We start from the raw sequence: 49,867 nt of genomic DNA on the forward strand, positions 1-49,867 counted from the left end.
GTCACGGCCCTCGCGGAGTCCGGCCCGACGGCCTGCTCGCCGCCGCGCAGGCCGCACTCGGCGGGCCCACGGACAACGACGCGAAGACCGGTACTACGACGACATCACATTGACCGGCCCCCTCCGCCATGGTGTACTCCGGGTCATGACCGACACCGATGTGCTCCTGTGGCGGAGGGTCCATATGGACCTCGTCCGCTACGCGGGCTGCGTGTGTCGCCCGTCCTGCTGAATTCGCCCCTTCCTCCGCGCGCACCCGTTCCCCGGGCTTCCGGCGCGCGTTCCGCGAACCTTCAGGACGGTATCCGTGTCACCCTCGCCTTCCGTTGCCCCCGCTTCCGCCTTTGCGGGTGCCCCTCCCACGCAGCGTGACCTCCTCGACTTCGTACGCCGCACGGCCGAGGACCGCGCACTCATCGACTCGCTCCCGCTCGACCCGGAGGGCCGCACGTGGGTGCGGCTCGAGGGGCCGGGCGGCAGCGAGGCCTGGCTGATCGGCTGGCCGCCCGGCACGGGCACCGGCTGGCACGACCACGCCGAATCCGTCGGCGCCTTCCACACGGCGTCGGGCACGCTGAAGGAGAACGCGCTGGCGGCCCGCCTCCCCGCCGACGGCTGGAAGACCCTGGAACTGGCCGAGGGCGTCGACCGCGAACGGACACTGACCGCCGGCCAGGACAGGTCCTTCGGCCGGCACCACGTGCACGAGGTCCTCAACGAGTCCACGACGGAACACGCGATCTCCGTCCACGCCTACTACCCGCCCCTCCCCCAGATCCGCCGCTACAGCCGCACGGGCGCGGTACTCAGGCTGGAAACGGTGGAGCGTCCGGAGGACTGGCAGTGAGCGGGGTCGTTCCGGGAGCTGAACTTCCCGTGGGTATCGACGAGTTGCTCCACCGAGTACGTCTCGGCCTCGACCGGATCGAGCCCAAGGAGGCGTACGCGGCCGCCTCCGCTGGCGACGCGCTGCTCGTCGACATCCGGTACGCGGCACTGCGCGACCAGGACGGACTGATCCCCGGCGCACTCGTGGTGGAGCGCAACGAACTGGAGTGGCGACTCGACCCCCAGGGCAGCCACCGCGCGCTCGAGGCCACGAGCCACGACCTGCGCGTGATCGTCATCTGCAACGAGGGCTACGCATCAAGCCTCGCGGCGGCGTCCCTACGGCAGCTGGGCCTGCACCGGGCAACGGACTTGGTGGGCGGCTTCCAGGCGTGGCGAGCGGCGGGGTTGCCGGTGACGGAGTGACGGGGCTCCGCCTCCAACTCGGCTTGGGCTAGGGAGAGTTCGGGCACCGGGTGCGGCCGGCGCCTGGGCCGTGTTCAAGTCCAGGCCCCCGAACCCTCCGAACCCGGCGCCACCGAACTCGTCCCGGGCGCCTTAACCCCGCACACCGCAGCTCAGGCCCACGAACTCCCCGAGACCCGGCCGCCGAAGTTCAGACCCCGGCCCCCGAATCCGACCCCCTCAGAAGTCCCCGTACCCCAGATCCTCCGTCTCCTCGCCCTCCTCCTCCAGTGCCTGGCGGACCACCCTGAGTACCATCCCCTCCGGGTATCCCTTGCGGGCGAGCATTCCCGCGAGACGGCGGAGCCGCTTGTCGCGGTCGAGGCCGCGTGTGGAGCGCAGCTTGCGGGCCACGAGTTCGCGGGCGGTCTCCTCCTCCTGCTCGGAGTCGAGCTGACCGACGGCCTCTTCGATCACCGTCGAGTCCACCCCCTTGGTCCGCAGCTCACGGGCGAGCGCGCGACGGGCAAGGCCGCGACCGTGGTGCCGTGACTCCACCCACGCGTCCGCGAAGGCGCCGTCGTTGATCAGGCCGACCTCCTCGAAGCGGGACAGCACTTCGTCCGCCACGTCATCGGGGATCTCCCGCTTCGCCAGCGCGTCGGCGAGCTGCTTGCGGGTGCGCGGCTGTCCGGTGAGCAGCCGCAGGCAGATACCTCGCGCCCGCTCGGCCGGATCCGCGGGCGGCTCCTCCTTCTCGGCCCTCGACGAAGAAGAGGAGCCCCCGTCCTGTCGCCCTCCGGCCGTCTCACCGAAGCCGCCGCGCCCCCGACGGCCACGGCCGCGCCCTCTGCCACGGTCACGGCCACCGTCACGTGGCCCGTCACCGTCACGCGGCTCCCCGTGCCCGCCCGGTTCACCAACGCCCCCGTCGCCCTGCTCCGCCGGGAAGACGGAGTAGGCGTGATCGGCCCAGTCGGTTCGTCGCGTCACGGACTAGCTCTTGGCCGCCGTGGTCTTGGACTTGGCGGCCTTGGCCGCGGGAGCGGGAACCGTCTTGGCGTCGTCGGCCGGGGCGGCACCCGCCGCGTCGGCACCGGGCTCGGCCGTCGGGGCCTCCGGCTTCACACCGACGCCCAGCTTCTCCTTGATCTTCTTCTCGATCTCGTTGGCCAGGTCGGGGTTGTCCTTCAGGAAGTTGCGCGCGTTCTCCTTGCCCTGGCCGAGCTGGTCGCCCTCGTACGTGTACCAGGCGCCGGCCTTGCGCACGAAGCCGTGCTCCACGCCCATGTCGATCAGGCCGCCCTCGCGGCTGATGCCCTGGCCGTAGAGGATGTCGAACTCGGCCTGCTTGAAGGGCGGCGCGACCTTGTTCTTGACGACCTTCACACGCGTGCGGTTACCGACGGCGTCCGTGCCGTCCTTCAGCGTCTCGATACGACGGATGTCGAGTCGCACCGACGCGTAGAACTTCAGGGCCCGGCCACCGGTCGTCGTCTCCGGGGAGCCGAACATCACGCCGATCTTCTCGCGCAGCTGGTTGATGAAGATCGCGGTGGTCTTCGACTGGTTGAGCGCGCTGGTGATCTTCCGGAGGGCCTGGCTCATCAGGCGGGCCTGCAGACCCACGTGCGAGTCACCCATCTCGCCCTCGATCTCCGCGCGCGGCACCAGGGCGGCGACGGAGTCGATGACGATCAGGTCGAGCGCGCCGGAGCGGACCAGCATGTCGACGATCTCGAGCGCCTGCTCACCGTTGTCCGGCTGGGACAGGATGAGGTTGTCGATGTCGACGCCGAGCTTCTTCGCGTACTCGGGGTCGAGGGCGTGCTCGGCGTCCACGAACGCCACGGCGCCGCCGGCGCGCTGCGCGTTGGCCACGGCGTGCAGCGTCAGGGTCGTCTTACCGGAGGACTCCGGGCCGTACACCTCCACCACACGGCCGCGCGGGAGTCCGCCGACACCGAGGGCCACGTCGAGCGCGGTCGACCCGGTGGGGATGACCTCGATGGGCTCGTTCGGCCGCTCGCCCATGCGCATCACTGCGCCCTTGCCGAATTGCCGTTCAATCTGTGCGAGCGCGGCGTCGAGCGCCTTCTCGCGGTCAGTTCCTGCCATGGGTTCCACCCGATTTGCTTGAGTCGATCGCTTCACGTCAAAGACGCTAACGCCTGCCACTGACAATCGGCCTCGGCGCCCGTCCTGCCTGTGGATAACTCGAGGCTCACAGCCCTGTCACTCTCGCCGAAACCCCCGGAATCACTGGGGAGAGAGCCTCCAGTCACTCCATAAGAATGGATGTTCGATTTTGGTGTCAAGCGCACCACGCGGCACCGGACGCTCCGCGTTCCCCCGGCCCCGGCCGACCCGTACTCCCCGCGTCGTACGACCGCCGCCTTCGCCCGGACGACGACGGAACGACCCGCGCTCGCGACGCTTGTCCCATGCAGAACCCGCAGAACCTTCAGCATCCGCAGAGCCCGCAGAGCCCTCAGCTCCCTGAGAATCCACGGAGCGCTGAGAAATCCCGCCCCGCCGAGCGCCTCTGCTACGCCACCGGCGCCGTTCTCACGTTCTCCGGGCTCGCCCACCTGCTGGTCTTCGCGGTGGACGGAGGCCCCTGGGACGGCCCCGTCTCGTGGCGCAAGCCGTTCACGTTCGGCGTCTCCTTCGGACTGACGCTGATCGCGCTCGCCTGGGTGACGTCGTACCTGCGGATCGGTGCTCGCACCCGGAACGTCCTGCTCGTCGTGTTCGCCGCCGACTGCGTCCTGGAGGTGGGCGGGATCACGCTCCAGGCGTGGCGGCGGGTGCCGTCGCATCTCAACATGGAGTCCGCCTTCGACACGGCGGTGTCCATGTCCCTGGCGGTCGGCGGCGGGGTCCTGGTGGTGGTGCTCTCGACGTTCGCGGTCGCCTCGTTCCGGCGACGGCCGTCCGGGCCCACGGGCATGGCGCTCGCGCTGCGGGCCGGCTTCGGGATTCTGCTCGTCGCGCTGGCGTCCGGCGCCGCGATGATCGCGCGCGGGGTGATCCTCACGAAGACCGGCCACCAGGAAGCTGCGTACCACTCGACGGCGCCGCTCAAGCCGCTGCACGGCGTCAGCCTGCACGCCGTGCTCGTCCTGCCGGCGCTGGCCTGGCTGATGTCCCGTACGGCGTGGAGCGAGCGGACGAGGATCACGGTGATGCGCGCGGCGGTCGCGGGCTACACGGCCGCTGTGATCGCCGCCGGGATCTGGGCGGCGATCACGTACTGATACCGGCGCGGGCCGCAGTGACTGCCGCAGTAACTACTGAACCCCGCCGCCCTCTTCGTCGCGCCCGCGCAGAGCGCTCCGCACGCGCGCGAGGGGAGAGCCGTTGGTTCTGCGCCGGTGGCCGTGCACGCGAGGGTCGTCCGTGACGGCGTACCGCTTCACGTACGCGCCGAGGAAGGCCTGCAGCGTCGCCACCGCCGGGATCGCGATGAGGGCGCCGACGGCGCCGAGGAGTGCCGTGCCCGCGATGACGGAGCCGAAGGCGACGGCGGGGTGGATGTCCACGGTCTTCGCCGTCAGCTTGGGCTGCAGCATGTAGTTCTCGAACTGCTGGTAGACGACTACGAAGATCAGCACCCAGAGCGCGTACCAGGGGGCGACCGTGAAGGCGATCAGCATCGGCAGGGCGCCCGCCAGATACGTGCCGATGGTCGGGATGAACTGGGACACGAGCCCGACCCAGACGGCGAGCACGGGCGCGTAGGGCACGCCCAAGGCCACAAGGAGGACGTAGTGCGCGATGCCGGAGATCAGTGCCATCAGGCCGCGCGAGTAGAGATAGCCGCCGGTCTTGTCGACCGCGATCTCCCAGGCGCGCAGGACCTCGGCCTGCTTGGCGGGCGGCAGCACCGAGCACAGCCCGCGCCGGAGCCGGGGCCCGTCGGCGGCGAAGTAGAACGAGAACAGCAGGATCGTCAGCAGCCGGAACAGGCCTCCGAGGACCTGCCCCGACACGTCCAGGACGCCGCTCGCACTGTTCTGCACGTACTTCTGGAGCCAGTCGGAGTGCAGCAGGCTGTCCTGGACGGCGACTCTGTTGAGGTCCGTGTGGAACGTGTGGTTGATCCAGCTGATCACCGAGTCGAGGTACGCGGGGAAGTCGTCGACCATGCTGACGATCTGGCCCGCGAGCATCGAGCCGAGCATGACCACGAAACCCAGCGACCCGATCAGGACCGCCAGGAAGACGACCCCGGTGGCCATGCCCCGGCGCATACCGCGCCCGGACATCCAGCTGACCGCCGGCTCCACGGCGAGCGCCAGGAAGAACGCGATCAGTACGTTGATCAGCAGCCCGGTGAGCTGGTGGAACGCCCAGCTGCCCAGCTGGAAGCAGGCGACGAGGGCGAGCGCGAGCACCATGGCACGCGGCAGCCAGCGCGGCATCCGCCCACGCGCGACAGAAACCCCTCCGTCCAAGGGCGGCCTGGGGCCGGGCGGGGAAGGGTCGGCTGTCGCCTGCGAGGTCTCGTCTGTCGGTGCCACGGAGTCAGTCTCGCCGACGCCACCGACAACGGGTCCCCGCCCCCGCTCGTCCTCGCCGGTCAACGGTTCTCTGCCGGGACGTCCATCGTGGCGCACACCGCCCGCCAGACGTCCTTCGCCTCCCAGCCCGCGTCCAGTGCCTCGTGCACCGTGCGCCCGCCGAGTTCCGTCATCACATGGTCACGCGCGAACGTGTCGGCGTAGCCAGGACCGAAATGATCCGCCATCCGCTGCCAGAAGACCGTCAACCGCATGAATTCCGCTCCGCACCTGCCATGACCTGCATGTTTCCTACCCTTCACTCCCCCCGCGTGGCCTTCAGGGGGTTTCCAGGGAGTTTGCCTCCCCACTGAACCAAGCATCCATGGCGGCGCGGCCTCGCGTGCCGGCGTCGGGCATGAAGTGCGTGTATGTACGCAGAGTAAAGCCCGGGTCGGCGTGACCGAGCCGGCGGGCGAGGTGTGCCGGCCGGGTCATGGCCTGCGACATTTTCGACGGCAGCGAGTTCGGCTCCGGGATGAGAGACGCGGCAGCGGCCCAGTCCCGAGGCCGGCGGTCGGGCCTCCTGCTGCGCCGTGGGATGGGCCACCGAGGACGTGGTGGGAGCCGCCGCAGAGGCTCGTAGCCCGGGCGTGTGGCACGACCCGGCCGAACAGCGCTGTGAGGCGTGCCGTTCTGTCCCGCCCGCACCGCAGGGTGCTTTGGTCGGAACACCGGACATGCCACGGCTCCCGCGTCCGACCAGTCCCCTTCCGCATCGGTTCTGGCCGAGCCGACCCGCTCCGGTGTGCGTGCCGTCCGACATACCGAAGGAGAGATCGCGATGGCAGGAAAAGCCGAGGCGAACGGCCGGTTGATGCCCGGGCAGCTCCTCAGAGGCCAGAAGGCGCTGGTGACCGGCGCCAACTCGGGTATCGGCCTCGCGACGGCCGTCGCCCTGGGCCGGGCCGGCGCGGACGTCGTGGTGAACTACGTCGCCGGCGAGGACGCGGCCGCCAAGGTCGTCGGGCAGATCAAGGACTTCGGGGTCCGCTCCTACTCCCACCAGGCCGACGTGTCCGACGAGGACCAGGTGGCCGCCATGGTCACGCGCATGGTCGAGGAGTTCGGGACCATCGACATCATGGTGGCCAACGCGGGCCTGCAGCGGGACGCGGCCGTGACCGAGATGACGCGCGCCCAGTGGCAGAAGGTCATCGACGTCAACCTGACCGGCCAGTTCCTGTGCGCCCGGGAGGCCGCCAAGGAGTTCCGGCGACGCGGCGTGGTGGAGGAGGTGTCGCGGTCGGCCGGAAAGATCATCTGCATGAGCTCGGTCCACCAGATCATCCCGTGGACGGGGCACGTGAACTACGCCTCCTCCAAGGGAGGTGTGTCCATGCTGATGGAGACCCTCGCCCAGGAGCTGGCCCCGCACAAGATCAGGGTGAACGCGGTCGCACCGGGCGCCATCCGCACGCCGATCAACCGCGACGCGTGGTCCACGCCCCAGGCCGAGGCCGACCTGCTGCGCCTCATCCCGTACAAGCGCGTGGGCGATCCGGACGACATCGCCAACGCCGTCGTCGCCATGGCGTCCGACCTGTTCGACTACGTCGTCGGCACCACGCTCTACGTGGACGGCGGAATGACGCTCTTCCCCGGCTTCGCCACCGGAGGCTGACCTCGATGCAGGATCACGTCACACCCCGCCGGGTGGTGATCCTCGGCGGGGGTTTCGCCGGGCTGTTCGCCGCGCGCGCCCTGCGGCACTCGCCGGTCGCGGTGACCGTGGTCGACCGTCAGGCCCACCATCTCTTCCAGCCGTTGTTGTACCAGTGCTCCTCCGGAATCCTGTCCGAGGGGCAGATCGCCCAGCCGCTGCGCAAGGTGCTGCGCCGCCACCACAATGTCGACTGCGTGCTCGCGGACGCGACCGACGTGGATGTGAAAGCACAGCTGGTCCACGCGCGGCGGCCCGACGGCGGGACCCTGGAACTGCCCTACGACGACCTGATCGTCGCCGTCGGGATGCGTCAGTCCTATTTTGGGCACGACGAGTTCGCCGCGTACGCCCCCGGCATGAAGACGCTGGACGACGCGCTGGACATCCGCCGGCGCATCTACCGGGCGTTCGAGATGGCGGAAACGGCCGAGGACGACGACGAGCGGCGGCGGTGGCTCACCTTCGCCCTCGTCGGCGGCGGGCCCACGGGGGTCGAACTCGCCGGTCAGATCCGGGAGATCGCCGGCCACACGCTCGACCGCGAGTTCCGGACGATCGACGCCGAAGCGGCCCGGGTGCTGCTCTTCGAGGGGTCGGACGAGGTGCTGGGCGCGTTCGGTCCTGCGCTGGCCCGTCGCGCTGCCCGGACTCTGCGCAGCCTCGGCGTGGAGCTCCACATGGGCACAATCGTGACCGACGTGGACGCGGACGGCGTGTCCGTACGGGACCGAAACGGCGCGGTGTCCCGGTTCGCGGCACGCACCGTGCTGTGGACGGCCGGGGTCGAGGCGCCGCCGATCGCGGGCGCGCTGGCGCGGGCGACCGGCGTCGAGCAGGACCGGGCCGGGCGCATCCCCGTAGAGCCGGACCTCACCCTCGCGGGGCATCCGGAGATCCGCGTCACGGGTGACGTGATGAGCCTGAACCGCCTGCCCGGCCTGGCCGAGGTCGCCATGCAGTCGGGTGCGTACGCAGGACGGGCACTGCGCCATGCGGTGGAGGGCAGGACGAAGCGGCCCAAGCCCTTCAAGTACCGGGACCTGGGCAGCGCCGCCTACATCTGCCGGGGCCGGGCCGTCGTCAAGGTGGGCCGGCTGCACCTGTCCGGCGTACTCGGCTGGTTCGTCTGGCTCTTCATCCATCTGGCGTTCCTCACCGGCTTCCGCAGCAGGCTGGGAGCGGTGCTCAGCTGGGCGGTCACCTTCGCCACCAGTTCGCGACGCGAGCGCGCCTTCCTCTCGTCCAAGGGCGGGCCGCCGCCTGGGGCCGGTGAGTCCCGGTAGCCCTTCGCGCTCTGTCCTGACCACTCCCGCGTCCCGCGGGGCAGACGAACGAGGCGTACATGCTCAGTACTTCGGCACTCCTGGCGAACACCCCTCCCCAACTGCTGCCGGCTCGCGAGCTGATGGCGTTCACCCTGGCCTCACACATCCTGCTGGTCCCGTTCGGTGTGGCACTGCCGTTCATCACCCTGCTGATGCACCATCGCGCGCTGCGCCGCAACGACCCGGTCGCCCTCACCCTCGCCCGGCGCTGGTCGACGGTGATGGCGGTCCAGTTCGCGATCGGTGTCGTCACCGGCACCGTGCTGTCCTTCGAGTTCGGCCTGCTGTGGCCCCGGATGATGGGCCGCTGGGGTGATGTGTTCGGCCTGGGGTTCGGGATCGAGGCATGGGCGTTCTTCCTGGAGGCCGTGCTGATCGCGATCTACCTCTACGGCTGGCGCCGGCTCAAGCCCTGGACACACTTCTGGCTGGGCGTACCGCTGCCCCTGACCGCCCTGCTGGGAGCGTTCGGCATCGTCGCCGCCAACTCCTGGATGAACACCCCGCAAGGATTCAAGCTCGACAGCAACGGCAACCCGGTCGACGTCAATGTGCGGCAGGCGATCTTCACACCGATCTTCGGTCCGGAGTACTGGCACTTCGCGGTGGCGATGTTCCTGACGGCCGGCTACGTGACCGCCGGGGTGTACGCGGTCGGCTGGCTGCGGGGACGCCGTGACCGGTACCACCGGCTGGGGTTCACGGTGCCGTTCACCGTGGCCGCGATCCTCACACCGGTCCAGTTCATGCTCGGCGACTCCGCCGCACGGGCCGTCTTCCACAAGCAGCCCGTCAAGTTCGCCGCCATGGAACTCGTCTGGGACACGGACACCCACGTACCGGAGTACCTGTTCGGAAGGCTGAACAGCGACGGGACGATCTCCGGCGGAATCAAGATTCCCCAACTGGACTCGATTCTCGCCGGCTTCAAGCCCAGCACCCAGGTGACCGGGCTGACGTCGGTTCCGGCCGACGACCGCCCCACCGCCGTCCAGGCCACCATCGTCCACTGGGCCTTCGACATCATGGCCACCATCGGCAGCCTGCTGATCCTGCTCGCCCTCTGGTACGGCTGGTGCTGGCTGCGGAAGCGGGACCTCCCCCGCAGCCGCTGGTTCTTCCGGTGCGCCGCGATCGCGGGAGTCGCCTGCCTGGTGACCGTGGAATGCGGCTGGATCGCCACGGAGGTCGGCCGCCAGCCCTGGATCGTCTACGACCACATGCGGGTCTCCGAGGCGGTGACCGGCACCCACGCCGCGGCGCTGTGGACGACGCTCGGCATCGTCATGGCCATGTACGTGGCCGTCTACGGCGCGTTCCTCGCGGTCATCCTGAAGATGCGGACCCGCTGGCGCATCGCCGACGAGGGGCGTGCCGCGCCTGTGCCTCCTGAAACGGACACGCCCTACGGGCCCAGAGACCCGGCCCCGACCGCGTCGCGCCAAGGGCCGGACAACCCCACGGACGGTGCGTCATGATGGCCGACCTCATCGCCTGGGTCCTGGTGCTCGCGATCGCCGGCTACGCCTGCGCCGGGGGCACCGACTACGGCGCCGGCTTCTGGGACCTGCTGGCCGGCGGAGCCGAACGCGGGAAACGGCCCCGGTGGCTCATCGACCACGCCATGGCGCCGGTCTGGGAGACCAACAACGTCTGGCTGATCTTCGTCCTCGTCGTCATGTGGACGGGCTTCCCGACACTGTTCCAGGCCGTTTTCGGCGCGCTGTGGCTGCCGCTCGTCCTCGCCGCCGTCGGCCTGGTGCTGCGCGGCGCCGGATTCGCCCTGCGCAAACCGACCCGCCGACTGGCCCGACGGCGCATCTACGGAGCGGTGTTCGCCGTGTCGTCACTGCTCACGCCGTTCTTCTTCGGGGCGGTGCTCGGCAGTGTCGCCTCCGGTCGGGTGGCGGTCGGCACGCCCGCGTCCGCGGACGCCTGGGCCAATTCGACCGGCGTCCTGACGGGTCTGCTGGCCATCGCCGCGACCGCGTTCCTGGGCGCGGTGTTCCTGTGCTCGGACGCCCGGCGGTTCGGCGCGGACGACCTCGTCGGCTACTTCCGGTTGCGCGCCCTGTTCGCCTTCGTCGCGGTCGCCGTCCTGGCGCTCATCGGCCTGCCCGTCACCCACAACGACGCCCACTACGTCTGGGAGGGACTCACCGGTGGCTGGGGTCTGCTGCTTGTGGTGCTGGCCGCCGTCTGCGGTCTGGCCACCGTCCTGATGTTGTGGCGCCGCTTCTACGGCCTGACCCGTTACACGTCGGTCGCGAGCATCGCCCTGATCGTCTTCGCCTGGGCCCTCGCGCAACGGCCCTACGTGTTGCCCACCACGCTGACGGTCGGACAAGCAGCCGGGGCCGCTCACACCCTGCGCTGGCTGGCGATCGTCACGCTCGTCGCCGTCGTGCTGGTGGGCCCGGCTCTGGTGCTGCTGTTCCGGCTCGACACCAAGGGCGAGCTGGAGCCGCTCACCGATGCCGACACGGGGGCCGCCACAGGGCCCGGGGGCAAGTGACGGACGCCCTCCGGTTTGCCCGACCGGGCCTGACGGCTGCCGTCAGGCCAGCCGTGACGCGATGTGGTCGCCGACCCGCAGGGCGTTCGCGATGGCGGTCAGTGACGGGTTCACCGCGCCGATGCTCGGGAAGAAGCTGGTGTCCACGACGTAGAGGTTGTCGAGGTCGTGGGCCTTGCAGTTGAGGTCGAGGGCGGAACTCTTCGGGTCCTCGCCGAACCGTACGGTGCCGGCCTGGTGCGCGGTGGCCCCGATCGGCATTCCCTTGTGCAGGTAGATGCTGTGCGAGAGCAGATGGTGCTCGTGCATACCCAGGTGCCCGAGCATCCCCTGCAGCTTGTGCCGCAGGCGCTTCAGTCCCTCGATGTTGTTCTTCTCGTCGAGGGCGAGGTGGATACCGTCGTCCTCGTCGAGGGTGACGCGGTTCTCGGGCAGCGGGAGATCCTCTCCGCACAGCCAGAAGTCGACCGCGTGGTGCGCCAGCGCCTCGAACGGCATGTCGGGCGAGACGGCGCCCGCCCAGCGTGGCGCCTCGCCGTGGATCTGGTCGGCGTCCGACTTGCCGAGCATCTGGATGCCGCCGAGCGGGAAGTCCCAGTCGTCCGCGCCCAGATACCAGTCGTGCAGGGCCAGGGTCTTCTGGAACTTGGTGGGGTTCGGCTCCTTGGACACCGCCATCAGGGCCAGGTTGTTGTGGCGCATGTAGTGCCGTCCCACCACGTCCGAGCTGTTGGCCAGGCCGCGGGGATGCCTGTCGTTGGCCGAACGCAGCAGCAGGACGGCGGAGTTGACGGCGCCGCAGGCGACCACCACGATGTCGGCGCTGTACCGCTCGCTCGTTCCGTCCTCGAATTCGGCGACGGCCCCCGTGACGGTCCGTCCGGTCGGGTCGGTCTCCAGGCGGCTCACACGGGCGCCCGTCGCCATGGTGACGTTGTCGTGCTTGAGCGCCGGGTCGACGCAGATGACCTGGGCGTCGGACTTGGCTCCCATCAGACAGGGGAAGCCGTCGACCCGGTCGCAGCGGATGCAGACGCTGGAATGGGTGGCGTCGCCGTTGCCGTCCTGGGTGAGGTTCACGCCGATGGGCAGGTGGAAGGGGTGCAGTCCCTCTTTCTCCAGGTCGTCGTTGAGCTGCTGGATGCGTGGCGCGTGTTCGACCGGGGGGTGCGGGTACTGGCCGCTGGCCGGCCCCTCGGTGGGGTCCTCGCCGTGCCGCCCGTGCACCAGGTAGAGCTGCTCGGCCTGCGTGTAGTACGGCTCCAGGTCCTCGTAGCTGATCGGCCAGGCAGGGGAGATGCCGTCGTGGTGGGTCAGTTCGCCGAAGTCCTCGGGCCTCAGGCGGAACAGCGCGGCGCCGTAGAACTTGGTGTTGCCGCCGACGTAGTAGTTGACCTCCGGCGGGAATTCGTTGCCGTGCTTGTCGCGCCAGAACTCCGGGGCGCGGTACTTGCCTTTGACGAAGACGGCTGTGGAGTCCCAGTTGTCCCGCTCGCGCGGCAGGTAGCCGCCGCGTTCCAGGATCAGGATCCGCTTGCCGGTGGCGGCCAGCCGGTGGGCGAGCGTTCCGCCGCCCGCTCCGGTTCCGATGACGAGGACGTCGTAGTGGTGATCGTCAGCCATGAGGAGATCCCGTTCACGTAGCGTCCAGCAGGGTGATTGGAATATTCATGCCTATTTCGACGCTATCGGCCGCCGTGGGTGTCGTCGACTCGAAGTAATCGATCACGCTCCCGGTCATCCGGCGGCCGGCACGGCTTTCACCACCTCCTCGACTATGGTCCGCGGGGCGGCGGCCGCGTCGACGGTCATCCCCGCCTCGTCCGGTTCCAGGGGTTCGAGGGCCGCGTACTGGGAGTCCTCGAGGCGGGGTGGCATGAAGTGACCCGTGCGTCGGGCGCCCCGTCGTGCGGCGGACGTCCGGTCGAGCGCCAGGTACACGAACCACACGTGTGCGCCTGCGTCGCGCAACAGGTCCCGGTACTCGCGCTTGAGGGCCGAGCACGCCAGCACACCGCCCCGGCCGGAGTCCGTCGCTTCCCGGATCCGGTCCGCCAGCGCCAGCAGCCAGGGCAGCCGGTCCGCGTCGTCGAGCGGACGGCCCGCGGCCATCTTGGCGCGGTTCGCCGCCGGGTGGAGTTCGTCCGCGTCCAGAAAGGGCAACGCGAGCCGCTGCGCGAGCAGTTGTCCCACGGTGGACTTACCGACCCCTGAGACGCCCATGACCACGATGATCGTGGGCGCCTCGCGGTCAGTGGGCATGACGTTTCACCCGGGCTCGGTGGAAGGCCTCAGAGGACGGCGATCGGGTTGACCGGTGAGCCGGTGGCGTGCGGCAGCCGCAGCGGAGCGACGACGCAGAGGAACGACCAGCGCCCCTCCTCTTCGCAGACCGGCACCAGGTCCTCGAACTGCAGGTAGTCGAGCAGGTGAAGGCCCATGGCGTGGATCCCGAGAACATGTACGGGGAAGTCGACACCGTCGGTGCTGCTCGGGGCGGTGTCATTGTTCCCGTCGCTACCGAGCGCGGCCACCCGGCGGTCCGCCAGGAACTCCATGGCTGACGGATGCAGGCCCGCACGCGCCTTCGCCGCTCGCCATGCGCCCAGTTCGTCCCGGCGCCTGCGGTGGCCGACGCGGACGAACAGGAGGTCGCCCTCGGTCACTTGGACATGCTGTGCGCTCTCGGCGGCGACGAGGTCGTCGGCGGTCACGTGATCACCCGGTTCGAGCCACGGCACGCCGTGCAGCCGCGGGATGTCCAGCAACACGCCGCGTCCCACGAGCCCGTCGTGGACCGACTCGACGGAGAGCGCCTCGGCGCCGGCCGCGGTGACGGTGTCCGCGCTCACGCCGCCGTGCAGCGTGCCGTCGTAGATCACATGGCACAGGGCGTCGATATGGCTGTCGGCGTCTCCGTGCACGTTCATGGCGAAGCGGTCCATGGCGAAGTGGAGTCCGCTCGCCATGGTGCCGGTCTCGTCGGGCCACGCGCTCATCCGGTGCCTCGCCGGCTCCGGATCGTCGGGACTCGGCGAGGTCTCGATCCGGGCGGCCATCGTGACCGGCCGGCCGGATCGCACCTCGCGCATGGCGTCCAGTACCCGGCCGGGAGTGAGCGCGGCCAGAGCGCCCCGGTCACCCTCGGCCCAGGCCGAGCGCGACGCCAGTCGCCGGTACAGAGCGTCGAACTCGGCTTTGGTCAGCCGTGGTTGTGCCGCCGGGCGGGCATGGGTGGCCATGGGTCAGCGCCCGTGCTCCGCGTCGAGGGCCTTGTCGAGGGTGATGGCGGCCTCGATCAGGGAGAGGTGGGTGAACGCCTGGGGGAAATTGCCCAGTTGTTCGCCGGATGGCCCTATCTCCTCGGCGAACAGGCCGACATGGTTGGCGTAGGTCTGCATCTTCTCGAAGGTGTAGCGGGCCTGGTACAGCCGCCCGGCCCGCGCCAGCGCGTCGACGTAGAGGAAGGTGCACAGACTGAAGGTGCCCTCGGAGCCGCGCAGGCCGTCCGGCGACGCCGCGGGGTCGTAGCGGTAGACGAGGCTGTCGGAGACGAGCTTGCGGTCCATCGCGTCGAGCGTGGAGAGCCAGGCCGCGTCCCGGGAGGCGACGAACCCGACGATGGGCATCAGCAGCAGCGAGGCGTCCAGGACGTCCTCGTCGTAGTGCTGGACGAAGGCGCGCTCCTTCTCGCTCCAACCGCGGTCCATGACCTGCTCGAACACGGCGTCCCTCGCCTTGCGCCACCGGTCGACGTCCGCGGGCCTGCGGAAGGAGTCGGCAAGGCGCAGCCCGTGGTCGAAGGCGACCCACGACATCAGCCGGCTGAACGTGAAGTCCTTGCGGCCGCCACGGGTCTCCCAGATGCCCTCGTCCGGGCGGTCCCAGGCGTCGGCGAGCCAGTCCAGCGTCTTGGCCATCGCACGCCATCCCTCGGCACTGGACTGCTGCGCGACCTCGACGCCCTGGGACACCGCGTAGAGCGCCTCGCCGTAGATGTCCAGCTGAAGCTGGTCGGCAGCGCCGTTGCCGATGCGGACGGGCGCCGAGCCGCGATAGCCCTCGAAGTGGTCGAGTGTCTGCTCCGGCAGGTCGGGATTGCCGTCGATCCGGTACATGGTCTGGAGCGGCTCCTCCTCCTTGCCCTCGCGCTCGCGCAGTCTGTCCACCAGCCAGTGGACGAAGCCGATCGCCTCGTCGACGAAGCCGAGATCCAGCATGGCCCGCACGGACAGCGCGCCGTCGCGCACCCAGGTGAACCGGTAGTCCCAGTTGCGCTCTCCGCCGACCTGTTCGGGCAGGCCCATGGTGGCCGCCGCGACCAGCGCGCCCGTGGGGGCGTAGGTGAGGAGCTTGAGGGTGATGGCCGAACGGTGCACCAGCTCGGGCCAGCGTCCCCGGTAGCGGGACTGGCGCAGCCAGTGCCGCCAGAACAGTGCGACGTCGGTGAACTCTCCGGTCAGCCCGTCGACCGTGAGGGGCTCGGGTGCCTCACCGCCGGTCGCGCAGACGGTGAACACGACGCCGCCGGACTCGCCGGCGCTGAGCCTCACCCGGCCGCGCACGTCCTGGCCGTCCCGCTCCAGCGGGAAGGTGGACCGCAGGTGTCCGTCCATCCCGGGAGCCCGGAACACGGCTCCGCCGTCGCCGAGTTCGAGCTCGTGCTCGGCTCTGCCGTAGTCGAAGCGTGGCCGGCATTCGAGGGTGAACTCGACGGTCCCCCGCACGACACGGACCACACGGACCAAGGTGTGCCGGTCGGTGGCGGTGCGGCTGTCCTTCACAGGCATGAAGTCGAGCACTTCACCCACGCCGTCCGGTGACATGAACCGGGTGACCAGGATGGCGGTGTCGGGGTAGTAGAGCTGTTTGCAGGTTCCCTCGGGATGCTCGGGGGCCAGCAGCAGATACCCGCCGCGGTCGTGGTCGAGGAGGGCGGCGAAGACGCTGGGGGAATCGAACCGGGGGGCCGCGAACCAGTCGACGACACCCTGTGACGAGACGAGCGCGGCGGTCTGCAGGTCACCCACCAGGCCGTGGTCAGCGATAGGAGGATAGCGGTCCATGGCTGCTCCGAAAGCTCGGAATAAGCCCCCTCCTTCCACTATCAGTCCCCCTTGTCACGGCTGTCACATCGAAGCGGGGGCACCGCCACGCGGGCCACTCCCGGTTTGCTGCGACTGCCCCGGCGGGCATTACTGACTGCTGTCGGCCGGGCCGGGAGGAGGCCGGCTCCGAGCACTCGCGTCACTGCGGCGTCTCGGCCGCGGCCGGTCACACCAGGGAGATCCTGCATGGAGATGATCCACCTCCGGCTGGTGAGCCCGCCTGATCTCGCGCCCCGGGCGGTCGGGCTGCTGACCGGCAACCGTTTCGTGTTCAACCTGGTCGTCCATCCCGCGTCGGCCCACCATCCCGACGGCGACGCGGTCCAGTGCGACGTCCTGGCGGGCGGGGCCAACGAGGTGCTGCGCGCGCTGCGCGAGCTCGGGATCGACCGCCGTGGATCCATCGTCATCGAGCCGGTGGACGCCGCCTTCTCCGGCGTCGCGGCCGAGGCGGAACAGCGGCAGCTCAGGGCGCTCGCGCACGCGCCCGTCTGGGACGAGGTCGAAGCACGCATCCGCGCGCAGGGCACGTACGGGCCGAGCTTCTACCTCTATCTGGTCATCGCGGGCGTCCTCGCGGCGGTGGGGATCCTCACCAACTCGCAGATCCTCATCGTCGCGGCCATGGTGGTCGGACCGGAGTACGGCGCCATCACCAGCGTCGCGCTGGCCATCGACCGGGGCAACCTCACCAGGATCGGCCAGGGGCTCTTCGCACTGACGGCGGGATTCCTGATGGCGATCGTGGTGACGTTTCTGTTCTCCTTGGCGGTCCGGGGCCTCGGCCGCGAGCCCAGGGCCTTCGAACTCGGCATCCGGCCGGTCTCCTCGCTCATCAACGCCCCCAATCTCTTCTCCGTCGTCGTCGCCGTCCTGGCCGGTGTCGTCGGCATCATGTCGCTCACCCAGGCCAGATCGAGCGCGTTGCTCGGCGTCTTCATCTCGGTCACCACCATCCCGGCCGCCGCCGACATCGGTGTGTCCTGCGCGTTCTCCAGCTGGGGCGAGGCACGCGGATCCCTGGGCCAACTGCTGCTCAACATCGCGCTGTTGATCGTGGTCGGCGTGCTGGCGCTCAGATTCCAGCGGGCGGTCTGGCGGCGCATCGGGCGTCGAGTCGCGCGCTCCGGTGCGGGCTGAACACCGCTTGAGCCGGGCGGGCCCTGTCTCGGCTCATCCGTGGCCGGGTCCGGCGGACTCCTGAGGAACGGCTGGGGAATCCGGTGCCGGTCCGAGCACGACAGCGACGTCATCGGGCTGCGGCGTGGCGGCCCCGACGCCGTTCGCCGGCGTCAGCCGACCGCCGGAACGCACCAGGAACAGCAGGTCGTCATCGTGCGGGACAGGGCCGTCGAAGCGCCGCGCCACGATACGGGCCCCCTGCGCGTAACGCTGGGAGACCGCGGGACGGGTCAGCTCCGGATGGAGCAGGGTGTCACCATCGCCCTGCGGCGCCACGACTTCGGACTCGCGGTTGCCGCCCGGTCCGAGGCGGTACACCGGAATGCTTCCGCTGCGGCGGAGCACCGTTGACGCCAAGGCGTTGAAGTCGTCCTCGTCCGTGAGAAGCAGTACGGAGTTGATGCCTTCCAGGCGGGCGTCGCGTCCGGTGGCCGCTGCCAGCAGTTCTCCTGGCGCCAGTTCCAGTCCTGCCTTCCGGATACGTTCCCGCTGTTCGTCGGAACTTGCCCACACCAGCACCTCGAGCCCGGCCGAGTGCAGTGCGCGCCCGAGATCGATCGCCCACGGTTCACCACCGACCAGCAGGGGCCTGGCGCTGGTGGGGCGGGTGACGCCCAGGCGACGGGCGACGGGTGTCGCCGACAGTCCGTACAGCGTGACGGTGGCGGCGATCACCAGAAACGTGACCGGGAGGATCTTCGAAGCCCCGCCGACGCCTGCCGCGACGAGACCGACGGTGAAGGTCGACGCGCTGGCCGCGGCCACGATGCCCCGGGGGGCCATCCACGCGAGGAAGCAGCGCTCGCCTCGTGACATGCCGGCCCCGAGGGTCGCCAGCCAGGCGGCCAGCGGACGCGCGACGAGCACGAGGACCGCGACAAGACCGAGGGTCGGCGGCAACACGTGCCACACGGAAGCCGGGGTGACGGTGGACGAGATGGAGACGAACAGCAATCCGATGATCAGCTTCAACAGCGTTTCCGAGAAGGGGCGCTCCGCGGGCAGGTCGAAACCCGGCAGATACCCCACCGCGAGGCCCATGACGATCGCCGCGATGAGCCCGGAGTCGTCACGGACCATGTCGCAGGCCGCGGCCACCGCGATCACCGTGGCCAGTTGTGCGGAGGTGGCCAGCACATCGCTGAGCCGGAGCCTGGCGAGCAGCAGCCACAGCAGCGCCGTCCCCACGACGGCACCGGCCAGACCGATACCGACACTGATCGCGAACTGCAGCACCCGCTTGCCGACGCCGCTATGAGTGTTGTTGAGGACTCCGGCGTAGACGAGGGCACCCAGAGTGCCCCCGACCGGGTCCACGAGGGAGCCCTCCCAGGAGAGGATCCGCTGGAGCCGGTCGACAGGCCGGACGAAGTCGAGCAGTGGCCCGACGACGGTGGGACCGGAGACCACGAGGATCGCACCGAGCATCAACGCCGCCTGCGTGGACATGCCCAGCACGGGCCCCGCGAACAGCGTGGTGCACACCCAGGAGAGCGACACTCCGGTCACGATCAGACTGACCACGGTGCGACGCGGGCGCCCCCGGAGCTTGCGCGGGTCGAGCCCGAGCCCGGACTCGTAAAGGATCAGCGCCACGGCGAGCGACACCAGAGGCTGGAACGCCGGCCCAAGCAGCTTGTCGGGGTGGATGTCGTCGGTCAGCGCCCCGGCCACGAACCCCGCCGGGAGCAGGATGATCAACGCCGGCACCCGCATCCGTGAGGCGACGATCTGGGAGCCGACCGCGAGCACGAAGGTCAGGCCGACACCGAAGAGAATCTCGTCGGTCGTCACCGCTCGCCCGTCCTCCGGCTTCTCCCCCTCGCTGCCGCCCGCTGGTCGCGTCCCATGCTCACGCGGCGCGGGGGCCGCCGCATCTGCGACGGGCTTTTCGGGGGAGGCATCGGGGGATCGTCGTCTGCGCTCGCGGCGCGGCCGAGCGGGTAGCCGAAATCGCGCTGAGTGGGCCGGGACGCGGAGGGCTTTCGATTCCGCACAACAGTGCAGGTCATAGCGCCAACTAGTGAACATCTCCGCAGGTCAGCGGGTCTTTCGCGGCCAGAAGACCGTCAACCGCATGACTTCGGTATCCAGCCCCTGAGGGTGAGCCCGGCACGGAAGGGCACTCGGTACCGCTTTCCGCCCTACGGTCGGTGCATGGCCGAAAACGGAGCATCCCCACTCCCCCAGCCCATCTCGGCGCCCTCCCCGCTCTCCCGTGCCGAGCACTTCGTCTGGCTCACCGCGCGCGTGCTGGAACAGCGCCGCTTCGCCTATCACTTCCTGGGCGCGGGCCGGTCCGGCGCGGACGCCGTCGAGACCGCGCTCGCCGCCTACCGCAACGAGGACGAGGGGTACGGGCACGCGCTGGAGCCCGATCTGCGCGGCCCGGTCAGCCAGCCCCTGCACACCGGGCACGCGCTGCGCGTCCTCGACTCGATCGGCCGCTGCGGCGGTCAGCGCGTGGAGCGCGTGTGCCGCTACCTGACCTCGGTGTCGACCCCGGAGGGCGCCCTCCCGGCGATCCATCCCAGCCAGCGCGGCTACCCGTCCGCGCCGTTCGTCCCGGTCGTGGACGACCCGCCGGGCGATCTGCTCGCCACGGGGCCGGTGGTCGGACTGCTGCACCGCAACGAGGTGTGGCACGCGTGGCTGTTCCGGGCGACGGACTTCTGCTGGGCCGCCGTCGAGTCGCTGGACAAGTCCCACCCGTACGAGATCGAAGCCGCGGTGGCCTTCCTGGACGGTGCGCCCGACCGTCCGCGCGCGGAGGCGGCGGCCGACCGGATCGGCCGGCTCCTGCGCGAGCAGCGGCTCGCCCTGCTCGATCCGGAGCGGCCGGAGGCGTACCCCGTCGCGCCCGGGTACGCGCCGGGCGAGCACCATCTCCCGCACGACTACGCGAAGACGCCGGAGTCACTGGCGCGCGCGTGGTTCACGGACGAGGAGATGGCGCGCTCGCTGGACTTCCTCGCGGACGAGCAGCAGGACGACGGCGGCTGGCCGGTCCGCTGGCGCCAGTGGGCCCCGGGCACGGCCCTGGAGGCGCGCCCGATCGTGACGGTGAAGGCACTGCGGACGCTGCGGGCCTACGGGCGGGCGATCAACTGACGGACGCGGCGGGTCCGTACGCGTCAGAGTTCGCAGTCGGTCAGAGTTCGCAGTCGGCGTCCCTGAGGAGCAGCGCGGCGATCGCGAGGGCCGTGCCGCGCGGTGCCGACAGGTCGATGCCCGTCTGCTCGCCGATGCGGGCGAGCCTGTTGTCGACGGTGTTGGGGTGCAGGCCGAGCGCGGCGGCCGTCGCCCTGCGGTCCTGCTGGTGCGCGAGATGGGTGCGCAGGGTCTCCAGGAGTTCGGGCCGGTCGGCGACCGGGTCCAGGAGAGCCGCTATCCGGTGGCTCGTCTCGCTGCGACGCGACAGGTGGTACTCCAGGAGTACGTCGTCCAGGCGGTGCAGCCCGGGCGGAATGCCGCACGCGCGCGTGATGCGCAGGATCTCGGTCGCGGTGCGGGCCGCCTCGGTCACTTCCTCAAGTCCCGTCGCCTGCACGGCGGCCACGCGCACCTGGCAGCCGCCGGCCCTGGCGAGGCGGCGCGGCAGGTCGTCCGGCGGCCGGCATTCCATGGGCACGATCACCCGCCCTCCCCGCGTCTCCAGCAGCGCGAGCACCTCCACCCCGAAGGTGTGGTCCAGCGCGGCCTGCACCCGGCGCAGCCTGCGCCGCACGCCGACGGGCGTCTCGTCGGAATCCGCGTCGATGCCGAGGGCCAGGACGAGCGCGGGCCCCTCCAGGCAGAGCTGGTCGAGGAGGACGTGCCCGGGCGGAACCATCCCGTCGAGCAGGCCGCGTACCAGGGAGCGGACGTGGGCCCGCCGCTCGGCCTCCAGGGCGGTCCGCTCGTCGAGATACGTCTCCGTGACGGCACCGACGACGCCCTGGTGCGACCGCAGGAGGAGGTCGACGAGCTCGATGAGCGCGCCTTCCTCGCCGGGGACCGCGATGTCGCGCAGGGCCTGCCACAGGACGTACACGCCGTGCGCGTGGGTGCGGAGAAGAAGCTGCAGCGGCATACCCTCCTCGGCGCCCTGGGCGGCCGTCTCGCGGAACAGCCGGTGCCCGCCGGCCCTTACGGCGTCCGACTCGCTGACGCTGCGCAGGAAGAGCCGCACGCCGTGCCGGGCGGTCGCGGCGATCTCCAGGTCCTTCACGTCGTCGGGGAGTTCCGCGTACCCGGGAAGTTCCTCGAACGACTCGCGGGCCATGCGGCGGGCGAGTTCGTTGACCCGCGGTTCGCAGCGCGCGGCCAGGGAGCGCGCCTTGGGGGACAGAGCCACGGTTCCGCCATCCCTCCTCGGACATGGGGCGCGTCTGTGACGCGTCACATTACCCACGGCCGGTGCGCGTGACGTGAGGCGGTGTGCGATCTCACATCGGGGACCGAAAGGCGTGGCCGGTGGCGGTCGACCACGTCCCGCGCTGGGAGCGGTGGACATGATCGACCACAACGGAGGGCGGGCTACGCCGAGTGTGCTGAGGGCTCGCCGAAGAGCGCCCTCAGCACATGAAGAAACGATCAGCCCATGACGGCGCGCAGTCCGGCCGTGACCACGACCGCCGCCGCGATGACGACAAGGAAAGGCGCGCGCAGCATCAGCGCGACCGCCGCGGCGGCGAGGCCGGCCGCCTTCGCGTCGAGTACGAGCGCACGCCCGTCGGCGAACGCCTGCTGAGCCGTGAGCGCGGCCAGCAGCGCCACGGGGAGCAGCGCGGCCAGTCGCCGGACGACAGGCCGTTCCAGGACTCCGGCGGGCACGAGCAGACCGATGAGCTTGACCGCGTAACAGCCGACTGCGGTCACTCCGACCGCGATCCAGATGTTCATCGGCCCTCTCCTTGTCGGCCGTCGGCCTTGTTCACGTTCACGTTCACGTTCGTGTTCTTGTTCTTGTCTGCGGCGAGTGCGCTGCGTGCCGCCCGGCGGCCCTCTACGTAGAGCACGGCCGGGGCGGCGAGCGCGGCCACGAGGACGGGGACGCCGGCCGGCAGGACGGGCAGCAGCCCGAGGCCGAGGATGACGGCGATACCGGCGACGGCACGCTCCGTGGGGGTCCGCAGCATCGGCGCGAGGAGCGCGAGGAAGACGGCGGGTCCGGCCGCGTCGAGCCCCCAGGCGTCGGTGTCACCGATGGCGTTCGCGCCGAGCGCCCCGAGGAGGGTCGTGAGGTTCCACAGCACGTAGAGGGTGAGGCCCGTGACGGTGAAGCCGATGCGGGCGCTGCGGCGCGTGGGCTGGGCGAGCGAGACGGCCGTGGTCTCGTCGATGACCCAGTGCGCGGCGAAGGGGCGCAGCACGCGCGGGAGGGCGAGCAGTTGGGAGAGGCGCAGCCCGTAGAAGGCGTTGCGCACGCCGAGGAAGAAAGCGCCCGCCGCGGCGGTGAGCGGGTTGCCGCCGGCCGCGATCGCGCCCACGAGGGCGAACTGCGAGGCGCCGGTGAAGACGAGCAGGCTGAGCACGCACGTCTGGAGCACGGTGATGCCGCTGCCCACCGAGGTCACGCCGAAGGCGAACCCGGAGAGCCCGACGGCGACGCCGACGCCGAGCGCGTCCCGGACGACGGCGGAATCCGGCTTTCCGGCCCGTAGGGTCCCTGTCCGTCCGGTTTCACGCTCCGGTGGTGACTCGGCGCGTATTACTGCGGATGTTGTCTGTTCTGCCACGCCCTCGACGGTACGAGGGGCAGCGGGGACAGGTCTTGTACGTTCTTGCGCTCCCGTTGGTAGGCGCCCGGCGGGACGCCGACGATCCGGGTGAAGTGCCGGTTCAGATGCGGCTGGTCGGTGAATCCGACGGTCACGGCGGCGTCGGCCGGTGCCGTGCCGCCGTCCAGAAGGCGGCGGGCGGCACGCACGCGCGCGTCGGTGAGCCAGGTGTGGGGCGGCATTCCGTACGCGTCCTTGAAGGCGCGCAGCAGGGCGAACGGGCTGGTCCCGAGTTCGGTGGCCAGGCTCTCCAGGGAGGGCGGTTCGGCCATCCGCTCTTCGAGCACGGCACGCGCGCGTGCCGCGATCCTCGTGCCCGCCGACCGTCCGGGGCGCGCGGTCATGGGCTGCCCGTGATCACGCAGGAGCCGGGCGACGACGACGCGCAACAGGCTGTCGGCTGCGAGCGCGTTGCCTTCCTCGGCCGCGCGGTGCACCTCGCGGATGAGGTGACCGGCGTGCGGGTCGGTGACGATCGTCTCGGCGAAGGCGGCGGTCCCGCGTACCGCCGACGTCTCGCCCGCGATCTCGGCCACGACCTCGGCCGACGGGTACAGCGTGTGGTACGCCCAGCCCTCGGGGCCGCCGGCACGGGCCGTGTGCGCCACCTCGGGATTGATCATGATGACGCTGCCGGGGACCGCGTGCAGCCGCCCGGTCGGCAGGCCCACCTCCTCGATCCCGCTGGTGACGGAGGCGATGACGTAGCCGTCGTGGCTGTGGCGGGGGAAGGTGTGGCGGACGTAGTGCGCCCGCAGCAGGTCGAGGCCGGGCAGCTGTGCGTAGCGCCAGTGCCTGGCCCATTCCTTCGGTGCCGGTCCCGCCATGGGTTCCATTCTGCGTCACGGCGGCCCCGGCCGACTCCTCGCCGATGTCCGGCCGGGCGGCGTTTGCGCAGGTCCGGGGCATTGTCAGTGGGGAGGTGCACGATGGGGGCATGGTCAGGTCCGCACGCAGCCCGCTCGACGGCTTCTCCCCCGCGACCCGCGGTTGGTTCACGGGGGCGTTCTCCGCGCCCACGTCGGCCCAGGCCGGGGCGTGGCAGGCCATCGGCGAGGGCTCTGACGTGCTGGTCGTCGCCCCGACGGGTTCCGGCAAGACCCTGGCCGCGTTCCTGGCCGCCCTGGACCAGCTCGCGTCGACGCCCCCGCCCGCGGACCCGAAGAAGCGCTGCCGCGTCCTGTACGTCTCGCCCCTGAAGGCCCTCGCGGTCGACGTGGAGCGCAATCTGCGCAGCCCGCTCACGGGCATCCGGCAGGAGTCGGTGCGCCTCGGTCTGCCCGAGCCCGAGGTGAAGGTCGGCATCCGCTCCGGGGACACGCCCCCGGCCGAGCGCCGGGCCCTGACGACCCGGCCGCCGGACATTCTGATCACGACGCCCGAGTCGCTGTTCCTGATGCTCACGTCCGCCGCGCGGGACGCGCTCACTGGCATCGAGACGGTGATCCTCGACGAGGTGCACGCGGTCGCGGGCACCAAGCGCGGCGCCCATCTCGCGTTGTCCCTGGAGCGGCTCGACGAGCTGCTGCCCAGGCCTGCGCGCCGGATCGGCCTGTCGGCGACGGTCCGTCCCGTCGACGAGGTGGCCCGCTTCCTGTCGCCGCAGCGCAAGGTGGAGATCGTCCAGCCGCGCTCCGGCAAGGAGTTCGACCTCTCGGTGGTCGTGCCCGTGGAGGACCTGGGCGAGCTCGGCGGCTCGCCCGTCGCCGACTCCGACCAGGGCGCGGAGCGGCCGTCGATCTGGCCGCACGTCGAGGAGCGCATCGCGGACCTGGTCCAGTCGCACCGCTCGACGATCGTCTTCGCCAACTCCCGCCGCCTCGCCGAGCGCCTGTGCAACCGGCTGAACGAGATCGCGTACGAGCGGGCGACGGGCGAGCCCATGCCAGAGGACCACGCGCCGGCCGAGCTGATGGGCGGCTCGGGCGCGGCGAACGGAGCGCCTGCGGTCATCGCCCGCGCGCACCACGGATCGGTCTCCAAGGAGCAGCGCGCGCTCGTCGAGGAGGACCTGAAGGCCGGCCGCCTGCCCGCCGTCGTCGCCACGTCGAGTCTCGAACTGGGCATCGACATGGGCGCGGTGGACCTCGTCATCCAGGTCGAGTCCCCGCCGTCCGTGGCCTCGGGCCTCCAGCGCGTCGGCCGCGCGGGCCACCAGGTGGGCGCGGTCTCCACAGGCGTCGTCTTCCCGAAGTACCGGGGCGACCTCGTGCAGTCGGCGGTGGTCACCGAGCGGATGCGTACGGGGTCCATCGAGTCCCTGCGCGTGCCCGCCAATCCGCTGGACGTGCTGGCTCAACAGCTGGTCGCGATCACGGCACTCGACACCTGGCAGGTCGACGATCTGCTGGCGCTCGTCCGCCGCGCGGCCCCCTTCGCGTCGCTTCCGGAGTCCGCGTTCACCGGCGTCCTCGACATGCTCGCGGGCCGCTATCCCTCCGACGCCTTCGCCGAGCTGCGCCCGCGCGTGGTGTGGGACCGCGTCGCAGGGACAGTCACGGGACGGCCGGGTGCCCAGCGCCTCGCCGTCACCTCCGGGGGCACGATCCCGGACCGCGGCCTCTTCGGAGTGTTCCTCGCCGGCGCCGACCCCAAGAAGGGCGGCGGCCGCGTCGGCGAACTCGACGAGGAGATGGTCTACGAGTCCCGGATCGGCGACGTCTTCACCCTCGGTACGAGTTCCTGGCGCATCGAGGACATCACGCGCGACCGCGTGCTGGTGTCCCCGGCGCCCGGCGTCCCGGGCAGGCTCCCGTTCTGGAAGGGCGACCAGCTGGGCCGGCCGCTCGAACTGGGGCGCGCGGTGGGCGCGTTCCTGCGCGAGGTGGGCTCCCTGTCCGACGAGGACGCCCGGCTGCGCCTGCTCGCAGCGGGACTCGACGCGTGGGCCGCGGACAACGTGCTGTCGTACCTGGCAGAGCAGCGCGAGGCCTGCGGCCACATCCCGGACGACCGCACCATCGTCGTCGAGCGGTTCCGCGACGAGCTGGGTGACTGGCGGGTCGTCGTGCACTCCCCGTTCGGCGCGCAGGTGCACGCGCCCTGGGCGCTCGCCCTCGGCGCCCGGCTCGGCGAGAAGTACGGCATGGACGCCCAGGTCATGCACGCAGACGACGGCATCGTCCTGCGCCTGCCCGACGCCGACCTGATGAGCCTCGACCTCCTCGACCAGGAACCCGCCAGGGCGGGCGCCCCTTTCCATACGGCGGTCGACGCCGACCAGGCACCACTCGGCGCGGCCGACGTGGCCTTCGACAAGGGCGACGTCGACCAGATCGTCACCGACCAGGTCGGCGGCTCGGCCCTGTTCGCCGCCCGCTTCCGCGAGTGCGCGGCCCGCGCCCTGCTGCTGCCACGCCGCAACCCCGGCAAGCGCACCCCGCTCTGGCAGCAGCGCCAGCGCGCCTCCCAACTCCTCCAGGTGGCAAGCGAGTTCGGATCGTTCCCCATCGTCCTGGAAGCGGTTCGGGAATGCCTCCAGGACGTGTTCGACGTACCCGGTCTCGCGGAGCTCATGGGCGACATCGAGTCCCGCAAGGTCCGCCTCGTCGAGGTCACCACCCCCGAGGCCTCCCCGTTCGCCCGTTCCCTCCTGTTCGGCTACGTCGCCCAGTTCCTGTACGAGGGGGACTCCCCGCTCGCCGAGCGGCGCGCGGCAGCCCTCTCCTTGGACTCGCGTCTGCTCGCCGAACTGCTCGGCCAGGCGGAACTGCGCGAGCTGCTCGACGCGGATGTGCTCGCCGAGCTTGAGCAGGAACTCCAGTGGCGCACGGAGGACCGGCGCATCAAGGACGTGGAGGGCGTCGCGGACGCGCTGCGTGTCCTCGGGCCGCTCACCGGCGCCGAGTTGGCGGAGCGGGGCGCCGAGCCGGGATGGGGCGAGGACCTGGCGTCCGCGCGCCGCGCCATCCGGGTGCGTGTCGCCGGGGCGGACCACTGGGCGGCGATCGAGGACGCGGGCCGGCTGCGGGACGCGCTCGGTACGGCCCTGCCCGTCGGCGTGCCCGAGGCCTTCACCGAGCCGGTCAAGGATCCCCTGGGTGACCTGCTCGCCCGGTACGCGCGCACGCACGGCCCGTTCACGTCGGCCGCGGCAGCCGCCCGCTTCGGGCTCGGCGCGGCGGTGACGGACGGCGCGCTGCATCGCCTCGCGGCGAACGGACGTGTCGTACAAGGAGAGTTCCACCCGGCGGGCATCGGCCAGGAGTGGTGCGACGCGACGGTACTGCGCCGCCTGCGCCGCCGTTCACTCGCGGCGCTGCGGCACGAGCTGGAGCCGGTGCCGCCCGCCGCCCTCGCCCAGTTCCTGCCCCAGTGGCAGCACATGGGCGGGCACGGGCTGCGTGGCGTCGACGGCCTGGTGCGCGCGGTGGAGCAGTTGCAGGGCGCGTCCGTCCCGGCGTCCGCCCTGGAGAAGCTGGTCCTGCCGTCCCGCGTCTCGGGCTACACACCGGCGATGCTCGACGAACTCACGGCGGCGGGCGAGATCGTATGGGCGGGCGCGGGTTCCCTGCCCGGCAAGGACGGCTGGGTCTCCCTCTATCTGGCCGACGCGGCACCCCTGCTGCTCCCGCCGCACCATCCTCTGGAGCTGACGGCCCTGCACCAGTCGGTCCTGGACACGCTCTCCGGGGGCTACGGCCTGTTCTTCCGTCAGATCGCCGACCAGGTCCGCGCGACGACGCATCCTGACGCGACGGATCCTCAACTGGCGGACGTGCTATGGGATCTGGCCTGGTCCGGACGGCTCACGAACGACACGCTGACACCGATGCGCGCGCTCCTGGGCTCGGGCCGCACCGCGGGTTCCACGGCACACCGGGCCCGCCGCTCGATCCCCCGCGGCCGCTACGGAGGCCTCACCTCCGCCGCACGGCCCGCATCCCGTTCGGGGCCGCCCACGGTCGCGGGCCGCTGGTCGCTGCTGCCGTCCGCCGACCCCGACCCGACGGTGCGCGCCCACGCCCTGGCCCGCACACTCCTCGACCGGCACGGCGTCGTGACCAGGGGCGCCGTCGCCGCCGAGGGCGTGGAGGGCGGCTTCTCCGCGGTGTACCGAGTCCTGTCGGTCTTCGAGGAGAGCGGCCAGGCCCGGCGCGGCTACGTCATCGAGGGCCTCGGCGCGGCCCAGTTCGCGATGGACGGCGCGGTGGACCGCCTGCGCGCGGCGGCGAACGCGCGCGAGCGGGGGGACACCTTGCCGGATCCGACATGGCCGCCCCCGCTGACGGACTCGGCGGACCCTTCAGCCCCGTCGGCCACCGGATCGTACGAAGTCCCGGACTTCCCCGAGGAGTTCACGTCACGGGAACACGACGCGTGGTCCCCGCCCGACACCACGTCCCGCCGCGCCACCAGCCCCCGGCGCAACACCGCCCCCCGAGCCCTCGTCCTCGCCGCCGCCGACCCGGCGAACGCGTACGGCGCTGCCCTCCCCTGGCCCGACTCCCCCACCGGCGCCGGACACAAGCCGGGCCGCAAGGCGGGCTCCCTCGTCGTGCTCGTCGACGGCGAGCTGACCCTGTACATGGAGCGCGGCGGCAAGACGCTCCTCGCCTGGCCCGCATCCGCCGGCGACACCGAGACGCTCACCGCCGCCGACCTGACCGAGGACACCCGCCTGCCCGCAGCGGCGCAAGCCCTGGCGGACGCCGCCCGCGCGGGCTCCCTCGGCACGATCACCGTGGAACGGGTGAACGGCACGGCGGCCCTGACCTCCCCGTTCTCCGCCCTCCTGGAATCCACCGGCTTCCACGCGACCCCCCGCGGCCTGCGCATACGGGCGTAGAGACACCCCGCCCCAAACCACACCACCAGCCGGCCCACCCCAAGCCACCACAGCCCGACCCCACACCCCAGCCCCACCTACCCAAAGCCCGACCGCACCGCCCGGCCCCGCCGTCCCCCACATCCGACGAACCACCCGCGCCCCACGCCCGAACCACCGGCCCCGCCCGCACGCAAGTCCGCCCCCGCCCACCACGGCCCGGCCGCACACCAGCCCCGCCCACCCCCACCCATGCCACCCTTGACCCATGCCCGAAGGAGACACCGTCCTGCAGACGGCCCGGCGTCTGCACACCGCCCTCGCGGACCAGGTGCTCACCCGCTCCGACCTGCGCGTACCCCGCCTCGCGACCGCCGATCTGACCGGCCGCACCGTCCTCGACGTCACCCCGCGCGGCAAGCACCTCCTCACCCGCGTCGAGGGCGGCCTCACCCTGCACTCGCACCTCCGCATGGACGGCTCCTGGAAGATCTACGCACCCGGCGAACGCTGGACCGGCGGCCCCGGCCACCAGATCCGCGCCATCCTCGGCAACGCCACCCACACCGCCGTCGGCTACCGCCTGCCCGTCCTCGACCTCCTCCGCACCACAGACGAAGCCAAGGTCGTCGGCCACCTCGGTCCCGACCTCCTGGGCCCGGACTGGGACCCGGAAGCCGCCCTGACCAACGTCCTACGCGACCCGGCCCGCCCCCTCGGCGAGGCCCTCCTCGACCAGCGCAATCTCGCCGGCATCGGCAACGTCTACAAGTCCGAACTGTGCTTCCTGCTCCACGTCACCCCATGGCTGCCCGTCGGCGCACTCCCCGCCGACACCGCCGCCCGCCTCCCCGAGCTCGCCAAAAGGCTCCTCGAAGCCAACCGCGACCGCCCCGCCCGCATCACCACCGGCAGCGACCGCCCAGGACAGCGGCTCTACGTCTACGGCCGGGCGCCCCGCCCCTGCCTGCGCTGCCGCACCCCGATCCGCGCGGCCGACCAGGGCGACGGCTCCCGCGACCGCCCCACCTACTGGTGCCCCGCCTGCCAGCACGGCCCGGCCCCACGCCCCTCGGCAACCCGCCCCTCCGCCACCCGCCCAAAGCCCACCAGATAGCCCGTACCGACTAATTGACGGACCGTCAGACCTGCTCGTACGGTCCCCTCATGGCCCTCACCGCGTACGACCTCAGTGGACGCACCGCATTCGTCACCGGCGCCGCGAGCGGTATCGGACGCGCCTCCGCCCTGCTGCTCGCCGAAGCCGGAGCCACCGTCCACTGCGCCGACCGCGACGCGCAGGGTCTGCACGAGACGGTGACCCTCATCAAGGACAAGGGCGGCACAGCCCAGTCCCACCCCATCGACGTCGCGGACCGCACCCAGCTCGCCGAGGCCGTGTCGGCGGCCGTCGAGGCGAGCGGCCGGCTCGACATCATGGCGGCGATCGCCGGGATCATGCACAGCAGCTCCGTCCTGGAGACCCGCGACGAGGACCTGGACCGCGTACTCGCCGTCAATTTCAAGGGCGTGCTGTACGCGTGCCAGGAGGCCGCCCGCGCCATGATCGCGACCGGCACGCGCGGCAGCATCATCACAATGGCCTCGGGCGCCGTCGACACCGGCGGCCCCGGCCTGCTCTGCTACGGCGCCTCGAAGGCCGCGGTCGTCCAGCTGACGAAGACCCTGGCCACCGAGGTCGGCCCGCAGGGCATCCGCGTCAACGCGGTCGCGCCCGGCTGGATCCGTACACCCATGACCGACAAGCACGACGCGGAGAAGCAGGCGCAGACCGAGTCCGTGATGGTCCGGATGTCCCCGCTGGGCCGCGTCGGCGAGGCGGACGACATCGCGCACGCCGTCCTGCACCTGGCGACCGACGCGTCGTCCTTCACGACAGGCCAGATCCTCCGCCCGAACGGCGGCGTCGCCATGCCCTGGTGACCCACCCACGCCCACGCCCCTGACCCCGACGCCCCGCCCGACCCGCGCGCGGGGCCTCCCCACTCCCCGCAGCAGCCCCACCCGCCGTAGAACCCCTGGCACCCCTGCCGGACCGCCTGCCCGCGCCCACCGCCCCCGCGGCCCGCGACTTCGGCACGCAGTGCACGGGCAGCAGGCTCAGCCCCCACCCGCCGGCCGCCACCGCCCCCTCGAAGGCCCCCGCGTCCGGCGCGAACATGAGCCGCAGCAGCCCCCACCACCACAGCGCCCCGAAGGCCACAGCAGGTATCCACCGCACGGCCCGCCACGCCAAGAGGCCACCTCCTGTCAGCTGCCGGATCAAGGAAAAATCCCCTTCACCATGGCACGAATGCCCCGATACGGGCATGTCGAGACGGCCCGTCACCCAGCCCCTCTACAAAACGCCGGGCATTCCAGCCCGGCCGGCGTTTGAGGCCAAAGAACGCGGGGGCGCGGGGGCGGAGCCCCCCCAAACCCCCGCCCACACATAAGCCGCACCCCCGACACGCAAAAGCCCCGGCCACCAACCCGGCCGGGGCTTTCACACACGTATAAGTGACACCTGCGCAACACACGTCACGCGCCGCGAGCTCACGCAGCGACGACGTCCACCGCTTCCGCAGGGGCCTTGATGGTCACCCGTTCCGGCGGGACACCGGCGACGGAGACAGAATTGAGTCGCGGGCGAACCGGTGCGGGCACCGGATCCGTGGCCGCTGCCGACTCGGCCAGCTCGGCGAGAGCGAGCTCGTCGCTCACCTCGCGCATGAGCTCGGACATCCGTACGTCAAGCGCGTCGCAGATAGCGGACAGCAGCTCGGAGGATGCCTCCTTCTGCCCCCGCTCCACCTCGGAGAGATAGCCGAGCGAGACTCGGGCGGACGAGGAGACTTCGCGCAGAGTACGGCCCTGGCGCTGGCGCTGCCGACGCAGCACGTCACCCAGCAGGCGACGGAGCAGAATCATCGGTGGCTCCCTCCTCGGACCGCGTAGCCGCATCCTTCACGCCCCACCGTACCGCCTCGCGCCGCGGCCGTGCGGGGAGCGATGTCGTGTTCACTCAGGGCTGTAAACATCAAAACCCCCCGTAATCTTCCGTATCCTGTGCCCGCTCATTCTCCGTGCGTTCGCTCAAGAGCTGCTCAAGCAGCAGTTCAAGCACACTCTCTACCGTCTTCATACGGATTTCCGAACGGCCGCCGTTCAACCGCAACGCGGCCACTTTCCGGCTAGGAGCGAAACCGGCACCCGCCACTCCGGCCCCGGTCACCGACCCACCACCAGGCCCGCCGGCCCTCTCAGGAGCCCCAGGCCCGCCGGCCCCCTCGGGAGCCCCAGGCCCGCCGGCCCCCTCGGGAGCCCCCGGCCCCTCGACCGCCACGAACACCGTCCCCACCGGCTGCCCGTCCTGCTCGTCCGGCCCGGCGACCCCGGTCGTCGAGATCCCCCAGTCCGCGCCGAGCGCCCGCCGTACCCCCGTCGCCATCTGCTGAGCCACATCGGGATCCACCGCCCCGCGCTCGGCCAGCAGAGTGCCGTCGACGCCGAGCACGTCCCGCTTCAGCTCCGTCGCGTACGACGTCACGGACCCGCGGAAGACGCGCGAGGCCCCAGGAACCGACGTGATCTCGGCGGCCACGAGGCCACCCGTGAGGGACTCGGCGACGGCGAGCGTCTGGCCTCGCTCGGCGAGCAGCCGCAGCGCCACGGCAGCAGGAGCGAGCTCGCCCGCCCCGCCGCCAACCGCTCCGGAAGTCACTGCTCCGCCGCCGCCCCGCGCTCGGCGGCCATGCCCTGCCGGCGCAGGACCACGGCCTGCCTCACGTAGTCGAGTCCGGTGATCACGGTCAGCGCGACCGCCACGGCCATCACCCAGAACCGGAAGGTGGCCAGCGGCCCGACGAGCGCCAGGACGTACATCCCGACGGCCGTGCCCTGCGCGAGGGTCTTCATCTTTCCGCCGCGGCTGGCCGGGATCACCCCGTACCGGATCACCCAGAACCTCAGGAGCGTGATGCCGAGTTCGCGGCCGAGGATCACGCCCGTCACCCACCACGGCAGGTCGCCGAGGCTGGAGAGACAGACGAGCGCCGCCCCCATGATCGCCTTGTCGGCGATGGGGTCGGCGATCTTCCCGAAGTCCGTGACGAGGTTGTACGTACGGGCCAGATGTCCGTCGAACACATCGGTGATCATGGCGACGGCGAAGGCCGCCCAGGCCCACGCGCGCCAGACGGGGTCATAGCCGCCGTCGGCCAGCAGGAGCGCCACGAAACCCGGCACGAGGACGAGCCGGAGCATGGTCAGGATGTTCGCGATGTTCCACAGGCTGGCCTGGTTGACGGCCGCAGCGCCCAGCTTGCCGCCGGGCGCCGGCTTACCGGTACCGCCCGCGGCGGAGGCCGGGACTCCGGTCATCTGGCCGCCTCCTCAGCACTCTCCAGCGGTTCGGCGACCAGGTCGACGCCCTGAGTGCCGATCACCTTCGCCTCGACCATACGGCCGACGGTCAGACCCTCGCCGCTCGTGAGCAGCACCTGTCCGTCCGTCTCGGGCGCCTGGTGGGCGGCGCGGCCGATGGCGCCGTCCTCGTCGTCGATGGACTCGACGAGCACGTGGACCGTCTCCCCGACGCGCTCCTCGGCGCGCTGCGAGACCAGCTCCTCGGCTAGCCGGGACACACGCGCGAGGCGCTCGGCGACGACGTCCTCGTCGAGCTTGTGCTCGTACGTGGCGGCTTCCGTGCCCTCCTCGTCGGAGTACCCGAAGACGCCGATGGCGTCGAGACGGGCGCCGGTGAGGAAACGCTCCAGCTCGGCCAGGTCCTCCTCGGTCTCGCCGGGGAAGCCGACGATGAAGTTGGACCGGACGCCGGCCTGGGGCGCCTTGTCGCGGATCGTGGCGAGCAGGTCGAGGAAGCGGTCGGTGTCACCGAAGCGCCGCATCGAGCGCAGCACGGAGTGCGACGAGTGCTGGAAGGAGAGGTCGAAGTACGGGACGACCTTGTCGGTGCCCGTCAGGACGTCGATGAGGCCGGGACGCATCTCGGCGGGCTGCAGGTAACTGACGCGGACCCGCTCGATCCCGTCGACGGCCGCCAGCTCGGGCAGCAGCGTCTCCAGGAGCCGGATGTCGCCGAGGTCCTTGCCGTACGAGGTGTTGTTCTCGGAGACGAGCATGACCTCCTTGACGCCCTGCTCGGCCAGCCAGCGCGTCTCACCGAGCACGTCGCTGGGGCGGCGAGAGATGAAGGAGCCGCGGAAGGAGGGGATCGCGCAGAACGAGCAGCGGCGGTCGCAGCCGGACGCGAGCTTCACCGAGGCGACGGGGTTCGACCCGAGGCGGCGGCGCAGCGGGGCGCGCGGACCGGACGCGGGCGCGACGCCCTCGGGCAGGTCCACGGGCGCGTGTCCCGGGAGGGCGACCTCGGCGCCGGCGGTCTGGCGCTCGGCCGGGGTGATCGGCAGGAGCTTGCGCCGGTCGCGCGGGGTGTGGGAGGCGTGGATACCGCCGTTGAGGATGGTCTGGAGGCGGTCGGAGATGTCGGCGTAGTCGTCGAAGCCGAGGACTCCGTCGGCCTCGGGGAGGGCTTCCGCCAGCTCCTTGCCGTACCGCTCGGCCATGCAGCCGACGGCCACGACGGCCTGGGTTCTGCCATGACCCTTGAGGTCATTGGCTTCGAGAAGGGCGTCGACGGAGTCCTTCTTGGCGGCTTCGACGAAGCCACAGGTGTTGACTACGGCGACGTCTGCGGCCTCGGCGTCCTCGACGAGCTCCCAGCCGTCCGCCTCCAAGCGGCCTGCGAGCTCCTCCGAGTCCACCTCGTTACGGGCGCAGCCAAGAGTGACAAGGGCGACGGTACGGCGTTCGGGCATGGGCTCAAGACTACTTGTTCCCACGGACAGCCCCGGCCGGGAGGGTTACCCGGGGATCACCGCCGGGCAACCTCCCGCTCATCCGACCTCGGGATCGCCCTTGGTGTAGGTGAGCCGCTCGACCTGTCCGGGCTGGAACTCGTTGGATACCTGCTTGCCGTTCACGTACAGCTGGATGGCGCCCGCGTCGCCGAGGACGAGGTCCACCTTCTGGCTGTCCTGGAAGGTCTTCGACTGGCCCTGCTCGAGCAGGCCGTCGAACATGATCCGTCCGTTGTGGTCCTTCGCGGAGATCCAGCTGCGGCCGTTCGCCGCGTTGATCTTGACGGTGACCTTGTCCCGGGGCGCGGCGGCGATGGCGCTGTCGGACGGGTCGGCCTTGGGCTGCTTGGTGGGCTTGTGGGTCGGCTTGGGCTTCGGCTTGGCGGTCGCGGACGGGGCGCCCTCGGCTGCCTTCTTGTCGGTGCTGCCGTTGTCGCCGCCGAACGCGGTGAAGCCGACGAAGCCGATCACGATGACGATCGCGGCGACCATGGCCGCCGTCCAGTTCGGCCGGCGCCGGTCGGACCGGATGCGCTCGGCCTCGAACAGGGGCTTGGCCGGCGTCGGCGCGGACTGCCCGCCGTGCGCGTCGGCGTACTGCGCGAGGAGCGGGGCGGGGTCGACGCCGACGGCGCGCGCGATGGTCCTGATGTGGCCGCGGGCGTACACGTCGCCGCCGCACCGGGAGAAGTCGTCCTCCTCGATCGCGTGCACGATGGGGATGCGCACCCGGGTGGAGGTACTGACTTCGTCGACGGTCAGCCCCGCGTCGACACGTGCCTGCCTCAGGACGGTGCCGATCGAGGGACGGTCGTCCGAGGGCGCGGTCGCCTGCCCGTCGGCCGGCGGGGGCGTCGGGTCGAGGTCATCCGAAGGACGGTCGTCTTCAGGGGAGTTGCCGATGGACACGGGTGCGCCTTTCGAGCGTGTAACCACCTGCCGGAGGTTCAGTCTAGGGGGGGTGCGAAAGGGTCGGGCAACCGGGCGGTCAGACTTTGTACGCCATCGGTATGGCCGCGTGAAACAGCCGGTCACCCTGTAGTCGGGGCATCGTTCTGTCCCCTCCCTCAACTTGACGTACGACGAAGAGAAACGGTTGCTCCGCACTCCCTTACGAGTGAGCGTCGGGCGGGGAGTACGAGGCGTGCGTTCGGCCATCAGGGGGCGCGTGTTGCGAAACCGCGCGCCTCATGATTGAGCTTCCCCGCGGATCACCGCAAGCACTCCATCGAGTTCGTCGGGTTTGACCAGAACGTCACGCGCCTTGGAGCCCTCGCTGGGCCCGACGATGTTCCGCGACTCCATGAGGTCCATGAGGCGCCCGGCCTTCGCGAAACCGACGCGCAGCTTGCGCTGGAGCATCGACGTGGACCCGAACTGCGTGGAGACGACCAGCTCGGCGGCCTGGCACAGCAGGTCGAGGTCGTCGCCGATGTCCTCGTCGATCTCCTTCTTCTGCTTGGTCCCGACGGTGACGTCGTCCCGGAAGACGGGCGCCATCTGGTCCTTGCAGTGCTGGACGACGGCGTGGATCTCGTCCTCGGTGACGAACGCGCCCTGCATACGGGTCGGCTTGTTCGCGCCCATCGGCAGGAAGAGCCCGTCGCCCTTGCCGATCAGTTTCTCGGCGCCCGGCTGGTCGAGGATGACGCGGCTGTCGGCGAGCGAGGACGTGGCGAAGGCCAGCCGCGAGGGGACGTTGGCCTTGATGAGTCCGGTCACGACGTCGACGGAAGGGCGCTGGGTGGCGAGCACGAGGTGGATGCCGGCCGCGCGTGCGAGCTGCGTGATCCTCACGATCGAGTCCTCGACGTCCCGCGGCGCGACCATCATGAGGTCCGCCAGCTCGTCGACGATCACCAGCAGATACGGGTACGTCTTCAGCTCACGCTCGCTGCCCTCGGGCGTCTTGAGCTTGCCGTCGCGGATGGCCTGGTTGAAGTCGTCGATGTGCCGGTACCCGAACGCCGCGAGGTCGTCGTAGCGCAGATCCATCTCGCGTACGACCCACTGCAGCGCCTCGGCGGCCCGCTTGGGGTTGGTGATGATCGGCGTGATCAGGTGCGGGATGCCCTCGTACGCGGTCAGCTCGACGCGCTTGGGGTCGACGAGGACCATGCGGACGTCCTCGGGCGTGGCCCGGCACATGATCGACGTGATCAGGCAGTTGATGCACGAGGACTTACCCGAGCCGGTGGCACCGGCGACGAGGATGTGCGGCATCTTCGCCATGTTGGCCATGACGTAGCCGCCCTCGACGTCCTTGCCGAGCGCGACGAGCATCGGGTGGTCGTCCTCGGCGGCGTCGGCGAGGCGCAGCACGTCGCCCACGTTGACCATCTCGCGGTCGGTGTTCGGGATCTCGATGCCGACGGCGGACTTGCCGGGGATGGGCGAGATGATCCGGACGTCCGGGGACGCGACGGCGTACGCGATGTTCTTGGCGAGCGCCGTGATCTTCTCGACCTTCACGGCGGGGCCGAGTTCGATCTCGTAGCGGGTGACCGTCGGGCCGCGCGTGAAGCCGGTGACGGCGGCGTCGACCTTGAACTCCGTGAACACGTTCGTCAGGGCGTCCACGACGGCGTCGTTGGCCGCGCTGCGCGACTTGCCGGGGCCGCCGCGCTCCAGGAGGTCGAGCGACGGCAGGGAGTACGTGATGTCGCCGGCGAGCTGGAGCTGTTCGGCGCGCGGCGGCAGGTCCCTCATCGAGTCGGGCGCGGACTTGGTCAGGTCGGGCACGCCGGACTTCACCGGTGCGGGCTCGGGGGCCTTGGCCGTCTCCTTGGCCAGGGTCTTGGCCCGCGCGGTCGGCACCGGAGCCGTGCGCTCCGGCTCGCTCCCGCGGTCGGTGGTGCCGATCTTCTGCGTGAGATCGGCGACGAGCGGCGACGGCGGCATCCCGTGCAGCACAGCCCCGTCGAGCGCCGCGGCGGCGGCCGCGGCCACGTCGACCGCGTCCATGGGCCGCTCCTGGACAGGCTGCACAGGCGTACGCCGGGGCTTGCGCCGCTGTGAGAGCGCCTCCTGCTCCGCGTGGTCCGGGTCGTAGCCCTCGGCGTCAATGGCGGCCCGCCGGGAGCGGACGGGCCGCGCCGCGCGCCACTCCTCGTCGTACCCCTCGTCCTCCGCGTCCGCCCCGAACACCTCGTCCCCCACATGCGGGTGGACGATGCCGAGCTTCATGCCGAGCAGGCGCAGCCGCTGTGGGATCGCGTTGACGGGCGTCGCCGTGACGACGAGCAGCCCGAAGACGGTGAGCAGTACGAGGAGCGGCACCGCGAGCACGTCGCCCATGGTGAAGGTGAGCGGGGCGGACGCGCCCCAGCCGATGAGTCCCCCGGCGTCCCTCAGCGCCTGCATACCGTCACTGCGGGCGGGCGCGCCGCACGCGATGTGGACCTGGCCGAGGACGCCGATGACGAGGGCGGACAGGCCGATCACGATCCGACCGTTCGCCTCGGGCTGCTCGGGGTGCCGGATGAGCCGGACGGCGATGCCGCCGAGCAGCAGCGGTACGAGCAGGTCGAGTCGGCCGAAGGCGCCCGTGATCAGCATCTCCACCAGATCGCCGACGGGCCCGCGCAGGTTCGACCAGGTGCCCGCCGCGATGATCAGCGCCAGGCCGAGGAGCAGCAGCGCGAGGCCGTCCTTGCGGTGTGCCGGGTCGAGGCCCTTGGCGCCACGCCCTATACCGCGGAACATCGCGCCCACGCTGTGCGCGACACCGAGCCAGAGCGCGCGGGCGAGCCGGTACACGCCCCCGGTGGGGCTGGGCGCCGGCGGGGGTGCGGGCTTCTTCGCCGCGGCCTTCTTGGCGGGCGCCCGCTTCGCCGGCGGCTTCTTCGCCGCGGCTTTCCTGGCAGGGGCCTTCTTCGCCGGAGCCTTGGATGGCGCGGCCGCCTTCTTCGCGGGCGACTTCTTGGCTGCGGGACGTGAGGCCATGGATGTGAGGTTACCGGTGGAGGCCACGGCGGACACGTGTGCCCACGGCTTCACCCGTCCGTGTCGCGGATCGGCCCGCTCCGAGGTGACGCTCCCTCAGAAGAGGTGACGCTTCCTCAAAAAGCGGGCCGCTGCCGGGCTCTGGTCGGCTTCCGCTCAGAAGAGGGCCGCTGCCCCGTTCCGCTCGGCTTCCGCTCAGTTCTGCGACGGCAGGGTCGGAGCCCCGCTGCCGGTGCCGGGCTCCAGGGCGTCGAGAGCGCGGCGCAGTCCGGTCAGCTTGCGTTCGAGGTGGGCGGCCGTGGCGACGGCCGCCGCGTCCGCCGATTCGTCGTCGAGCTGCTTCGAGAGCGCTTCCGCCTGCTCCTCAACGGCCGCGAGCCGCGCGGAGAGTTCGGCGAGCAGACCGGCCGGCTCCCTGGGGTCGCCGACGGCGGACTTCCCGTTGCCCTCGAGCTGGAGCCGCAGCAGGGCTGCCTGCTCCCGCAGTTGGCAGTTCTTCATGTACAGCTCGACGAAGACGGAGACCTTCGCGCGCAGGACCCACGGGTCGAACGGCTTCGAGATGTAGTCCACCGCGCCGGCCGCGTACCCACGGAACGTGTGGTGCGGGCCGTGGTTGATCGCGGTGAGGAAAATGATCGGGATGTCCCGTGTCCGCTCACGGCGTTTGATGTGCGCGGCGGTTTCGAAACCGTCCATTCCCGGCATCTGGACATCCAGCAGAATGACCGCGAAATCGTCCGTGAGCAGTGCTTTGAGCGCTTCCTCCCCGGACGATGCCCGCACCAGTGTCTGATCGAGCGCGGAGAGGATGGCCTCCAGCGCCAGCAGATTCTCCGGCCGGTCATCGACCAGGAGGATCTTGGCCTTCTGCACCATGGCCCGCCCTCCTCGCCCCGGCATGGGGCCGCCCCTGTCCGCAGGATTTGAGACGGCTCCGGAAGCCGCCCCAGGCAACGACTCCCTTGCGCCGCCCGTCCTTGTGCCGGTCATGGTAGCCGCACCCCGCCTGTCGCCACACCCTGTCACCGCGATGTCACCGTGCCCGTAGCAGAAACGCGGGGCGAGACCGAAAGGTTCCCCGCACACGGCGTTTCTACACGGCTTCGGCCACGTTCAGTCAGCAACTGCGCGGCAATACACCTTTACCCGGTCACTCCCCGCTCATCCACTGCTCCATCACCGTCAGCAGATGATCGGGATCGACCGGCTTCGTCACGTAGTCGGAGGCACCCGACTCGATGGCCTTCTCCCGGTCGCCCTTCATGGCCTTCGCCGTCAGCGCGATGATCGGCAGACCCGCGAACTGCGGCATCCGGCGGATCGCCGTCGTCGTCGCGTAGCCGTCCATCTCCGGCATCATGATGTCCATCAGGACGACCGTCACGTCGTCGTGCTGCTCCAGGACCTCGATGCCCTCGCGGCCGTTCTCCGCGTACAGCACGGACAGGCCGTGCTGCTCCAGGACGCTGGTGAGCGCGAACACGTTACGGATGTCGTCGTCGACGATGAGCACCTTCTCGCCGCCGAAGTGATACGTCGGCCGCTCCAGCGGTGCCCCTTCCTGACCGGTCCACTGCTCCGGCGCGCGGTCCTGCGCGGGCGGCACCTGGCTCGGCCGGCCGGGCAGCGCCAGCCGCTGCTCGGGCGGGGTCACCGCCTTGCGACGCCGCCGGAACAGCGCGGCCGGACCGTTCTGCGTGTCCTGGTACGACCTGACCTCGGGCGGCATCGACGCCTCGGGCGCCGGGGTGCCCTCCACGGGCGTGCGGCGCCGGCCCGGCTCGATGGTGGGCGCGAGCTGCGGGTAGCCCTGGGGCGGCAGTTCGCTCGGGTGCAGCGGCAGGTACAGCGTGAACGTGGAGCCGCGTCCCGGCTCGCTCTGCGCGTGGATCTCGCCGCCGAGCAGCCGCGCGATCTCACGGCTGATGGACAGGCCGAGGCCCGTACCGCCGTACTTCCGGCTCGTCGTGCCGTCGGCCTGCTTGAAGGCCTCGAAGATCACCCGCATCTTGCTGGACGCGATGCCGATGCCGGTGTCGGTCACCGAGAAGGCGATGAGGTCGCCGTCAGCCTCCCGCAGCGAGCCCGCCTCCAGCAGCTGCTCGCGGATGGCGTCGGGCACGTCCGCGCCCGCCGGCCTGATGACCAGCTCGACCGCTCCGGAGTCGGTGAACTTGACCGCGTTGGACAGCAGGTTGCGCAGCACCTGGAGCAGCCGCTGCTCGTCCGTGTGGAGCGTCGCCGGGAGCTCGGGAGAGACCCGTACGGAGAAGTCCAGGCCCTTCTCCGCGGTGAGCGGGCGGAACGTGGCCTCCACGTAGTCGACGAGCTGTACGAGGGCGATGCGCGTCGGCGACACATCCATCTTGCCCGCCTCGACCTTGGACAGGTCGAGGATGTCGTTGATCAGCTGGAGCAGGTCGGAACCCGCGCCGTGGATCGTCTCGGCGAACTCGACCTGCTTCGGCGTCAGGTTCGAGTCCGCGTTGTCGGCGAGCAACTTGGCGAGGATCAGCAGGGAGTTGAGCGGTGTCCGCAGCTCGTGGGACATGTTCGCCAGGAACTCGGACTTGTACCGCATGGAGACCGCGAGCTGTTCGGCACGCTCCTCCAGGACCTGCCGGGCCTCTTCGATCTCGGTGTTCTTGACCTCGATGTCGCGGTTCTGCTGGGCCAGCAGCTCGGCCTTCTCCTCCAGCTCCGCGTTGGACGCCTGGAGGGCCTTCTGCCGGTTCTCCAACTCGGCCGAACGCTCCCGCAGTTGCTCGGTCAGCTCCTGCGACTGCTTGAGCAGCACCTCCGTCTTCGTGTTGACGGAGATGGTGTTCACGCTCGTCGCGATCATCTCGGCGATCTGGTTCAGGAAGTCCTTCTGGATCTGCGTGAACGGCTGGAACGTCGCCAGCTCGATCACTCCCAGGACCGTGCCCTCGAAGAGCACCGGCAGCACGATGACGTGCGCGGGCGGCGCCTCGCCGAGGCCGGAGGCGATCTTCAGATAGCCCTGCGGCACGTTCTCCACGAGGATCGTGCGCCGCTCCTGGGCCGCCGTCCCGATGAGCGTCTCACCGGGCCGGAAGGACGTCGGCATGGACCCCATCGAGTACCCGTAACTCCCGAGCATCCGCAGCTCGTACGCGTCCTCCTCGGGCGCGCCGCCCGTCTCCGCCTCGTCCGTCGGCAGCGCCAGGAAGAACGCGCCGTGCTGGGCTGAGACGACCGGGGTCAGCTCGCTCATGATCAGCGAGGCCACGTCCGCCAGGTCGCGGCGGCCCTGCATGAGGCCGGAGATACGGGCCAGGTTGCCCTTCAGCCAGTCCTGCTCCTCGTTCGCGACCGTGGTGTCGCGCAGGTTGGAGATCATCTTGTTGATGTTGTCCTGGAGGGCCTGGATCTCGCCCGCCGCGTCCACGTCGATCTTGAGGTTCAGGTCACCGCGGGTCACCGCCGTGGCGACGGCCGCGATGGCGCGCACCTGACGGGTCAGGTTCCCGGCCATCTCGTTCACGGACTCGGTGAGGTCGCGCCACGTGCCGTCGACGTCACGCACGCGCGCCTGGCCGCCCAACTGGCCCTCGGTACCCACCTCGCGGGCCACCCGGGTGACCTGCTCGGCGAACGACGACAATTGGTCGACCATCGTGTTGATCGTCGTCTTCAGTTCGAGGATCTCGCCGCGGGCGTCGATGTCGATCTTCTTGGTCAGGTCGCCCTTGGCGATGGCCGTCGTGACCATCGCGATGTTGCGCACCTGTCCGGTCAGGTTCGACGCCATGCCGTTCACGGACTCGGTGAGGTCCTTCCACGTACCGGAGACTCCCGGGACGCGGGCCTGGCCGCCGAGGATGCCGTCGGTGCCCACCTCGCGGGCCACCCGGGTCACCTGGTCGGCGAACGAACTCAGCGTCGTCACCATGGTGTTGACCGTGTCCGCGAGCTGCGCGACCTCGCCGCGCGCCTCGACGGTGACCTTCTTCGTCAGGTCACCGTTGGCCACCGCCGCCGCGACCTGAGAGATGTTCCGCACCTGACTGGTCAGGTTGTTGGCCATCAGGTTTACGTTGTCGCTGAGGTCCTTCCAGATGCCCGTGACGCCTCGTACGCGCGCCTGGCCGCCCAACTGGCCCTCGGTGCCCACCTCTCGGGCCACCCGGGTCACCTGCTCGGCGAACGACGACAATTGGTCGACCATCGTGTTCACGGTCGTGACGAGTTCGAGGATCTCGCCCTTCGCGTCGACGGTGATCTTCTTGGACAGGTCGCCGCGGGCCACGGCCGTGGTGACCTCGGCGATGTTGCGCACCTGGAGGGTCAGGTTGTTGGCCATGCCGTTCACGGACTGCGTGAGGTCCTTCCAGGTGCCGGAGACACCCTGGACCTCGGCCTGCCCGCCGAGGATGCCCTCCGTACCCACCTCGCGGGACACCCGCGTGACCTGCTCGGCGAAGTTCGAGAGCTGGTCGACCATCGTGTTGAGGGTGTTCTTCAGCTCGAGGATCTCGCCGCGCGCGTCCACGTCGATCTTCTGCGACAGGTCACCCCGCGCCACCGCCGTGGCGACCTGCGCGATGTTGCGCACCTGAGCCGTGAGGTTGCCGGCCATGCCGTTCACGGAGTCGGTCAGGTCACGCCACACACCGGCGACGCCGGGCACCTGCGCCTGCCCGCCGAGACGGCCCTCCGTACCCACCTCGCGGGCCACGCGGGTCACCTGGTCGGCGAACGCGGAGAGCTGGTCGACCATCGTGTTGATGGTGTTCTTCAGCTCCAGGATCTCGCCGCGCGCGTCCACGTCGATCTTCTGCGACAGGTCACCCCGCGCCACCGCCGTCGTCACCTGGGCGATCTGCCGCACCTGTGAAGTCAGGTTCCCCGCCATGAAGTTGACGGAGTCCGTGAGTTCCTTCCAGGTCCCGGACACACCGTCGACGCGCGCCTGACCGCCGAGGCGGCCCTCCGTACCCACGTCACGCGCCATACGAGTCACCTGGTCGGCGAAGCTCGACAGCTGGTCCACCATCGTGTTCACGGTGTTCTTCAGCTGGAGCATCTCGCCGGACACGTCGACGGTGACCTTCTGCGACAGGTCACCGTTGGCGACCGCCGTCGTCACCTGCGCGATGTTGCGCACCTGGCCCGTCAGGTTGCGGAAGGCCGTGTTGACGGAGTCCGTCAGGTCCTTCCACGTACCGGCCGCGCCCTGCACCTGCGCCTGGCCGCCCAGCTCGCCCTCGACACCGATCTCCCGTGCCACACGCGTCACTTCGGAACCGAACGCGGAGAGCTGGTCGACCATCGTGTTGACGGTGTTCTTCAGTTCGAGCATCTCGCCCGCGACGTCGACGGTGACCTTCTGTGACAGGTCACCGTTCGCCACCGCCGTCGTGACGGTCGCGATGTCACGCACCTGGGTGGTCAGGTTCCGGAAGACCGTGTTCACCGAATCGGTGAGGTCCTTCCACGTTCCCGCCGCACCCGGCACGTTCGCCTGACCGCCGAGCCGTCCCTCGGCACCGACTTCGTTGGCCACGCGCGTGACCTCGTCGGCGAAGGTGCGCAGCGTCTCGGTCATCTGATTGATCGTCTCGGCGAGCTGGGCGACCTCGCCACGTGCCGACACGGTCACCTTCTGCGACAGGTCACCACTCGCGACGGCCGTCGTGACCTGGGCGATTCCACGCACCTGGGCCGTCAGGTTGCCCGCCATAAGATTCACGGAATCGGTGAGGTCTTTCCACACACCCGCCACACCAGGCACCTGTGCCTGGCCGCCGAGCTCGCCCTCCGTACCCACCTCGCGGGCCACACGCGTGACCTCGGAGGAGAACGACGACAGCTGATCCACCATCGTGTTCACGGTGTTCTTCAGCTCGAGCATCTCGCCCGCGACGTGGACCGTGACCTTCCGCGACAGGTCGCCCTTGGCCACGGCGGTCGTGACGAGCGCGATGTCACGCACCTGAGCCGTCAGCCGGTACGCCATCGTGTTGACCGAGTCCGTGAGGTCCTTCCACGAACCGGACATCCCGCGCACCCGGGCCTGACCACCGAGCTTGCCCTCCGTGCCCACCTCACTGGCCACACGCGTGACCTCGTCGGTGAACGTAGACAGCTGATCGACCAGGTTGTTGACCGTACGCCCGACCTTCAGGAACTCGCCCCGCAGCGGATGACCGGCCCCTTCGGGCACCTGCGACCGCAGCTCCATACGCGGCGAAAGATCACCCTCCGCAACCGCCGTGAGTACCCGCCCGACCTCGGAAACAGGCCGCACCAGGTCGTCGACCAGGGCATTCGACGCGTTGATCGCCGCCGCCCACGAACCCTCGCAGGCACCCGTCTCGAGACGCTCCGTGAGCTTCCCCTCGCGCCCGACCATGCGCCGCACCCGCGACATCTCGCCGGTGAGGTGCAGATTCCGGTCCGCGACCTCGTTGAAGACCGCCGCGATCTCGGCCATGAGGCCGTCTCCGGACACCGTGAGGCGCTTGCGGAAGTTTCCGTCCCGCATGGCCGCCAGGCCCGCGAGAAGTCTGTTCAGGGCAGCGGTGTCCACCGCCGTGGTCCCGCTGCGCGGTTTGCGCTGCTTGGTCGGGGACTGACCGCCCTTTGCGCGCGTATTCGTGCCTCGCGACGCTGCGCCAGACTCCACTGTGTCCCTCCCGCAAGGGTCGGCCGTACTGCTCGGATTGCTCGGGTTCTCTTCGGAAGCCTGCCCAGTGTTTCACCCTGTCGGAACCAGGCCATAACAGTTCGGCAGCTTCGCACACCGTCCGCACACCCTCCGGACGGAAAACACCGGCGACCGGCCACCGCACGGACGGCGAAGGTAAGTAACCTTGGCAGCGGCTGTCCACCCGCCCCGGTCCGCCCGGCCAGGGCGGTGGCACGAGGACGACGGGCATCGGCATCGGAGGGGGCAGGCTCGCCATGAGTTCGGGAGACCTGGGCGTCGACACTCGTACGACTGAGACTGGGAGTTCTGTGATCACCGCGCGCGCGGCTGCCACCTTCGAACCCGTCGGGCGGTCCGTCGCGACCGCCCGCGCCTTTGTGCGCGACACCCTCCAGGGCTGGGGCTTCCCGGACATCATCGACGACGCGGTCGTCCTCACCAGTGAACTCGTGACGAACGCCGTGGTGCACGCCGGCACGTCCGCCGAAGTCCTGGTGCTGCGTACGGACGACGGCGTACGCATCGAGGTCTCCGACCGCTACCCCGAACGCGAGATTCCGCTCCAGCACTCCGCGGTCCACATGAGCAGCCCCGACCGCGAGGGCGGCCGCGGCCTCCAGCTGTGCGCGGCCCTCGCCACCCGCTGGGGCGTCGACTACACGCCGACGCACAAACTCGTCTGGTTCCAACTCGCCCTTCCCCAGCGCTCGGTGGGCACCCGCACCGCGGGCCCCGCCCTCCCCGCCGACCTCCTTCCACTGGCCGCCGACGGCAGAGTGCGGGTCGCCGTCGTCCAGATCGACCGCACCGGAGCCGTCTCGGCCTGGAGCGAGGACGCGGAAAACCTCTTCGGATACGTCGCCGATCAGGTCGTCGGCAAACCTCTCACCGACTTCGCGGCCTGGCCGCACACCCCCGGCACGAGCACGGGCATCGCCGAAGCCCTCCAACTCTCGCGCTGGGAGGGCAGCTACGGCATCCGCGGCGCAAGCGGCCGTGTGACGCCCGTCTACGCATCCCACCTCCGCGTCCGCGACGCCGAAGGCGAGCCGTCCACGGTCTGCCTCCTCGTACGCGACCACGAACGCGCCGTCCTGCAGACCCCGTTGCGCGGCCACACCGCCCCGGACAGCGGCACACTCACCGAGGGCAGCGCCACCGACCCGTTCGAGGTCTTCATCGGCTCACCCGCCCCCGACGACCTCGACAGCCTCCTCCAGCGCACGGTCGAGCGCGCCCGCGACATGCTCGACGGCGACTCCGCCTTCCTGCTCCTCGCGACCGACGACGAGACCGAGCTGGAGGTCCGCGCCTCCACCGGCCTCCCCTCGGCCCGCCAGCGCTTCGCCCGCGTCCCCGTCGAGGTGGGCCCCGGCCGCTACGGCTCGGCCCGAATGCCGGCCGTCCACGAGGACCTCACGGTCGTCCCCGGCGCCGTCCCGCTCCTCAACGGCACGGGAATGCGCTCGGTCGTCACCGTCCCGCTCAAGGTCGAGGGCCGCCTCACCGGCTCCCTCGGCGTCGCCGCCGAGGCACCCGACCGGTACTCGAACGAGGAGGCCCTGCGCCTCCAGTTCGCCGCCGACCGCATCGCCCTGGCCGTCGAGTCGGCCCGCCTCGGCGAACTCGAAAAGCTCCGCCGCGGCTCCCTCAGCTTCCTCGTCGAGGCGTCCGACCTCCTGGCCGGCACCCTCGACCGCGACCAGACCCTGGCCCTCATGGCCCAGATGACGGTCCCCACCCTCGCCACCTGGTGCGCCGTCTACACGATCGCCGACCAGTCCTCGGAGCCGTACCTCTCCTACGTACTGCACGAGGACGAGGAGCGCATCGACGGCCTCAAGGCGCTCCTCTCCAAGATCGCCCCGCCGGACCCGGTCCCGACCCCAGGAGCCCGCGTCTGGGCCGCGCCCTCCGAGGCCGCCCACCAGGCGGCGCTGCGCGCCTCCAAGCGCAGCCTGGGCCTCGGCGCCCCCACGAGCGTCAGCTCCGGCATCGGCACGACCCTCGCCACGGCCGCGGCGGTCGGCGGCGAGACCGTCGTCCTCCCCCTGGTGGCCCGCAACCGCGTCATCGGGATGCTCACGCTCGGCAAGCCGGCCGACGAACACTTCCGCCAGGAAATCCTGGAACTGGCCGAGGACTTGAGCCGCCGCGCGGCCCTCGCCCTCGACAACGCACGGCTCTACTCGGAGCGCATGGCGATCAGCCAGTCCCTCCAGCGCAGCCTGCTCCCTCCGGGGCTCCCGCACATCCCGGGCGTCGAGGTCGAGGTCATCTACCGCGCCGCCGGCGAGGGCAACGAGGTGGGCGGCGACTTCTACGACCTCTTCCCCATCGGCAACGGCGCGTACGGCTTCGCCATCGGCGACGTCTGCGGCACGGGCCCGGAGGCCGCCGCGGTCACCGGCCTGGCCCGCCACGCCCTCCGCCTCCTCGCCCGCGAGGGCTACGGCGGCCCCGCCGTCCTGGAACGCCTGAACGCCGCGATCCTCGACGAAGGCGCCCGCAGCCGCTTCCTCACGCTCCTCTACGGCGAGTTGTGGCCGCAGGAGGACGGCTCGGCGGTCCTCAAGATGGTCTGCGCCGGCCACCCGCTCCCCCTGCGCCTGCGCCAGGACGGCACCGTCGAGCCGTACGCGGAGCCGCAACCGCTCCTCGGCGTCATGGAGGACCTGGAGCTCTACGAGCAGACGATGACGCTCGACCCGGGCGACGTCCTCCTCTGCGTCACGGACGGCATCACCGAGCGCCGCGAAGGTACGCGCATGTTGGGCGACGACGGCCTCGCGGACGTCCTGACGACGTGCACGGGTCTCACGGCCGGCGCGGTCGCGGCCCGCATCATGCGCGCCGTCGAGCGTTTCGCCTCTGACGCCCCGTCGGACGACATGGCCATCCTGACGATGCGCGTCCCCGAGCTGCACACGGACTGACGGTTCCCGGGGCGTGCGCGCCCCGGGAAAGCCCGCTGCAACAACGCAAAAGGCCCCCGCCCGAAAGGGCGGAGGCCTTTATCTCTGAGCCCCCAAGCGGAATCGAACCGCTGACCTTCTCCTTACCATGGAGACGCTCTACCGACTGAGCTATAGGGGCCTGTCGCTTTCCCGGGGTTTCCCCCGCGGCAACGAAATTAAGCATACCCGAACTTGAGACCGGATCGAACCGCCCCGCCCGCGCTTCAGAAAGCCGGCTGGAGCAACCCGCCGAGCGCATTGCACGCGGACACAAGCTTGTGTACCTCGCGCTTCGTCAGCGAAGCACTGACGGGCAGCGCCAGCGTCTCGTCAGCGGCCCGCTCCGTCTCCGGCAGCGCGACATCACGCCGGAACCGCGGCAGCCGGTGCACGGGCGTCTTCACCGGCACCCGGCAGTCAATTCCCCTGGCCCGTACGGCATGTGCGAAGGCGTCCCGGTCCGGCCGCCCGTTCCCGGGCACCCGCACGACGTACTGCTGATAGCTGTGCCGATCGCTCCCGAGCGGCGTCCGCACCCCGCTGAGCCGCGCATTCAGATACCCGGCGTACGCCCGCCGCTGCGCGACCCCGTCATGCGGCTGCTCCGACTCCCCGTGCTCAAGAACCAGCAGCCCCCGCCGCACCCCGATCTCCCGCAACCTCGCCACATCAGCGGGCTGCCCGAAACGGTGTACGGCGATGATCCCTGCGGTACGCACGGTGACCCCGGCCTCGACCGAACTCGGGTCAAGGCAGTACGTGTCGGGGTCGATATCCGCGAACACCGGCCTGGCACCGGTCAGTTCGACGGCCTCGGCGACCTCGACGTTCCCGTAGGCGGGCACGATGACCTCGTCACCGGCACCGATGCCGGCGGCTCTCAGCATTGCAACTGTTGCCATGACACGGGATATTGGCCGCGCAACGTGAACGACAAGTGTCGCAAAACAAAAAAGAGCTGGTCCCTGAACCGAAGTTCAGGGACCAGCTCTTTTCTTAAATTTAGTTCGGCGGCGTCCTACTCTCCCACAGGGTCCCCCCTGCAGTACCATCGGCGCTGTGAGGCTTAGCTTCCGGGTTCGGAATGTAACCGGGCGTTTCCCTCACGCTATGACCACCGAAACACTATGAAACTGTCAACCGCACCGTACGTGACCTGTACGGGGTTGTTCGTGGTTTCAGAACCAACACAGTGGACGCGAGCAACTGAGGACAAGCCCTCGGCCTATTAGTACCAGTCACCTCCACCCGTTACCGGGCTTCCAGATCTGGCCTATCAAC

General features: G+C 70.5%; 37 protein-coding genes, 1 tRNA gene, 1 rRNA gene and 1 pseudogene. 14 read left to right on the forward strand and 26 right to left on the reverse strand.

The window, feature by feature from the left end; genetic code table 11:
* Nucleotides 1-145 precede the first annotated feature (145 nt).
* The 3 genes from ABZ893_RS06315 (at nt 146) to ABZ893_RS06325 (ending at nt 1,254) form a co-directional block, all read left to right on the forward strand.
* Nucleotides 146-232, forward strand: coding sequence for a putative leader peptide (locus tag ABZ893_RS06315; protein ID WP_361397747.1), 87 nt, complete (start codon nt 146-148; stop codon nt 230-232).
* A 75-nt stretch (nt 233-307) separates the two neighbouring features.
* Nucleotides 308-847, forward strand: coding sequence for a cysteine dioxygenase (locus ABZ893_RS06320; RefSeq protein WP_361397579.1), 540 nt, complete (start codon nt 308-310; stop codon nt 845-847).
* Nucleotides 838-1,254 (forward strand): rhodanese-like domain-containing protein, encoded by a 417-nt coding sequence (locus tag ABZ893_RS06325; RefSeq protein ID WP_361397750.1) that lies wholly within the window; start codon nt 838-840, stop codon nt 1,252-1,254. Before ABZ893_RS06320 ends, ABZ893_RS06325 begins: the two co-directional genes overlap by 10 nt.
* A gap of 219 nt (nt 1,255-1,473) precedes the next feature.
* Here ABZ893_RS06325 and recX read toward each other — a convergent pair whose 3' ends face one another.
* Nucleotides 1,474-2,226 carry a recombination regulator RecX gene (recX, locus tag ABZ893_RS06330; protein WP_361397582.1) on the reverse strand — a complete coding sequence of 251 codons (753 nt, stop codon included), beginning with the start codon at nt 2,224-2,226 and terminating at the stop codon, nt 1,474-1,476.
* 3 nt (nt 2,227-2,229) lie between these two features.
* Nucleotides 2,230-3,351, reverse strand: a complete 1,122-nt coding sequence (gene recA / locus ABZ893_RS06335; protein ID WP_361397585.1) for a recombinase RecA — start codon at nt 3,349-3,351, stop codon at nt 2,230-2,232.
* Nucleotides 3,352-3,677: 326 nt separating this feature from the next.
* Between recA and ABZ893_RS06340 the strand changes: the two genes are divergently transcribed.
* Nucleotides 3,678-4,493, forward strand: a complete 816-nt coding sequence (locus ABZ893_RS06340; protein WP_361397588.1) for a hypothetical protein — start codon at nt 3,678-3,680, stop codon at nt 4,491-4,493.
* A 33-nt stretch (nt 4,494-4,526) separates the two neighbouring features.
* Here ABZ893_RS06340 and ABZ893_RS06345 read toward each other — a convergent pair whose 3' ends face one another.
* The 3 genes and pseudogenes from ABZ893_RS06345 to ABZ893_RS06355 form a co-directional block, all read right to left on the reverse strand.
* Entirely contained in the window at nt 4,527-5,693 is a 1,167-nt protein-coding gene (locus ABZ893_RS06345) for an AI-2E family transporter (protein ID WP_361397752.1), read from the reverse strand.
* Nucleotides 5,694-5,818: 125 nt separating this feature from the next.
* Nucleotides 5,819-6,013 (reverse strand): DUF3046 domain-containing protein, encoded by a 195-nt coding sequence (locus tag ABZ893_RS06350; RefSeq protein ID WP_361397590.1) that lies wholly within the window; start codon nt 6,011-6,013, stop codon nt 5,819-5,821.
* Between the two features lie 64 nt (nt 6,014-6,077).
* Nucleotides 6,078-6,218: pseudogene (locus tag ABZ893_RS06355) on the reverse strand (site-specific integrase); the annotation flags it as partial.
* A 364-nt stretch (nt 6,219-6,582) separates the two neighbouring features.
* Between ABZ893_RS06355 and ABZ893_RS06360 the strand changes: the two are divergent.
* The 4 genes from ABZ893_RS06360 to ABZ893_RS06375 are packed head-to-tail and all read left to right on the forward strand — an operon-like array spanning nt 6,583 to nt 11,304.
* Complete coding sequence (locus tag ABZ893_RS06360; RefSeq protein ID WP_361397593.1) at nt 6,583-7,422, forward strand: SDR family oxidoreductase; 840 nt, start codon at nt 6,583-6,585, stop codon at nt 7,420-7,422.
* Between the two features lie 5 nt (nt 7,423-7,427).
* A complete protein-coding gene (locus ABZ893_RS06365) occupies nt 7,428-8,747 on the forward strand; it encodes an NAD(P)/FAD-dependent oxidoreductase (protein WP_361397595.1) in 1,320 nt (439 codons plus the stop codon).
* Nucleotides 8,748-8,806: 59 nt separating this feature from the next.
* Nucleotides 8,807-10,267, forward strand: a complete 1,461-nt coding sequence (locus ABZ893_RS06370) for a cytochrome ubiquinol oxidase subunit I (RefSeq protein ID WP_361397598.1) — start codon at nt 8,807-8,809, stop codon at nt 10,265-10,267.
* Nucleotides 10,264-11,304, forward strand: a complete 1,041-nt coding sequence (locus ABZ893_RS06375) for a cytochrome d ubiquinol oxidase subunit II (RefSeq protein ID WP_361397601.1) — start codon at nt 10,264-10,266, stop codon at nt 11,302-11,304. Before ABZ893_RS06370 ends, ABZ893_RS06375 begins: the two co-directional genes overlap by 4 nt.
* Before the next feature lie 42 nt (nt 11,305-11,346).
* On the opposite strand, the gene ABZ893_RS06380 is transcribed toward ABZ893_RS06375, so the two are convergent.
* The 4 genes from ABZ893_RS06380 to ABZ893_RS06395 all read right to left on the reverse strand — a co-directional run bounded on the left by ABZ893_RS06380 (nt 11,347) and on the right by ABZ893_RS06395 (nt 16,370).
* On the reverse strand, nt 11,347-12,927 hold the full coding sequence (locus ABZ893_RS06380) for a GMC family oxidoreductase (RefSeq protein WP_361397604.1): 1,581 nt from the start codon (nt 12,925-12,927) through the stop codon (nt 11,347-11,349).
* 114 nt (nt 12,928-13,041) lie between these two features.
* Nucleotides 13,042-13,566: a gluconokinase gene (locus ABZ893_RS06385; protein WP_361397606.1), complete on the reverse strand. Its 525-nt coding sequence runs from the start codon at nt 13,564-13,566 to the stop codon at nt 13,042-13,044.
* Nucleotides 13,567-13,595: 29 nt separating this feature from the next.
* Complete coding sequence (locus ABZ893_RS06390) at nt 13,596-14,546, reverse strand: cyclase family protein (protein ID WP_361397608.1); 951 nt, start codon at nt 14,544-14,546, stop codon at nt 13,596-13,598.
* A 3-nt stretch (nt 14,547-14,549) separates the two neighbouring features.
* On the reverse strand, nt 14,550-16,370 hold the full coding sequence (locus ABZ893_RS06395; RefSeq protein WP_361397611.1) for a glycoside hydrolase family 15 protein: 1,821 nt from the start codon (nt 16,368-16,370) through the stop codon (nt 14,550-14,552).
* A 228-nt stretch (nt 16,371-16,598) separates the two neighbouring features.
* On the opposite strand from ABZ893_RS06395, the gene ABZ893_RS06400 reads away from it, so the two are divergent.
* Nucleotides 16,599-17,552, forward strand: coding sequence for a DUF389 domain-containing protein (locus ABZ893_RS06400; RefSeq protein WP_361397615.1), 954 nt, complete (start codon nt 16,599-16,601; stop codon nt 17,550-17,552).
* Between the two features lie 33 nt (nt 17,553-17,585).
* On the opposite strand, the gene ABZ893_RS06405 is transcribed toward ABZ893_RS06400, so the two are convergent.
* A complete protein-coding gene (locus ABZ893_RS06405) occupies nt 17,586-19,388 on the reverse strand; it encodes a cation:proton antiporter (RefSeq protein ID WP_361397618.1) in 1,803 nt (600 codons plus the stop codon).
* Between the two features lie 363 nt (nt 19,389-19,751).
* Between ABZ893_RS06405 and ABZ893_RS06410 the strand changes: the two genes are divergently transcribed.
* Entirely contained in the window at nt 19,752-20,705 is a 954-nt protein-coding gene (locus ABZ893_RS06410; RefSeq protein ID WP_361397621.1) for a hypothetical protein, read from the forward strand.
* Nucleotides 20,706-20,745: 40 nt separating this feature from the next.
* Here the strand turns inward: ABZ893_RS06410 and ABZ893_RS06415 are convergent, their stop codons facing one another.
* From ABZ893_RS06415 to ABZ893_RS06430, 4 genes are all read right to left on the reverse strand, one after another.
* On the reverse strand, nt 20,746-21,930 hold the full coding sequence (locus ABZ893_RS06415; protein WP_361397624.1) for a helix-turn-helix domain-containing protein: 1,185 nt from the start codon (nt 21,928-21,930) through the stop codon (nt 20,746-20,748).
* A gap of 239 nt (nt 21,931-22,169) precedes the next feature.
* On the reverse strand, nt 22,170-22,478 hold the full coding sequence (locus tag ABZ893_RS06420) for an AzlD domain-containing protein (RefSeq protein ID WP_361397627.1): 309 nt from the start codon (nt 22,476-22,478) through the stop codon (nt 22,170-22,172).
* Nucleotides 22,475-23,287: an AzlC family ABC transporter permease gene (locus tag ABZ893_RS06425; RefSeq protein WP_361397756.1), complete on the reverse strand. Its 813-nt coding sequence runs from the start codon at nt 23,285-23,287 to the stop codon at nt 22,475-22,477. The genes ABZ893_RS06420 and ABZ893_RS06425 overlap by 4 nt, the downstream gene beginning before the upstream one ends.
* Nucleotides 23,287-24,183 carry an AraC family transcriptional regulator gene (locus ABZ893_RS06430; RefSeq protein ID WP_361397630.1) on the reverse strand — a complete coding sequence of 299 codons (897 nt, stop codon included), beginning with the start codon at nt 24,181-24,183 and terminating at the stop codon, nt 23,287-23,289. The genes ABZ893_RS06425 and ABZ893_RS06430 overlap by 1 nt, the downstream gene beginning before the upstream one ends.
* 110 nt (nt 24,184-24,293) lie before the next feature.
* Here ABZ893_RS06430 and ABZ893_RS06435 point away from each other — a divergent pair, with 110 nt between their 5' ends.
* From ABZ893_RS06435 to ABZ893_RS06445, 3 genes are all read left to right on the forward strand, one after another.
* Nucleotides 24,294-29,144 (forward strand): ATP-dependent helicase, encoded by a 4,851-nt coding sequence (locus ABZ893_RS06435; RefSeq protein WP_361397633.1) that lies wholly within the window; start codon nt 24,294-24,296, stop codon nt 29,142-29,144.
* A 247-nt stretch (nt 29,145-29,391) separates the two neighbouring features.
* Nucleotides 29,392-30,240, forward strand: a complete 849-nt coding sequence (locus ABZ893_RS06440; RefSeq protein ID WP_361397635.1) for a DNA-formamidopyrimidine glycosylase family protein — start codon at nt 29,392-29,394, stop codon at nt 30,238-30,240.
* Between the two features lie 50 nt (nt 30,241-30,290).
* Nucleotides 30,291-31,067, forward strand: a complete 777-nt coding sequence (locus ABZ893_RS06445; RefSeq protein ID WP_361397638.1) for an SDR family NAD(P)-dependent oxidoreductase — start codon at nt 30,291-30,293, stop codon at nt 31,065-31,067.
* Here ABZ893_RS06445 and ABZ893_RS06450 read toward each other — a convergent pair.
* From ABZ893_RS06450 to ABZ893_RS06490, 9 genes are all read right to left on the reverse strand, one after another.
* Nucleotides 31,015-31,305 carry a hypothetical protein gene (locus ABZ893_RS06450; protein ID WP_361397759.1) on the reverse strand — a complete coding sequence of 97 codons (291 nt, stop codon included), beginning with the start codon at nt 31,303-31,305 and terminating at the stop codon, nt 31,015-31,017. The two genes, ABZ893_RS06445 and ABZ893_RS06450, sit on opposite strands and share 53 nt — an antisense overlap.
* A 374-nt stretch (nt 31,306-31,679) precedes the next feature.
* Nucleotides 31,680-32,054: a helix-turn-helix transcriptional regulator gene (locus ABZ893_RS06455; RefSeq protein ID WP_100591071.1), complete on the reverse strand. Its 375-nt coding sequence runs from the start codon at nt 32,052-32,054 to the stop codon at nt 31,680-31,682.
* A gap of 109 nt (nt 32,055-32,163) precedes the next feature.
* The gene (locus ABZ893_RS06460; RefSeq protein WP_361397641.1) at nt 32,164-32,796 is read right to left on the reverse strand and encodes a CinA family protein; all 633 of its coding nucleotides are present in this window, start codon (nt 32,794-32,796) and stop codon (nt 32,164-32,166) included.
* Between the two features lie 47 nt (nt 32,797-32,843).
* Nucleotides 32,844-33,506 carry a CDP-diacylglycerol--glycerol-3-phosphate 3-phosphatidyltransferase gene (pgsA, locus tag ABZ893_RS06465; protein WP_361397644.1) on the reverse strand — a complete coding sequence of 221 codons (663 nt, stop codon included), beginning with the start codon at nt 33,504-33,506 and terminating at the stop codon, nt 32,844-32,846.
* Nucleotides 33,503-34,963, reverse strand: a complete 1,461-nt coding sequence (gene rimO, locus ABZ893_RS06470; RefSeq protein WP_361397646.1) for a 30S ribosomal protein S12 methylthiotransferase RimO — start codon at nt 34,961-34,963, stop codon at nt 33,503-33,505. The genes pgsA and rimO overlap by 4 nt, the downstream gene beginning before the upstream one ends.
* Nucleotides 34,964-35,041: 78 nt before the next feature.
* Nucleotides 35,042-35,914, reverse strand: coding sequence for a RodZ domain-containing protein (locus tag ABZ893_RS06475; RefSeq protein ID WP_361397649.1), 873 nt, complete (start codon nt 35,912-35,914; stop codon nt 35,042-35,044).
* 279 nt (nt 35,915-36,193) lie between these two features.
* A complete protein-coding gene (locus ABZ893_RS06480; RefSeq protein WP_361397652.1) occupies nt 36,194-38,950 on the reverse strand; it encodes a DNA translocase FtsK in 2,757 nt (918 codons plus the stop codon).
* A 195-nt stretch (nt 38,951-39,145) separates the two neighbouring features.
* Nucleotides 39,146-39,829 (reverse strand): response regulator, encoded by a 684-nt coding sequence (locus ABZ893_RS06485; RefSeq protein WP_361397655.1) that lies wholly within the window; start codon nt 39,827-39,829, stop codon nt 39,146-39,148.
* 274 nt (nt 39,830-40,103) lie between these two features.
* A complete protein-coding gene (locus ABZ893_RS06490; RefSeq protein WP_361397657.1) occupies nt 40,104-45,605 on the reverse strand; it encodes a HAMP domain-containing protein in 5,502 nt (1,833 codons plus the stop codon).
* 278 nt (nt 45,606-45,883) lie between these two features.
* Between ABZ893_RS06490 and ABZ893_RS06495 the strand changes: the two genes are divergently transcribed.
* Nucleotides 45,884-48,565 (forward strand): SpoIIE family protein phosphatase, encoded by a 2,682-nt coding sequence (locus ABZ893_RS06495; protein ID WP_361397660.1) that lies wholly within the window; start codon nt 45,884-45,886, stop codon nt 48,563-48,565.
* A gap of 87 nt (nt 48,566-48,652) precedes the next feature.
* Here ABZ893_RS06495 and ABZ893_RS06500 read toward each other — a convergent pair.
* The 3 genes from ABZ893_RS06500 to rrf all read right to left on the reverse strand — a co-directional run bounded on the left by ABZ893_RS06500 (nt 48,653) and on the right by rrf (nt 49,708).
* A tRNA-Thr gene (locus ABZ893_RS06500) sits at nt 48,653-48,725 on the reverse strand.
* 85 nt (nt 48,726-48,810) lie between these two features.
* Nucleotides 48,811-49,473, reverse strand: coding sequence for a DegT/DnrJ/EryC1/StrS family aminotransferase (locus tag ABZ893_RS06505; RefSeq protein ID WP_361397762.1), 663 nt, complete (start codon nt 49,471-49,473; stop codon nt 48,811-48,813).
* A 118-nt stretch (nt 49,474-49,591) separates the two neighbouring features.
* A 5S ribosomal RNA gene (rrf, locus tag ABZ893_RS06510) occupies nt 49,592-49,708 on the reverse strand.
* Between the last annotated feature and the right edge of the window lie 159 nt (nt 49,709-49,867).

Source organism: Streptomyces sp. NPDC046821 (genome assembly GCF_040645335.1).
In the GTDB taxonomy this organism is placed as follows: domain Bacteria; phylum Actinomycetota; class Actinomycetes; order Streptomycetales; family Streptomycetaceae; genus Streptomyces.

What these genes read in the sequence shown, in the direction of transcription:
- ABZ893_RS06445 (WP_361397638.1), top strand. Translation starts at nt 30,291, where the DNA reads ATGGCCCTCACCGCGTACGACCTCAGTGGACGCACCGCATTCGTCACC.
- ABZ893_RS06365 (WP_361397595.1), top strand. Translation starts at nt 7,428, where the DNA reads ATGCAGGATCACGTCACACCCCGCCGGGTGGTGATCCTCGGCGGGGGT.
- rimO (WP_361397646.1), bottom strand. Translation starts at nt 34,963, where the DNA reads ATGCCCGAACGCCGTACCGTCGCCCTTGTCACTCTTGGCTGCGCCCGT.
- ABZ893_RS06505 (WP_361397762.1), bottom strand. Translation starts at nt 49,473, where the DNA reads ATGCTGAGAGCCGCCGGCATCGGTGCCGGTGACGAGGTCATCGTGCCC.
- ABZ893_RS06440 (WP_361397635.1), top strand. Translation starts at nt 29,392, where the DNA reads ATGCCCGAAGGAGACACCGTCCTGCAGACGGCCCGGCGTCTGCACACC.
- ABZ893_RS06340 (WP_361397588.1), top strand. Translation starts at nt 3,678, where the DNA reads ATGCAGAACCCGCAGAACCTTCAGCATCCGCAGAGCCCGCAGAGCCCT.
- ABZ893_RS06390 (WP_361397608.1), bottom strand. Translation starts at nt 14,546, where the DNA reads ATGGCCACCCATGCCCGCCCGGCGGCACAACCACGGCTGACCAAAGCC.
- ABZ893_RS06400 (WP_361397615.1), top strand. Translation starts at nt 16,599, where the DNA reads ATGGAGATGATCCACCTCCGGCTGGTGAGCCCGCCTGATCTCGCGCCC.
- ABZ893_RS06450 (WP_361397759.1), bottom strand. Translation starts at nt 31,305, where the DNA reads ATGTTCGCGCCGGACGCGGGGGCCTTCGAGGGGGCGGTGGCGGCCGGC.
- ABZ893_RS06485 (WP_361397655.1), bottom strand. Translation starts at nt 39,829, where the DNA reads ATGGTGCAGAAGGCCAAGATCCTCCTGGTCGATGACCGGCCGGAGAAT.
- ABZ893_RS06375 (WP_361397601.1), top strand. Translation starts at nt 10,264, where the DNA reads ATGATGGCCGACCTCATCGCCTGGGTCCTGGTGCTCGCGATCGCCGGC.
- ABZ893_RS06315 (WP_361397747.1), top strand. Translation starts at nt 146, where the DNA reads ATGACCGACACCGATGTGCTCCTGTGGCGGAGGGTCCATATGGACCTC.
- ABZ893_RS06435 (WP_361397633.1), top strand. Translation starts at nt 24,294, where the DNA reads ATGGTCAGGTCCGCACGCAGCCCGCTCGACGGCTTCTCCCCCGCGACC.
- ABZ893_RS06370 (WP_361397598.1), top strand. Translation starts at nt 8,807, where the DNA reads ATGCTCAGTACTTCGGCACTCCTGGCGAACACCCCTCCCCAACTGCTG.
- ABZ893_RS06420 (WP_361397627.1), bottom strand. Translation starts at nt 22,478, where the DNA reads ATGAACATCTGGATCGCGGTCGGAGTGACCGCAGTCGGCTGTTACGCG.
- ABZ893_RS06410 (WP_361397621.1), top strand. Translation starts at nt 19,752, where the DNA reads ATGGCCGAAAACGGAGCATCCCCACTCCCCCAGCCCATCTCGGCGCCC.
- ABZ893_RS06455 (WP_100591071.1), bottom strand. Translation starts at nt 32,054, where the DNA reads ATGATTCTGCTCCGTCGCCTGCTGGGTGACGTGCTGCGTCGGCAGCGC.
- ABZ893_RS06395 (WP_361397611.1), bottom strand. Translation starts at nt 16,370, where the DNA reads ATGGACCGCTATCCTCCTATCGCTGACCACGGCCTGGTGGGTGACCTG.
- ABZ893_RS06360 (WP_361397593.1), top strand. Translation starts at nt 6,583, where the DNA reads ATGGCAGGAAAAGCCGAGGCGAACGGCCGGTTGATGCCCGGGCAGCTC.
- ABZ893_RS06385 (WP_361397606.1), bottom strand. Translation starts at nt 13,566, where the DNA reads ATGCCCACTGACCGCGAGGCGCCCACGATCATCGTGGTCATGGGCGTC.
- ABZ893_RS06430 (WP_361397630.1), bottom strand. Translation starts at nt 24,183, where the DNA reads ATGGCGGGACCGGCACCGAAGGAATGGGCCAGGCACTGGCGCTACGCA.
- pgsA (WP_361397644.1), bottom strand. Translation starts at nt 33,506, where the DNA reads ATGACCGGAGTCCCGGCCTCCGCCGCGGGCGGTACCGGTAAGCCGGCG.
- ABZ893_RS06480 (WP_361397652.1), bottom strand. Translation starts at nt 38,950, where the DNA reads ATGGCCTCACGTCCCGCAGCCAAGAAGTCGCCCGCGAAGAAGGCGGCC.
- ABZ893_RS06495 (WP_361397660.1), top strand. Translation starts at nt 45,884, where the DNA reads ATGAGTTCGGGAGACCTGGGCGTCGACACTCGTACGACTGAGACTGGG.
- recA (WP_361397585.1), bottom strand. Translation starts at nt 3,351, where the DNA reads ATGGCAGGAACTGACCGCGAGAAGGCGCTCGACGCCGCGCTCGCACAG.
- ABZ893_RS06380 (WP_361397604.1), bottom strand. Translation starts at nt 12,927, where the DNA reads ATGGCTGACGATCACCACTACGACGTCCTCGTCATCGGAACCGGAGCG.
- ABZ893_RS06350 (WP_361397590.1), bottom strand. Translation starts at nt 6,013, where the DNA reads ATGCGGTTGACGGTCTTCTGGCAGCGGATGGCGGATCATTTCGGTCCT.